The sequence below is a fragment of the Desulfitobacterium chlororespirans DSM 11544 genome (assembly GCF_900143285.1).
GTDB classification, from domain to species: domain Bacteria; phylum Bacillota; class Desulfitobacteriia; order Desulfitobacteriales; family Desulfitobacteriaceae; genus Desulfitobacterium; species Desulfitobacterium chlororespirans.
Window position 1 is genome coordinate 56,818 of record NZ_FRDN01000013.1, and the last position, 57,671, is coordinate 114,488.

General features: G+C 47.0%; 52 protein-coding genes, 1 riboswitch and 1 other annotated feature (2 of these 54 only partly in view). Of the genes, 8 read left to right on the plus strand and 44 right to left on the minus strand.

Features of this window, described 5'->3' with window-relative positions; all coding sequences use genetic code 11:
• The 7 genes from BUA14_RS19645 to BUA14_RS19680 form a co-directional block, all read right to left on the minus strand.
• Positions 1-89: the 5' portion of a GntR family transcriptional regulator gene (locus BUA14_RS19645; protein ID WP_072774145.1), read on the minus strand. The gene continues 283 nt to the left of window position 1, outside the view; the window shows 89 of its 372 coding nt (coding positions 1-89); it begins with the start codon at positions 87-89; its stop codon lies off the left edge, out of view.
• A gap of 210 nt (positions 90-299) precedes the next feature.
• A complete protein-coding gene (locus BUA14_RS19650; RefSeq protein ID WP_072774146.1) occupies positions 300-1,502 on the minus strand; it encodes an RtcB family protein in 1,203 nt (400 codons plus the stop codon).
• Positions 1,503-1,541: 39 nt separating this feature from the next.
• Positions 1,542-1,973 carry a DUF3887 domain-containing protein gene (locus BUA14_RS19655; protein ID WP_072774147.1) on the minus strand — a complete coding sequence of 144 codons (432 nt, stop codon included), beginning with the start codon at positions 1,971-1,973 and terminating at the stop codon, positions 1,542-1,544.
• A 38-nt stretch (positions 1,974-2,011) separates the two neighbouring features.
• Positions 2,012-2,524, minus strand: coding sequence for a flavin reductase (locus BUA14_RS19660; protein ID WP_072774148.1), 513 nt, complete (start codon positions 2,522-2,524; stop codon positions 2,012-2,014).
• A 14-nt stretch (positions 2,525-2,538) separates the two neighbouring features.
• Complete coding sequence (locus BUA14_RS19665; protein ID WP_178371753.1) at positions 2,539-3,165, minus strand: HDIG domain-containing metalloprotein; 627 nt, start codon at positions 3,163-3,165, stop codon at positions 2,539-2,541.
• Positions 3,166-3,434: 269 nt separating this feature from the next.
• Positions 3,435-4,613 carry a hypothetical protein gene (locus BUA14_RS19675; RefSeq protein WP_072774150.1) on the minus strand — a complete coding sequence of 393 codons (1,179 nt, stop codon included), beginning with the start codon at positions 4,611-4,613 and terminating at the stop codon, positions 3,435-3,437.
• A gap of 78 nt (positions 4,614-4,691) precedes the next feature.
• Positions 4,692-5,705: a CYTH domain-containing protein gene (locus BUA14_RS19680; RefSeq protein ID WP_072774151.1), complete on the minus strand. Its 1,014-nt coding sequence runs from the start codon at positions 5,703-5,705 to the stop codon at positions 4,692-4,694.
• 216 nt (positions 5,706-5,921) lie between these two features.
• Here BUA14_RS19680 and BUA14_RS19685 point away from each other — a divergent pair, with 216 nt between their 5' ends.
• The gene (locus BUA14_RS19685) at positions 5,922-6,296 is read left to right on the plus strand and encodes a hypothetical protein (RefSeq protein ID WP_072774152.1); all 375 of its coding nucleotides are present in this window, start codon (positions 5,922-5,924) and stop codon (positions 6,294-6,296) included.
• 119 nt (positions 6,297-6,415) lie between these two features.
• Here BUA14_RS19685 and BUA14_RS19690 read toward each other — a convergent pair whose 3' ends face one another.
• From BUA14_RS19690 to BUA14_RS19700, 3 genes are all read right to left on the minus strand, one after another.
• Positions 6,416-7,000: a cytochrome c3 family protein gene (locus BUA14_RS19690; protein ID WP_072774153.1), complete on the minus strand. Its 585-nt coding sequence runs from the start codon at positions 6,998-7,000 to the stop codon at positions 6,416-6,418.
• A gap of 60 nt (positions 7,001-7,060) precedes the next feature.
• Positions 7,061-7,987, minus strand: coding sequence for a hypothetical protein (locus BUA14_RS19695; RefSeq protein WP_072774154.1), 927 nt, complete (start codon positions 7,985-7,987; stop codon positions 7,061-7,063).
• 81 nt (positions 7,988-8,068) lie between these two features.
• Complete coding sequence (locus tag BUA14_RS19700) at positions 8,069-9,859, minus strand: FAD-dependent oxidoreductase (protein WP_072774155.1); 1,791 nt, start codon at positions 9,857-9,859, stop codon at positions 8,069-8,071.
• A gap of 279 nt (positions 9,860-10,138) precedes the next feature.
• Between BUA14_RS19700 and BUA14_RS19705 the strand changes: the two genes are divergently transcribed.
• A complete protein-coding gene (locus BUA14_RS19705; protein ID WP_072774156.1) occupies positions 10,139-10,738 on the plus strand; it encodes a TetR/AcrR family transcriptional regulator C-terminal domain-containing protein in 600 nt (199 codons plus the stop codon).
• Positions 10,739-10,773: 35 nt separating this feature from the next.
• On the opposite strand, the gene BUA14_RS19710 is transcribed toward BUA14_RS19705, so the two are convergent.
• Together BUA14_RS19710 and BUA14_RS19715 are read right to left on the minus strand one after the other, a co-directional pair.
• On the minus strand, positions 10,774-11,088 hold the full coding sequence (locus BUA14_RS19710) for a GtrA family protein (protein ID WP_242954697.1): 315 nt from the start codon (positions 11,086-11,088) through the stop codon (positions 10,774-10,776).
• A gap of 81 nt (positions 11,089-11,169) precedes the next feature.
• On the minus strand, positions 11,170-12,117 hold the full coding sequence (locus tag BUA14_RS19715; RefSeq protein ID WP_072774158.1) for a glycosyltransferase family 2 protein: 948 nt from the start codon (positions 12,115-12,117) through the stop codon (positions 11,170-11,172).
• A 107-nt stretch (positions 12,118-12,224) separates the two neighbouring features.
• Between BUA14_RS19715 and BUA14_RS19720 the strand changes: the two genes are divergently transcribed.
• On the plus strand, positions 12,225-14,012 hold the full coding sequence (locus BUA14_RS19720) for a hypothetical protein (protein ID WP_072774159.1): 1,788 nt from the start codon (positions 12,225-12,227) through the stop codon (positions 14,010-14,012).
• Positions 14,013-14,119: 107 nt separating this feature from the next.
• Here the strand turns inward: BUA14_RS19720 and BUA14_RS19725 are convergent, their stop codons facing one another.
• The 29 genes from BUA14_RS19725 to BUA14_RS28795 form a co-directional block, all read right to left on the minus strand.
• On the minus strand, positions 14,120-15,046 hold the full coding sequence (locus tag BUA14_RS19725) for a DnaJ C-terminal domain-containing protein (protein ID WP_072774160.1): 927 nt from the start codon (positions 15,044-15,046) through the stop codon (positions 14,120-14,122).
• Between the two features lie 280 nt (positions 15,047-15,326).
• Positions 15,327-15,791, minus strand: a complete 465-nt coding sequence (locus BUA14_RS28565; protein ID WP_072774161.1) for a GNAT family N-acetyltransferase — start codon at positions 15,789-15,791, stop codon at positions 15,327-15,329.
• The gene (locus BUA14_RS28570; RefSeq protein WP_072774162.1) at positions 15,788-16,228 is read right to left on the minus strand and encodes a GNAT family N-acetyltransferase; all 441 of its coding nucleotides are present in this window, start codon (positions 16,226-16,228) and stop codon (positions 15,788-15,790) included. Before BUA14_RS28570 ends, BUA14_RS28565 begins: the two co-directional genes overlap by 4 nt.
• 24 nt (positions 16,229-16,252) lie before the next feature.
• Positions 16,253-16,726 carry a DUF456 domain-containing protein gene (locus tag BUA14_RS19740; protein WP_072774163.1) on the minus strand — a complete coding sequence of 158 codons (474 nt, stop codon included), beginning with the start codon at positions 16,724-16,726 and terminating at the stop codon, positions 16,253-16,255.
• A gap of 82 nt (positions 16,727-16,808) precedes the next feature.
• The gene (locus tag BUA14_RS19745) at positions 16,809-17,930 is read right to left on the minus strand and encodes a 6-phosphofructokinase (RefSeq protein WP_072774164.1); all 1,122 of its coding nucleotides are present in this window, start codon (positions 17,928-17,930) and stop codon (positions 16,809-16,811) included.
• Positions 17,931-18,288: 358 nt separating this feature from the next.
• The gene (locus BUA14_RS19750; RefSeq protein WP_072774165.1) at positions 18,289-20,031 is read right to left on the minus strand and encodes an ABC transporter ATP-binding protein; all 1,743 of its coding nucleotides are present in this window, start codon (positions 20,029-20,031) and stop codon (positions 18,289-18,291) included.
• Between the two features lie 156 nt (positions 20,032-20,187).
• The gene (locus BUA14_RS19755; protein ID WP_072774166.1) at positions 20,188-20,982 is read right to left on the minus strand and encodes an alpha/beta fold hydrolase; all 795 of its coding nucleotides are present in this window, start codon (positions 20,980-20,982) and stop codon (positions 20,188-20,190) included.
• Positions 20,983-21,043: 61 nt separating this feature from the next.
• The gene (locus tag BUA14_RS19760; RefSeq protein ID WP_072774167.1) at positions 21,044-22,279 is read right to left on the minus strand and encodes an MFS transporter; all 1,236 of its coding nucleotides are present in this window, start codon (positions 22,277-22,279) and stop codon (positions 21,044-21,046) included.
• 435 nt (positions 22,280-22,714) lie between these two features.
• Entirely contained in the window at positions 22,715-23,260 is a 546-nt protein-coding gene (locus BUA14_RS19770; protein WP_072774168.1) for an AAA family ATPase, read from the minus strand.
• A gap of 312 nt (positions 23,261-23,572) precedes the next feature.
• A complete protein-coding gene (locus BUA14_RS19780; protein ID WP_072774170.1) occupies positions 23,573-24,469 on the minus strand; it encodes a MerR family transcriptional regulator in 897 nt (298 codons plus the stop codon).
• 120 nt (positions 24,470-24,589) lie between these two features.
• Positions 24,590-24,841 (minus strand): M23 family metallopeptidase, encoded by a 252-nt coding sequence (locus BUA14_RS29000; protein ID WP_072774171.1) that lies wholly within the window; start codon positions 24,839-24,841, stop codon positions 24,590-24,592.
• A gap of 408 nt (positions 24,842-25,249) precedes the next feature.
• The gene (gene thiD, locus BUA14_RS19795) at positions 25,250-26,038 is read right to left on the minus strand and encodes a bifunctional hydroxymethylpyrimidine kinase/phosphomethylpyrimidine kinase (protein WP_072774173.1); all 789 of its coding nucleotides are present in this window, start codon (positions 26,036-26,038) and stop codon (positions 25,250-25,252) included.
• A complete protein-coding gene (locus BUA14_RS19800) occupies positions 26,035-26,700 on the minus strand; it encodes an MtnX-like HAD-IB family phosphatase (RefSeq protein ID WP_072774174.1) in 666 nt (221 codons plus the stop codon). Before BUA14_RS19800 ends, thiD begins: the two co-directional genes overlap by 4 nt.
• Positions 26,688-27,311 (minus strand): thiamine phosphate synthase, encoded by a 624-nt coding sequence (thiE, locus tag BUA14_RS19805; RefSeq protein ID WP_072774175.1) that lies wholly within the window; start codon positions 27,309-27,311, stop codon positions 26,688-26,690. Before thiE ends, BUA14_RS19800 begins: the two co-directional genes overlap by 13 nt.
• Positions 27,302-28,105, minus strand: a complete 804-nt coding sequence (gene thiM / locus BUA14_RS19810) for a hydroxyethylthiazole kinase (RefSeq protein WP_072774176.1) — start codon at positions 28,103-28,105, stop codon at positions 27,302-27,304. The genes thiE and thiM overlap by 10 nt, the downstream gene beginning before the upstream one ends.
• 120 nt (positions 28,106-28,225) lie before the next feature.
• The gene (gene thiC, locus BUA14_RS19815) at positions 28,226-29,524 is read right to left on the minus strand and encodes a phosphomethylpyrimidine synthase ThiC (RefSeq protein ID WP_072774280.1); all 1,299 of its coding nucleotides are present in this window, start codon (positions 29,522-29,524) and stop codon (positions 28,226-28,228) included.
• Between the two features lie 90 nt (positions 29,525-29,614).
• Positions 29,615-29,727: riboswitch (TPP riboswitch) on the minus strand.
• Positions 29,728-29,794: 67 nt separating this feature from the next.
• Positions 29,795-30,823 (minus strand): 3-deoxy-7-phosphoheptulonate synthase, encoded by a 1,029-nt coding sequence (locus tag BUA14_RS19820; protein WP_072774177.1) that lies wholly within the window; start codon positions 30,821-30,823, stop codon positions 29,795-29,797.
• A gap of 304 nt (positions 30,824-31,127) precedes the next feature.
• Positions 31,128-32,414, minus strand: coding sequence for an MFS transporter (locus tag BUA14_RS19825; protein WP_242954698.1), 1,287 nt, complete (start codon positions 32,412-32,414; stop codon positions 31,128-31,130).
• A gap of 66 nt (positions 32,415-32,480) precedes the next feature.
• Positions 32,481-33,617 carry a ribosomal protein S18-alanine N-acetyltransferase gene (gene rimI, locus BUA14_RS19830; protein ID WP_072774179.1) on the minus strand — a complete coding sequence of 379 codons (1,137 nt, stop codon included), beginning with the start codon at positions 33,615-33,617 and terminating at the stop codon, positions 32,481-32,483.
• A 374-nt stretch (positions 33,618-33,991) separates the two neighbouring features.
• The gene (locus BUA14_RS19840; RefSeq protein ID WP_072774181.1) at positions 33,992-35,569 is read right to left on the minus strand and encodes an L-lactate permease; all 1,578 of its coding nucleotides are present in this window, start codon (positions 35,567-35,569) and stop codon (positions 33,992-33,994) included.
• Between the two features lie 143 nt (positions 35,570-35,712).
• Positions 35,713-35,850, minus strand: a complete 138-nt coding sequence (locus BUA14_RS28065) for a hypothetical protein (RefSeq protein WP_005816662.1) — start codon at positions 35,848-35,850, stop codon at positions 35,713-35,715.
• Positions 35,851-35,884: 34 nt separating this feature from the next.
• Entirely contained in the window at positions 35,885-36,229 is a 345-nt protein-coding gene (locus BUA14_RS19845) for a 4Fe-4S dicluster domain-containing protein (protein WP_005816664.1), read from the minus strand.
• On the minus strand, positions 36,216-38,546 hold the full coding sequence (locus tag BUA14_RS19850; protein ID WP_072774182.1) for a molybdopterin-dependent oxidoreductase: 2,331 nt from the start codon (positions 38,544-38,546) through the stop codon (positions 36,216-36,218). Before BUA14_RS19850 ends, BUA14_RS19845 begins: the two co-directional genes overlap by 14 nt.
• A gap of 704 nt (positions 38,547-39,250) precedes the next feature.
• On the minus strand, positions 39,251-41,341 hold the full coding sequence (locus BUA14_RS19865) for a sigma-54 interaction domain-containing protein (RefSeq protein WP_072774184.1): 2,091 nt from the start codon (positions 41,339-41,341) through the stop codon (positions 39,251-39,253).
• Positions 41,342-41,670: 329 nt separating this feature from the next.
• Positions 41,671-41,982, minus strand: coding sequence for a hypothetical protein (locus BUA14_RS19870; RefSeq protein WP_072774185.1), 312 nt, complete (start codon positions 41,980-41,982; stop codon positions 41,671-41,673).
• Between the two features lie 189 nt (positions 41,983-42,171).
• Entirely contained in the window at positions 42,172-43,140 is a 969-nt protein-coding gene (locus BUA14_RS19875; protein ID WP_242954699.1) for a hypothetical protein, read from the minus strand.
• 49 nt (positions 43,141-43,189) lie between these two features.
• Positions 43,190-44,998, minus strand: a complete 1,809-nt coding sequence (locus tag BUA14_RS19880) for an FAD-dependent oxidoreductase (RefSeq protein WP_072774186.1) — start codon at positions 44,996-44,998, stop codon at positions 43,190-43,192.
• Positions 44,999-45,428: 430 nt separating this feature from the next.
• Positions 45,429-46,427, minus strand: a complete 999-nt coding sequence (locus BUA14_RS19885) for a hypothetical protein (RefSeq protein WP_072774187.1) — start codon at positions 46,425-46,427, stop codon at positions 45,429-45,431.
• 74 nt (positions 46,428-46,501) lie between these two features.
• Positions 46,502-46,630 carry a hypothetical protein gene (locus BUA14_RS28795; RefSeq protein WP_282433383.1) on the minus strand — a complete coding sequence of 43 codons (129 nt, stop codon included), beginning with the start codon at positions 46,628-46,630 and terminating at the stop codon, positions 46,502-46,504.
• Positions 46,631-47,025: 395 nt separating this feature from the next.
• Between BUA14_RS28795 and BUA14_RS19890 the strand changes: the two genes are divergently transcribed.
• Both BUA14_RS19890 and BUA14_RS19895 read left to right on the plus strand, forming a co-directional pair.
• On the plus strand, positions 47,026-48,297 hold the full coding sequence (locus BUA14_RS19890; protein ID WP_072774188.1) for an amidase domain-containing protein: 1,272 nt from the start codon (positions 47,026-47,028) through the stop codon (positions 48,295-48,297).
• Positions 48,298-48,411: 114 nt separating this feature from the next.
• Positions 48,412-49,017: a hypothetical protein gene (locus tag BUA14_RS19895; RefSeq protein ID WP_072774189.1), complete on the plus strand. Its 606-nt coding sequence runs from the start codon at positions 48,412-48,414 to the stop codon at positions 49,015-49,017.
• Between the two features lie 207 nt (positions 49,018-49,224).
• On the opposite strand, the gene BUA14_RS19900 is transcribed toward BUA14_RS19895, so the two are convergent.
• From BUA14_RS19900 to proC, 3 genes are read right to left on the minus strand one after another with little or no spacing between them, the layout of a single operon-like run.
• Positions 49,225-50,478, minus strand: a complete 1,254-nt coding sequence (locus BUA14_RS19900) for a glutamate-5-semialdehyde dehydrogenase (RefSeq protein WP_072774190.1) — start codon at positions 50,476-50,478, stop codon at positions 49,225-49,227.
• 53 nt (positions 50,479-50,531) lie between these two features.
• Positions 50,532-51,641 carry a glutamate 5-kinase gene (gene proB, locus BUA14_RS19905; protein ID WP_072774191.1) on the minus strand — a complete coding sequence of 370 codons (1,110 nt, stop codon included), beginning with the start codon at positions 51,639-51,641 and terminating at the stop codon, positions 50,532-50,534.
• Positions 51,638-52,441 (minus strand): pyrroline-5-carboxylate reductase, encoded by an 804-nt coding sequence (proC, locus tag BUA14_RS19910; RefSeq protein WP_072774192.1) that lies wholly within the window; start codon positions 52,439-52,441, stop codon positions 51,638-51,640. The genes proB and proC overlap by 4 nt, the downstream gene beginning before the upstream one ends.
• A 49-nt stretch (positions 52,442-52,490) precedes the next feature.
• Positions 52,491-52,683 (minus strand) — a binding site (T-box leader).
• A gap of 207 nt (positions 52,684-52,890) precedes the next feature.
• Between proC and BUA14_RS19915 the strand changes: the two genes are divergently transcribed.
• The 3 genes in view from BUA14_RS19915 to BUA14_RS19925 are tightly spaced (at most 28 nt apart) and all read left to right on the plus strand, a layout consistent with a single transcriptional unit that may run on beyond the window.
• The gene (locus tag BUA14_RS19915) at positions 52,891-56,139 is read left to right on the plus strand and encodes a DEAD/DEAH box helicase (RefSeq protein WP_072774193.1); all 3,249 of its coding nucleotides are present in this window, start codon (positions 52,891-52,893) and stop codon (positions 56,137-56,139) included.
• A gap of 28 nt (positions 56,140-56,167) precedes the next feature.
• Positions 56,168-56,887 carry an ABC transporter ATP-binding protein gene (locus BUA14_RS19920; protein WP_084078732.1) on the plus strand — a complete coding sequence of 240 codons (720 nt, stop codon included), beginning with the start codon at positions 56,168-56,170 and terminating at the stop codon, positions 56,885-56,887.
• Positions 56,884-57,671: the 5' portion of an ABC transporter permease gene (locus tag BUA14_RS19925; protein ID WP_072774195.1), read on the plus strand. The gene runs 442 nt beyond the window's last position; the window shows 788 of its 1,230 coding nt (coding positions 1-788); its start codon is at positions 56,884-56,886; its stop codon lies beyond the right edge, outside the window. The genes BUA14_RS19920 and BUA14_RS19925 overlap by 4 nt, the downstream gene beginning before the upstream one ends.

Consider the following 57,671-nt stretch of genomic DNA (forward strand, 5'->3'; position numbering starts at 1 on the left):
AGCGGGTATGCTCCGGAGAAAATCTTCAGCTGAATCTGCTCGATCAACTGGGTGTAAATCGGTCTGTCCGTTTTTAAATCCCATGACATGGTCTCACCTCTTGTCTCAGTGTATTATTGTATTAAATTCTTAATACAATAATACACTATTTTCTCCCGATGTCAAGATAGGTTATGTCTTTTTGTTCCATCATTATATTAATAAGCAAGTGAACGTAAAAAGCCATGATCGGAAGGATAGTTCTCCCAATCATGGCTTAACTTTTCATGGCTTTACTTTATACTGAACTGAAGTATCGTTCAATCCGCTGCTTTAAAATTATAAACCGGCTTAATCTGAGCCACGATCACCACCGTATCCTGGATGTTCTTGAGGATATCTTCCATGGGCTTGTAAGCCAAGGGGCATTCATCCAAGGTTGCTTTAGTGACTGATGTGGAGAATACCCCTTGCATCATCTCTTTATATTGGGTCAAGGTCAGGGAACTGCGGGCTTGGGAGCGGCTCATCAGGCGGCCGGCTCCGTGGGGTGCTGAATAGTTCCAGTCCGGGTTGCCTTTGCCGATGCAGATCAGGCTGCCGTCCCGCATATTGATGGGAATCAGGAGCCGTTCATCCTTTTGGGCTGAAACTGCGCCTTTGCGCAGAATCATCTTCTCCGTATCGATGTAATTATGAATGGTCGTGAACTGATCCACGGCCTTGAGCTTCATCCCTTTAAGCAGTTCATCCGCCATGGCTTTCCGGTTTAAGGCCGCAAACTGCTGGACAATCTTCATATCGTGGAGATAGTCCTGAAAAAGGGCTCCGGAGGCATAGGCTAAAGCCTGGGGAATATCTGTTAGGACCTCGGCCTTTTTCCGTTTGACCTCTTTAGGGATCTCTTTATCCCGCCCCGCGGCTTGCAATGCGGAGATCAGTTCTTCGATATCGGCCTTGGTGGACTTATTTAAAGCCCGGTAAGCCTCCTCTTGATACAGCTTGGCTACTTCATTGCCTAAATGGCGGCTGCCGGAGTGAATCACCAAATAGTAAATCCCCCGGCTGTCCTGATTGACCTCGATAAAGTGATTGCCCCCGCCCAGGGTACCGATGCTTCTGCGGGCACGGGTTAAATTGACTTCCCTCTTGCATTTGAGATCATCCAAATCAATACTCTCATGAAAACGGTGCTCCCGGCTGCGGATATTAAAGCCGCTGGGAATCTTTTCATAGATCAGCTTATCCAGCTTTTGCAGCTCAAGGTGTGAGTCTTCCAGCCGGGTTACTTCCATGCCGCACCCGATATCCACACCGACCAGATTAGGCACCACTTTATCTTTAATGGTCATGGTCGTGCCAATCGTACATCCCACACCGCTGTGAACATCAGGCATGATGCGAATCTTGCTGTCCCTGACAAATTCTTGATCGCATAAGGTTTCGATCTGTTGGGCGGCTCCTGCCTCCATCGTCCCGGTAAAGACCAAAGCGTGATTGTATTGCCCCGTGATCTTGATCATGGTTTATCCTTTCGTAGGTTACTCTTAACAACCTGCCACTTATTTAAAAAACAGTCCGGACAGCTTCATATCCGGTGTAAAGGTGATGGTAACAATAAAGCTTTTTTTCTCATAAACAGCTTTAGCCACAAAGACCCCGTACTCCTGCCCGGCGGCATCCGTATTGCCGGCCAATTGAATGTCCTTGATCTCCTGGAAAGCCCCCGCTTTTGCCAGGGCATCATAAACAGGCTGCATCGCCTCGTCAGTTAAACTCGCTTTAATTTCTTCTGTACCCATCTCCCGCATGGCCTGGCCGTCCCTGTCGTTCACCAGGGCGATGACGCTTTTAGCCTTTTCCTCAACCTTAACCGGCTCAAATTTGCTGGACAGAGCGGGCAATTCTTTGTGGCAAGCCGTTAATAAAAACAAACACAAAATTGACGCAAGAATCACGAAACCTCTTCTCCATCCACCTCTTTGCCTACTCATGATGTGAACTCCTCCCCGATGATCCTGTTTTTTAATACTTATGCTTCGACAAGAATTCTTTCGATCTCGACTACATACATGGTGTGATAATCCTTGAGGGGATAGTTCTTTTCATCCAGGCCCTCCACGCTAAAGCACTCAGGTTTTAGTTCCTGGGCATAGAGCTTCCTGCCAAAGAGTGTCATGGTTGCTTCTTCAAAATAGGGAGTTCCATCACCGGCTTTGAGCACGGTCAAGCCGGATTCTTTAATCTTCTCCACATCTCTCCCGGATACCCGGCCCAAATAACCCAGTTGTTTTTTGTAAGAGCCGGGGAAAAAGGATAGGGACAAGGTGGCGGAACCATCCACAAATTCCTTGGTGTAGCGTGTGGGGCGGATAAAAATATAAGCGACATTTTTATTCCACAGTACCCCAAGACCGCCCCAGGAGGCTGTCATGGTGTTGACTTTTTCATCTATGCCAGCGGTGATCAGCATCCATTCTTTGTCCAAAAGCTGAAACGGGCTATGTACAAATTGTTCCGGGGTAATCTCTTTAAATTCGCGCATTTTACAAATCTCCTTTAATCTTGAAGTATTTCCATACACCGTACTAAGAACTTCTCTATGGTTCGCTCTTCTTCCTGCTTTTTTAGCGGAGTCATTTCACCTCTTCCTAAACGGTCGCAAAAACCAAGCAGGGCTATTTCCTCAATAGAGACTTCCGCGGCCATTTTTTTAACATTGGCAAAGGGCAGGCCTTTGACGACAAAGAGAATCTGCATATGCCAGCGGACCATTTTGGCTACTTGGTGGATGAATCGTTCATCCTGGGTTAATTCCCGGAGGAATTGGCCGGCCAGCTTCTCTCCCACTGCATCATGATCATAGGAAGTGATGCGCCCTTTGCGCATACGGGTGGTGGGGGCTTTGCCCAGGTCATGGAGCAAGGCCGCCCACATCAACACCTGGGGGTTGCTGCTGAGATGTTTTCTCTCCGCCGCGTTATCCAGAACCATCAGGGTATGATTCCAAACACTGCCCTCAGGATGATGCCGCGGGGATTGAGGGGTATCCTGCAGCGCCCCCAGCAGGGTAAAAGGATATTCAGTCTCAATTATTCCTGTCTTGTTTAATTCTATTATAAAGTTTGACGGTTTATTATCATTCATGAGGTGATTGTCGATTTCTTGAAAAGTTAGGCTTGGCATAGTCATTTCCCCTCGAATCGTTTAAGCTTTTTCCTGTCTGTCCTTTAGTTTACCCAAAACAGGCAGGATATGTTATAAAGAAAACCCGGCTTCGCCGTGCCTTCTAATCACGCATCCAGAAAGGCGAAGTCGTTGGTTGCCCTTATACTGGAGGAAAGTATGCAACGAAGTTATACTTTCTGAAAGTGTAAAGAAAACCTGGCCGTTCAGCCAGGTCGGTACGTAATCCGTATGTGGTTCAACGGGGCGCTGCGGAATATCCTGACTGCTCAGAACGAATCATCCATGATTTCGGGATAGGTTAAGACCATTCCTGTCACTTTATGATCCGGCTTGATTTGCCGCGGATACTGTGCGGGGTCCGTATCAAAATTAAACGCTAAGGCGGCGGCGCCTTCCACCTTGAAGATGCCATAAAGAGTTCCGCCATGAATGCTTTCCGGCTCTACATACTTAGAGCGGTAGGCGGCGAATACTTTTTCCGCTTTATCTCCCACCTTAACACCTAAATCAGTAACGGCTTGAGGGGAAGTGGCATTGATCTCCAAGACTTTCCCTGAATCCGCCCCGATGAAGATCTTGATGCCCTCATAATCCCAACGGTAGACCGGCTCAGGAAAATGCCCTACCTCTCCGCTGGGTGCGGTTTCCTGATAGTTCTTGCCTAAGGCTGCCATCACTTGTTCTCTGGTATCTCCCAGATGGACGCCGGAGATGCCGGGGCGGATGTTTTGGGTGCTCTTCTTCTGGGCTTTCTGCCCGGGAATATCTTCCTCAGTATAGTTGATATTCCCCTCCTGATCCCAGGACTCTACCCGATAGTAAATGTTCCTGGCTTTCCAGAGATAGTCGCTGTCCTGATCGCCCAGTGTATAGATCTCCAGAAAGCCCCAGGTTTCACCATACTCATGGAATTCATTGCCGTAAGCAATGGCGGTGCTGTCCGGTTTCCAGACAGGGGTATCCATGCTCTTGGGTTTAAAAGGGTTTTCCTGCAAGGTCTCAGCATTGACAATGCTGTTAATGGCCCCTTCAGCCAATTTCTCGCTGATTATAAAGTGCTTGCTGTCAGGAGACCAGGATAAGCTGCGGACTGTGGGCTGAACATCCCTGACAAACTGAGCCTCTTCTTTCCCGATCTGCCAAAGGTAAGCTTCATCCAGGCCCTTTTTATTGGCACCGCCGGGCTGGATATAGAGCACTTGCTCCTGGTCCGGAGACCAGGTGATCTGGAAAATTTCCTGATTGGCATGCAGAGCAGCTTCGATCTTTTCCTTAGCTTTACTCTTTTGTTCGTCAGTCAAATCAGCAGAACCGGGCTCCTTTGCTCCTGGCTGATCGGCGGGTTGCGGATCGCCCTTGCTTTGACCGGGAAAAGCGGAGCAGCCCGTTATGATTAATGACAAGCCGAGGACAACGATCCCCGCCATTTTAGTTAGTTTCTTCATAAGCTCCTCCTCAGACAATTTACTGCGCTTGCCAAATATATAGACGTAAGCGCAGGGAAAATTCTGTTGCTGCGAAGCTTAAATTTCCGAGAACATGAGTCCGGCAAGCATTAGGCCCCGTTGATATTTGCTTTGTTCTTCAGGCTTTAACCGGTAGGCTTGGCAAAGGGTCTCTCCTAATCTCACGACATCCTCCATTTGACCGCTTTTAAGTTCCAGTTCAAGCTCGCAGATAGGGTCCCTGCTGCTGCTGGCTTCGATCTCTCCGATATCCAGAGCTAACTCAATGCGGCTGCCCTCCTGGCCGGTGAGCTCAAGGGTGCTGCGTTTAAAGCGGGTGCAGAATATGGGGAGAAGTTCTTCATCTTTAATAAGGCTCTCTAACTCCCGGCCGATGGCCAGATCCAGAAAAGGTTCCAGAGTGGGGGCATTCTCCGGCAGCTGCCGATTCCATTCACTTCTTATGGACAGCCCCTGCTGGGAAGAACCGAATCCTTTGATAGCGGCGATATACATCCCTGCGAAATTCCGTATTCTGTAACATACCTGATGATTGATGAGCAGGCGGCTGGGGGTGTCATAATAAGTTGTCTCATATTCCCTGACCCGGAGCTGGAAATCCCGGCTTAATTCCCTGACTAAAGGATCCTGAAGTATCCTCTCCCCCAGCTGGGGATCGGGCACCTTGAGTTTTAGTTCAATTTCCTGAAATTCCTGAAATTCCTGAAATTCCTGGAATTCCTGGAATTCCTGAGCCTTTGCCGTGTTTTCCCGGCACTCTCCAGTATCCACAACAGCCCGGAAGCCTTCCGGGACCTCCTTGGCTTTCCTAACCTTCAGTTCTTGGGCAAGATAGGCTATGGCTTCCTCAAGAGCACGCTGGTACTGAAAAGGCAAGGTCTGCCCTTTTTCCTGTATTTGTCGGAAAGCCTGGAGATGAGCCTTGAGAGCGTACCCATCATTGCTATAACAGGAGTCTGCTAATAAGCTCAAATCATGAGCTTCTTTCGTTTCTCCCTTTTGCATGAGATAGTCATAGAGCACAAGAGCAAATTTAAAGACGTCGGATTGATTGGCAATCGTAATACTCATAGAGATTTCTCCTCGTTACTTTCTTTGGACAATTAAGAGTATGTCAGTTAAGAATATGACAATAAGCGTATAGATTATTTTACCATCCTAGGCTGGGAATAGCTATGGAAAGCAAATTACCTCGAATAGTTGTCTGAATTTTGAAGGAATTTCCTTGAAAATGTTTAATTATTATATTTAGGTTATATATTAATTTTTATTTAGGAGGAGTGCTCTATGAATTGTGAACGATGCGGTGATCTCATCCCTGACGGTGAAAGCTTTGAACATCGAGGCAAGATCCTTTGTGAAGATTGCTATATAGGTGCTCTGCAGCCGCCAAAATCCTGTGATGTAGCCGCAGTCCATTCCGCCAAAACCCATCGCCAGCTCTCCGGAGAGAGCGGGGCCGATGGGCTTACCGAGCTCCAATCCACTATGTATAACCGAATTAAGGAGAGCGGAAAGCTTACCCGGCCTGAGTTGATGGCTTTGTATAACCTCAAGGAATGGGAGCTCGATAAACAGATTGCCATATTAAGACACTGCGAGTTGATTAAAGCCCGTAAAATAGGCGGACAGATCTATATTGTACCTTTTGAACTGGAATAGATAGATGGGAATTTACGTTAACAATAGCTTCCATTGAGAAACGCTTCCGTTGAGAAATAAAAACAGAGTGAGGCATCTCCATTTTGGAGATAGTCCTGACTCTGTTTTGCGTTTGTAGATCAGTGGCATGTGTAGCAAGTAAGCTCGCCCGTATGATGACAACTTAAACATTCGGCCCTGTTGTCGTATTCTTTATGCATTTTATGGCATTTATAGCACTCTACATCAGCATCATGGTTTTCATTGGGGCGAACATGGGGATTGGCATAACCGCCATCTTTCTTAGGCAGTACGGTGCTGTCTGCCGTAAGAGCGGCCAGCTCTTCATAGGAACCATGGCACTGGAAGCACATCTCTTTGGGCATTCTTACGGTGATATTGCCGGGGACTGTTGTGGCGCCTTGATGGGCTTCCTGAAGGGTTGCCAAACCATGGCAATCCACACAGTTTTGCCCTTCCTGAGCATGAACCGAGATGGTGAGCTTGGTGTTCTGCATAGATTCTACATTGCTGGAATGGCAGAGAGCGCAGTCCATATCCGGTGTCCACCAATCCTTGGTGTCCGTCGCCGGTGCAGTGGGTTCCCCTGTGGTCGGCGGCCCTGGCGTTTGTGCGCTATCCGCGGTTTGGGGCGGAGTATCCGCAGTGTTTGAACATCCGGCCATCACGCCGATAACCAGAAACATGATGATAAGTGCCATCATCCGCAATTGATTCTGTCTTTTCAGTTTAACCACTCCTTAGGAATGAAGATTTTCTTTTGGCTACAATACCGGGCAATACTCCAGCTCTGCCTTGATCTCGATTCCTTCGCTGATCACAAAGGAAGTCTGAAAAGACAAGAAATCATCTTTGGTCACATACAATTCCTGCCTGCCCTCAGGTACTTCTAATACGGCCACGCCATTGGCATCGGTGGTTGCTTTGTATAAGCCCAGCATCACATAGGCTTCGGCAATGGGGGTTCGCTCATATTTGTCGAGTACCTCAATCATGACTTTGTGTTCAGTGGGCCTGGTGGTACGGCATAAAAAAGTCTCCGGCTGAGTGTGGTGCTGAATCTTCAGTTCCTGTGTGCAGCATTGGATCACCCATTTATGGAGAGTTTCTTCTTCCGGCGCGGTGAGCGCTTGTTCTGTCCAATAGACTCCATTGGTCTGGGGCAAGACTGCTTCCCCTAAATGTCCACAAACCACACGATGATTGTCGTCCTCTATGACTAAAGGCAGGCCTGCCAGGGAACAACCGGCAGAGCATTTGGCGCCAATACTGACCTTGAAGGTTTCACCCTGAGCCACCGGAGAGGGCACCCCCCAGACGTTTAAGGTGATCCGATGGGGCTTTACGATAAAGGAGAATTGCAGGGAACTTTCCGCAAAGGAAGTGCCTTCTTTTTCCTGGTTGGAAAAGAGTACGGTCCAGGTGTATGCGCCAGGCTCCTGGGGTGCCGGCAGTGAAAATTCATAGGTATCATTGCCTATCCCGTCAAAAAGGGCCAACTCGGTTTCCGCTGCACTATGATTAAAAAGATCCATGACCTGAATCCTGCAGCCTAAAAGGTCATCATTAGCCTCGCTGATCACCCGGACCTGCATCCCTAGCTCCTTTCCCGCATCCACTTCTTCAGGACGGAGGTTGAGGAGTTCAATCCGGGTCTGCCGTGTTGTCTCAGCTTGTGTATAGTCTCCCATTGTACCATTCTCCTTGATGATAAAGTCGGGTCAGGAAAGAGGGCCGGAAGCTTTGGCCCTCATCCCCTGATTATTTTTAATTTATGACCAAGGGGTCTGTCCGGCGGCATTCTTACCTGCCACCCGTCCGCAGACGATACATTCGGTCAAATTGCCGCCGGCTTGATAAGTGAACTTAAAGACTGAAGATATTTCACCGGCTGTGTAAAGCCTTGGAATGGGCTTGGCATTCCAATCAAGGGCCTCCCGCTTGGCATTGGCATCAATACCGCCCTTGGTGTTTGGTCCGCCCGGATACAGCTTCATAGCATAGAAAGGCGGTTTCTCAACGGGACCCATGGTAGCGGGAGTTCTGCCAAAGTCTTTATCTGTGCCGGCTGCACAGTATTCGTTAAATTTCTTCACATTGTCGATCAGGGTTTGCGTATCAATAAGCTCACGGTTTTCCGGATCGGCTTTGATCTTGGCCGCTAATTCTTCAAGGGTATCGGCTTTGAGGATCCAGCCCCGTTCGATGGCATCTAAATTATCCTTACTCCAAGGCAGGAAGCCATAACCCACGGTTGAGCCGCTGGTGCCTACCACAGGACTGGAAGCTCTGCGGGTTTCATCAAAGATGATCCAGCTGGGAATCCGGGGGTAGTTCATGGTCAGGAGGTCGTAATGGACGGCTTCTTTATAGAATTGATAACGATAGGGCCGTGTGGAATCGGTGATGATATGCTCATCAGTATAGCGCTTGCCGAAGTTATCGACGATGACACTGTTCTTCGAAGAGGTTACGCTGGTGTTGGAACCCATTTTGAGGCCTTTTTCATCCCAGTTTTTCCCGTGGGGGAAAGCCGACTCAATCCGGGAGGCCGCTTTAGCCACTTTAACCAGACCGGCGCCCACCAGGATAGCCATTTCAATGCCGTCACCCGTATTATCCGGTGAGCCGTAAAATCCCCAGCCGGTTACTCCGGGACCCTCCAGGAAAGCTCTGCGCATGGGGAGATTATATTCATATCCGCCACTGGACAGCACGACTGCTCTTTTCGCCTTAACTTTGATTTCCTTATCGCCTTGGGTAGCGATAACCCCGTGGATTTCACCATTCTCCCCTTGAATTAACTTTTTGGCCGGGGTACTGAATAAAATCTGAATTTCCGGACGCTTTCCTTTAATTCCCTCTTCCACAAGGGCCCAATAGAATGCTTCCCCTGCGGATTTCTGCTCTTTGGGCTGCTCATAAGCCGGGACATTGTCATCAGCATTCTGAAAATCCTTATAGCGAGTATTGATGGTTTTGCCGTATTTGGCTTCCTTAAACTTCGGGAACATCGGGAAGGAGGCTTCACCTCCGGGAGCCATGCCGGCGGAATCGAGATCAGGAGCCTGGGTCATCAGGAAGTTTTCTACATCCATAATACCGTCGGCAAACATTTCCGCCATTGCACCTGATACATGTTCTTGCTCCCCTTCGTTCTTCCAAGGAATATTTTCTCCGCTCATCATAGCTTTGATATACTCAACCCGGGCTGCCCTATCGCCCATTGGATCAGGGTTGTGCCATACGCCGCCGCTCATTCTCGTATTGGGGTAATGGGTCTTTTCCGCCTGCTTTTCGATAACAAGAACTTGGGCGCCGGCATCGTGAGCTTCAATGGCGGCCGAGGCACCTGCGCCCCCCAGACCAATGATGACGACATCGGCTTCATAATCCCAGGTTTGCTCAACCAGAGGCGGAGCCGCCGTTTGGGCGGCACTGTCTGAACAACCGGCTAACAGACCGGTGCCGAGAACAGCTCCTCCGGCCAAAATACCGGTGTTGCGCAAAAAATCTCTCCGGGATAAATTTTTTTCTTCAGTAGCCGTTTTTTTCTCAACCATGGTTTTTTCTCTCCTTTTCCTTCTGTTTGGTTCCAATTTAAACCCCACTTCTTTAAGACATCACCTCCACCCGGCATCTCAATGTGTTAGTGATAATAGTCCCTCGAATCATCATTAAAATATCATTAATTTACATTTGAGTTAGATTTTATAGAATTATCCTTCAAAAACCCAAATACTATGTTATAATAGTAACAAGCTCACCTGCCAAATAGAAGTTACAGATTGCTTAAAGTGTCTCAAGTTTCCCGTAGAAATCATAATAAGGAGCAACAAGTGATGCAAGAGTACCATGAAATACAGTGGCGCATTTTTCACACTCTTGGTTGCCTTCTCGAAAAAACCAATCTTGATTCTATTAGTACTAAACAGCTCTGTGAAGAGAGCCATGTATCCCGCCAGACTTTTTACCGCTATTTTCATGATAAATACTCCGTGGTTAACTGGCATTTTGATCTTTTAGCCGAAGATACTCTCCTGCAAATCGGCCGTACCCTGACCTGGCTGCAAGCCCATGTAAAATTATTCGCCGAGCTGTATAAAGAAAGATCCGTATATGTTCATGCCGCCCATTCCGAGGACTACAATGCAATCGGCAAATATGCTTATCGCCGCTCAAAGGACATCTACACCGGAACGCTGACTAACTACATAAAGCTTTCACCCACGAAAGCCTTGCTTTTTCAAATTGATGCGGCAGCATTGCTTACCTCGCAATGTATGTTTATCTGGGGGGAGAAAGGTATGAGAGAGCCCCCCGAGGAGTTGGCGGCCTTAATGGATACTGTCCTTCCGCCGGAGCTGAAGGGAATTTTCGATCATAACCTGCCTTCACATAGTCCCTTAACAAAAAGAGCAATGTGCCATGGAGCCCATTGATAGTCGGTATTCTTTGCATTGCTCCTTGCCGGTGCTTAAGTAAAAATCACTTTCCTGTAGAGTGCAAAATTCCAAAGTGTTGCCGCGGCCATCATCATAAATTTAGCCCAAAAGTCGCTCACTCCCCAACTTACTAAAAGGGCGATCATCCAAGTGGTAAAAACCATATTGAAGAGGATCAGGGAAATATATAGGACAAAACTGCGGCTTACCCTGGTACTGCTGCGAAAGGACCAATTCCGGTTCATTAAGAAATTGACTCCGGTGGCAATTCCCATGGCGAGAATATTTGCCGATACCACATCGAAACCGGCCCCCCGCCGTAAGCCAAGGAATAGGAGCAGTTCCAAAAGGGCTGTGGAACCGCCGACAATGACGTATTTGAAAAATATGATAGTCCCCTCCCCCAGCCTCAGTCCGGAAATTCCAGTTCACTGGATTTTTCTGCGGATCGTTTTGAGTGCACTTTTTTTCTGTTCGGAGATGATATAGCGGGGTCTTCCCTTGACTTCGTCATAGATTTTCGAGATATAGATGCCGATAATGCCAAGACTGATCATGATACAACTGCCGATTCCCAGGATCAGAATGATCACTGTGGTAAATCCCGTAAAAGCCTGACCGCTGAACTTCATGTACAGAGTCTGCCCCACTAAGACCACATCGAAAAAAAGCAGCCCGATCCCCAGTCCGGTGATGACTTGCAAGGGCATGGCACTGAAGGAAGTAATGGAATCAACAGCCAGTTTAAACAAACCGGGCAAGGACCATTTGGAGCGCCCTTCCCGGCGCTCCTGAACCGGAAAAGGAATCTGGATTCGTTTATATCCCAGCCAAGCGGACATGCCGCGGAAAAAGGTATCCTTTTCTTGAAGGGTTTTCCAAGTCTCCACTACTTTCTGGTCCAAGAGTTTAAAATCCGAGGCATTGGTTAGATTAATTCCAGTAGCTTTATTAAACAGTCTGTAATAGGTCAAGGCGGCTATTTTTCCCCACATCGTTTCCCTGCCCCGGCTGGCTTTGATTCCTTCAACCACTTCATACCCCTCATCCCGCCAGAGGCGGACCATTTCCGGGATGTATTCGGGAGGGTGCTGAAGATCCGCATCGAGGATCACGCAGGCATCCCCTGTGGCGGTCTCCAGTCCGGCACATAAAGCAGCTTCTTTGCCGAAGTTCCTGCTGAATTTGAGAAGGAGTACATTATTAAAATCCTCGGCTAATCGCTGCAGCTCTGACCACGAATCATCGGTTGATCCATCGTCAATGATAATAAGCTGATGCTTGATCCTGGCACCTAATAATATGGAACGGATTCTTTGGACATTGATATAGATCTGCTTTTCCTCGTTGTATACAGGAAGGATGATGGAAATCAATGAACTGCCCCCAAAATTATCGTATTGAGCAGGCCGAAAATTGCCCTAGTTAAATTATTGACCCATTGCTTGCTCTTTTAAACAATCTCTTTAATTGGAGTGATACTTTGCTTAAGAACCTAGGTGCTTGTTGGCGGGCCAGAGCCAAGTTATTAATAAGAGAGTGGCTGATTCTCCTTGTTTTCCTGTTCGCTATGCTCTGGATTCATCGTTACATTTTCCTTTATGCTGATGATTTATACTACAGCCGGGACGCTCAATACGGACTGAATTACCTTTCGGAAGCTTTGCTTGATGAACTGAACTCCAATGGACGGATCTGGATCGGCGGAGCAATGGTCCTGGCCCTTAAACCGCAAATAGAACTTTTCCGCATTCTCAATCCTCTTATCTTGATGCTGACAGTCTATATCCTGGCCAAAATAGCTGTTTTGCCCGTATCCTCCCACCAGGGGAAAACGGGCACTCCTGCTTTGGGGCTTGCCCTGCTCTGTGCTTCCTTATTCTTTCTCCTGTTGCCCCTGAAGATTGCCCATACGACGATTTATTATGCCGCCTGTGCTTTTAATTATCTCTATCCCATGGCCCTTGTTCTGGTATATGCTTATCTGCTCTTTACCCGGATAAGTTCGGGGAGTAGAAGTGAAAAACTGTTGCTGCTGATGCTGGCCTTTTTGGTCGGCTCCTCCACGCAGCAGGCGGGAATGATCGGCATCGGCTTTACTGTGATGATCTCTGTTTATCTTTCTTTGCTCTGCAGAAAGCTATCCTTCAGAACCTTTCTTCCCCTCTACGGAGCCATGTCATTGGGATATACACTGATCATCTATGGCTCTTTCAAGCGTTTGTTCTGGGAGAAGACGGCCGGTAATGACGTTGTGCTTATGGACGTTATAACCGAGCTGATCAAGACGAATATCTTCTCTTTACCTGCAGCTCCTTTTGTACTGCTGATCAGCCTTAGCTGTATCTTTTGGCTTTTTCACTTTTCCCGTCCTGACTCCCCGGCCGATGACTATCCTGCCCTGGCGGCAACCCTTTCCTCCTCGGAATGGTCAAGGGCCGCTGCACCTGAATTCGAGGACGGCAGACCCCTGGGCCGCAAACAACGCCTGTTTAATCGGGCCTTTGCCGTTCTTCTCGGCGCGGCTCTCATGGGGTATATATACTTTCTTCTCTACAAAAATATCCCCTTTGCGCTTACTCATGAGAATCTTCGTTCCTTTTCCGGGCTAAGCGTCATCGCTTTTGTTTTCCTCTACCTTTCTGCCTTGGTCTATCTGTCGGTGATCCTGCTGATAAAAAAGAATGCCCCTTTCCTGTTTTTCAACACCATCAATGCCCTGGGAGCCCAGCTTATGCTGATCGTTGTGGATGCGCGTTTTGCGGCAGCCTATAAGGTCATGTTTCCTTCCCTGCTCCTCTTAAGTGTCTTTATCTTCTATTCAGTCCTTGCTTTTCGCCGGAATATCCTCTATTTAGCTTTGGCTTGCTTTTTGGTTGCCTTAAGTCTTCAGCAAAAAACCCTCATCTTTGTCGGCGTTGTGTGCCTTGGACTACCCCTCATTCATTACCTCTACCCGATTGAGCGTGAAAGGGAGTCCCAGCGCCGGCTAAAACTTATGCAAGCCGGTCTGGGGGTATTTTTCTGCTTTATCGCTCTCCTGGTTTTTGGCGCTACCCTCCAGGGCTACTATCAAGCGTCCATCCCGCAGAATTATAATCTGGAGGCCATCAGGCAATACCACGAGACCGAAAAAAAAGGAGGACTCCTTCTGAAAAAGGTGCCTCCAAGTTATTATGGTTATAGTCTGGGGAATTGGAACGATCTGCCCTACTATATGAAAGAATGCTATGGAATCAAAGAAGATACGCCCATAGATTATATCGACTGAGAAAGACCTGCAAGCTGCTTCTTCAGGATTTTCAGGTCGAGTGATGCGGATGCAAGATAGCTACACAACTCATACAAGCTCTTTTCATCTCTGCTGAAGCTGTCCTCCTATGACAAATCCCTTAGCTTCTCAAACAAGCTCTTCATTTCCGAGCTGAGCGAGGTCGGGTTGATGATTCGGACTTTGATATAGAGGTCTCCCCGGGTCCCATTCCGATCGATATATCCTTTGCCGGCGACGCGAATCTTGCTGTCCGTCTGTATCCCTGGGGGTATTCTGACTTTGATGGTGGAATCCAGGGTTTTCACGGTTGCTTCCGAGCCTAAAGCAGCATCCCAGGGGAGCACATCCACTGTGGTGGTAAGATTAATTCCTTCCAGAACATAGTTTCTATGGGGATGAACGTGAATGGTGAGGTATAAGTCTCCGTTCTCTCCGCCATTTACCCCTTGTTCCCCTTGTCCTCTGAGCCGAATCTTTTCTCCTTCTTTAATCCCCTTGGGAATTTTTACAGAGAGGCTTTTCTGACCGTTCCTGCCTCTTAGGGAGATCTGTTTTTCCGCGCCCTGAAAACCTTCTTCCAAGGCGATGGACAGTTCCGACTCAATATTCTCCCCGGGATAGGCAAATTGGGAGCGTGCTCCCCGGGTGCGGGGACCTTTTTGGCCAAAGAGGCTATCCAAATCCGGACCGCCCCCTCCAAAGAAAAGGTTGAAGAAATCGCTGTAATCACCTGCTCCGGCGGTCTTGAATTCAAATTGGCCATTCCCAAACCCAAATTGGGAGGGGTCGAAATTATAGCCGTTATGGTAGTTGAATTCATTGCCAAAATTATCGTATTTCTCTCGTTTTTCAGGATCCCCCAGAACTTCGTAGGCTTCGTTGATCTCCTTATACTTTTCTTCAGCTTCCTTGTTGCCCGGATTAATGTCCGGGTGATATTTTTTGGTCAGGCCTCGATAGGCCTTTTTGATTTCCTCAGGAGCCGCCTTTTTATCTACACCGAGAATTTGATAATAATCCTTATATTGCAAGGGACATCCCCTCCCTTCATCTCCTAGTTTTATAGTTTTTTTCTTTGGGTATTCATCAGCGGGGGTCAATCCATAATATGGTGAAGAGAGGAACTGTGCGTCCCCCCTTACCATATCTATTTCTGACCTTCTTTGACATTAGTATAACTTTTTCGCCGCAAGACTTCAAGATTGGTTTTTGACTAAATTTGACCTTTAGCTATGACAATGATTACCTTTTACCTTCCAGGTCGCGCAAGCTGCTGTTTTTGGGCATTTTAACCATTTTAAAAATCCGGCCTCAGCCGGCCGGACTTGGGGAGCCATCTCCTGTATATCTGGACATGATGGTGAGATCCAAACGGGCCTCCCAGTCATTTTGGGCCCAAAAGGCAATCCCTTTTCCATTGTCTCGAAAGACAAAGATGTGACATTTATCGATACCTTCAGCCTTGAGGTTTTGCAGGCTTATGTTAACCAACCGCTTGCCAATCCCCTGCAAGCGCTGGTCACTTCTGACCGCCAGGTGATGGAGATAGCCACGGCGGCTGTCATGTCCGCATAACACAGCCCCCAGGATTTCCCCATCCTTTTCTGCAACTGAGCTCAGGTACGGGTTTCTTGCCAGGAAACGCCTGATGTTCTCCCGGGAGTCCGCCTCACTAAGCCCAATTCCCTCGGTGTTTTGCCAAAGTTCGATGACTGCATCATAATCTTCTATGAGCAAAGCTCTGATGTCCGCCGGTTTGGATTCTCCAGACCTCATATTATCCCCGCCTGCTTCCATGCCTTATTAATCACGATTTCCCCGGTTTCCGGTTGAAACTCTTCACTGATTTTCCTGAACCCATGCTTTCTATAAAAACCTCTGGCAGCGGAATTTTTGCTGTAAACCCCCACGGTAAGGTGTCCTTTTTCTTCCTGAGCCTGTTGGATGAGCTGGGTACCCGCTCCCATTCCCTGCTGGGAAGGCTCAACAAATAATCCCCCTATATATTGGTCAACCAAGGAGATAAAACCAATCACCTTGCCCTCTTCTTCTGTGACCCAAGTCTCGGCCAGGGAAAGATACTTATCTCTTATATTCGTTCTTTCTGCTTCCCATACTTCCTTAGAGATGAAATCATGGGCTATGATACTGGCTTTATACCAGACCTCAACTACGGAGTCCCTGTCCTTTGGTTCAAATTTTCTAATGTTCATTATATATTCATTCCTGTCATGGCCTTAAATTTTAATAAAGAAGTAAATGATCATGAGAATTTCCACCCCAAGCTTGATGATTGTTCCTCCCAAAAGCCCTATCAGAGTGCCAAAGCCTACGCGGATTGCCTGGCTGAGCTCTGTTTTGCGCAGCAATTCCGCCCCTACCGCGCCCAAAAAAGGGCCGACAAGGATGCCCAGGGGACCAAAAAAGAGTCCCACGATCATTCCCACGGCTGCTCCCCAGCCCGCTTGTCTGCTTCCCCCAAAATGGCGTGTTCCTGCGGCGGTAGCCAGATAATCCACCAGAAAAATAAAGGCAAACACCAGGCCCTGAATAAGGTAGAAGTTAAAATCCAGGGTGGCGAATTCCGTCATCAGCCCATAAATCAACATACCGCCGTAGATAAGGACGGCTCCCGGCAAAATGGGAAGAACAGTCCCCAATAAACCTACGATAAACAGCAGAACAGCAATGATCAATGCTACTGTGGTCAACCTAATCCCCCCATTAAAACTACTCGCATGGAACGAGACTTCTTCGTGATAAAATCATCTGAATCTAAATCCCCAATTAGCTTTAGTCCCCGAATTTGATCCCCATACTGCGGGCGGAATTTAAGACAGGGTCATCAAGCTCCACCTGCTTCAGCTTGTGAACAGCTTCGGCCATAGGCACTCTGACGATGTCTTGCCCCTGCAGGGCGACCATCATGCCAAAATCACCAGCCAAAGCGGATTCAACGGCAGCCACCCCATAGCGTGTAGACAGCACCCGATCCACAGCGATGGGAGAACCTCCCCGCTGCAGATGTCCCAGCACAGTCACCCTGGTCTCCATATCGGTGACCTTCTCTAAATCCGCCGCCAGCTTTGCGCCGATTCCTCCCAATTTAATAGGATCCGTTCTCCCTGACATAGTGCGTTCCACAACCATGTCTCCGCCCAGGGGTTTAGCCCCTTCAGCCACCACAATGATGCTGAAGTGCTTGCCTAAACGGGCCCGTCTCTGGACAGCTTCAGCGATACTCCTCAGCTGATAAGGAATTTCCGGAATTAAGATGACATCCGCTCCCCCCGCCACTCCGGCATAGAGGGCTATCCAACCGGCGTATCGTCCCATGACCTCTAAGATCATAATGCGATGGTGGGATTCAGCCGTTGTGTGGAGCCGGTCCAAAGCATCCTGTGCAGTAGCCACAGCGGTCTGAAAGCCAAAGGTCAAATCCGTGCACATTAGGTCATTGTCAATGGTTTTGGGGACACCTACCACCTTAAGCCCTTGCTTGGCAAATTCCAAAGCGATGCTTAAGCTCCCATCTCCCCCGATCGCAATCAGGGCATCAATTCCTTCCGCTTTAAACCTGTCCATCACTTCAGCGGAACGATCCTGAACCTGCCGTTCTTCTCCGACCCAGGTGGGATAGGCAAAGGGATTATCCCGGTTGGTGGTGCCCAGAATGGTTCCTCCCCGGGGTAAGATCCCGGAGACATCCTTAGGCTCTAAGGGACGGAAATCCCCTTCCACAGCTCCCCGGAAACCATCTTGAATCCCCACCACCGCTATGCCGCGATGACAAGCTGTTTTTACAGCGGCACGAATCACCGCATTCAACCCCGGGCAGTCTCCGCCCCCGGTCAAGATCGCCAGCTTCTTGACTTCAGATTGGCCATCCCACTGCTCTCCTTCGTTAGGTTTCATCTTATATCCCCCACTCTCTTTATCATTAAGCTTGAACTTTGCTTCCAATACAATACTTCTGATATAAATAAGACTCATAAGTGTAGCTTTACGCACAAAAGGAAACGGATTTAGCGGAGGGGCGGTCAGGCCAACGAGGCTTTCTTAACGTAGCGTAGCCATGGTTCACATGCAGAAAACACCAGGGTTTGGTGACGAAAGTGTCCGGTGGACAGTTTCGCTCAAGGCGGCACTCTCCAAAAGATACTTATCCGCCGCAGATGCTGTTAAGAAAGCGAGTTGACCAGCCCTGGAGCTCACGCCCGAAGGTACGTTGTGCGTAAAACTACACGACCCGAGCAAACCTAATTCAGGAGATTTAGCCTTCCAGCCCTTCAAATTGCATTCTATAGTAATGGGCATATATGCCCTCTATTTCCAGGAGCTCCTGGTGATTTCCTTTTTCTTTAATTCCCTCATCCGTGATCACGATAATTTCATCGGCATTGCGAATGGTGCTCAAGCGGTGGGCGATCACAATCGTAGTCCGGTTCTGGGCCAGCTCCTCCAGAGATTTTTGAATATAGCGTTCACTCTCATTGTCCAAGGCTGAAGTAGCCTCATCCAGGATCAATATGGGAGGGTTCTTCAAGAAAACCCGGGCAATGGACAGGCGCTGTTTCTGACCGCCGGAAAGTCTTACTCCCCGCTCACCCACATAGGTGTCATAACCCTCTTCAAGAGAGGTGATAAACTCATGGATATTGGCCTTTTTCGCTGCCTCAATGATTTCTTCATCGGTGGCTCCCGCTTTGCCATAGGCGATATTTTGCTTAATGCTGCCATCAAACAGGTAGACATCCTGCTGGACTACCCCAATGGCATTGCGCAGAGAGATCAGAGTTACCTTGCGGATATCCTGACCATCGATGGTGATGGTTCCGGAAGTCACTTCGTAAAATCTTGGCAATAAAGAGCACAGAGTGGTTTTGCCGCCGCCGGAGGGACCTACCAAAGCGATGGTTTCCCCGGCTTTGATCTTCAGGCTGACCTGATTGAGAACATGGGATTCCTCCTCATCATAGCCGAAAGAGACACTCTGATACTCAATATCTCCTTTAACCTGGGTTAAAGGTTTTGCCCCAGGTTCGTCTTTAATATCCGGATGGGTCTCCAGAACCTCGACAAAACGCTTAAAGCCTGCATAACCCTTTTGGAATTGTTCCGTAAAGTTGATCAACACATCAATCGGATTAATGAAGATATTGATGTAAAGAATATACACCGCCAGATCAGAAGGTCTTAAAGTCCCATTGGCAATATGGATGCCCCCTGTGACGACCACTACGATGTAGAGCAGCCCTTCAAAGAAAGAGTTCCAGGCGTGGAACCCGCCCATGACCTTATAGGCTCCTGTTTTTGATTCCAGGAAAGCCTCATTGCTGTGGGCAAATTTCTTCTTCTCGATCCCTTCATTGGCAAAGGATTGGACCACACGGATTCCTGCCAGACTATCTTGAACACTGGAATTCACCTTGGCGATTTTGACACGGTTATCACTGAAGATAGGCTGCATCACTTTATTCTTATAGAGGCTGAAAACAATAATCACCAGGGTTACGATCGAGAGAGCCAGAGTCATTTGAACATTCAGGGTCATTAAAATCACAAAGGAGCCGACAATCTTTAAAATCGATATAAAGAGATTCTCCGGTCCGTGGTGTGCTAACTCGGAGATATCGAATAAATCCGCAACCAGCCGGGACATCAGCTCTCCCGTATTGCGTTTGTCATAATAGGAAAAAGATAATTTCTGCAGATGGGTGAACAGATCCCGCCGCATATCCGTTTCCATTTTGGCGCCCATGATATGTCCGTAGGAAACGATAAAATACTGACAAAAATACTTGATGATGTACATAACCAGCAGAGCTATCCCGACCACTAGGATTGTGTTCAGAATAGCTTCCCGCTCCTGGATAAATACCTTGTTGATCAAATAGCTCAGAATCATGGGAAAGGATAAATCAATAGCGGATACGATGATCGCGCACAGCATATCCGTGTAAAAAAGCAGACGGTAAGGTTTGTAGTAACTGATAAAACGCTTTAAAATATTCACTTCGAACTCCACTCTTTCTGGTCATAATAATCATATCTTGGCAAAAATCCTGGTACAGCTCGCCTGGCCTGGCGATAAACCTCAAAAACCTTTGGCATAATTATCCTAGCACAAAAACCGCCAATTACCAATGATACATAGTATCATTCCAAAATTTTATATATAGTGCAATCTTTCCAGAAATTCCTTCACTAAGCGGTTGTATTCCTCAGGCTGGCACAGATTAGTCGGATCAAGGGCATGAGGAACGATTGCCAGGGAGGACTGAGGAATCTCCTTCATAGCACTCTTCATCCAGCCTACCCCTACTTTATTTTCCGCTCCGACAATTCCTAAGGCAGGGCAGTTCACTTGCTTAAGATAGGGAGTAAAATTAATTCGATTCATCGCTAAAAGCTGAAGCAGAAATTCTGTCCGGCGCATACCCCGGGCAAAGTTCACCACATGGTCCCGGGCACAAGGCCATTGTTTGTATTGATGCCTCATCATCGCAATCAGCAAAGGCTTGGGGAGGTAAATACCCCATAGCCCTAAGTACTGTGCGAACATAAGCAGGGCTTCCCTGAAACTGCTTATTCGGGTATCCCCCAGAGCGTCCCCAATGATCAACCCGGAAACCTTCTCTGGATAACGCAGCACAAAGTTAAAGCAGAAAACACCGCCATAGGAGGTACCCGCCAAAACGGTTTGCTCAATGCCTAATCCCTCCATTAAGGCTGCCAGATCCTGACACTGGCTGTCCAGGATGTTGTGGATAGGGCCGGTGAGTCGGCTGGAGCGGGCATTGCCCCGCAGCTCCGGGCAGATGACCCGGTGAGTCCGGCTGAAAAACTCAATTTGCGGGTCATGGAAGCTCAGGTCAGCCCCCAGTCCATGAATAAAGACAAGGGGCTTACCTGTTCCACGATCCAAGTAATGTAGCTTTCCATCGGCGAGAGTTGCACTTGGCATTGGCTTACCTCATTCAAGGATAGGATTTTTACTAAGGGTAGGCTTTTACTTTAGAGAGATTTCAGGCTGTCTTATCTTCCTGCCGATCCAAATTCCGCAATCCAGGTATGAGGACCGGCAGCACAGCGATTCCCGTGATCAGTATTCCCGAGATAAGAAACCAGCGATTCACTCCTATTGTATCCGCAAACAAAGCGGATAACACCAAGCCGAGCGGCATAGCCACCGAAACAACGCTGCCTAATAAAGCAAAGACACGTCCCAGATATTCCGGGCTGATCTTTTCTTGAAACAAAGCCGTTTGTACTGCGCTGTAAAAAGGGGCGGAAAAGCCCATGAGAGTCGAGCACAAAACAAAGACCACATAGCCCTTCGCCGGCAATAATCCTGATACCATGAGACTGGCTCCCATGAGCAAAATAGACGCGGCAAGGCTCATCACCCGGTTCTTGAAGCCCCCCCATACTCCCAGGACCAGTCCCCCCGCCAGCATCCCTGCCGCAAAGACGATCTCCACGAGGGAAGCGTGGAAGGTGGTTCCGCCAAAATATTTCATACTCATCAGGGGAAATAAGGCATTGATGGGCATGAAGAAGAGCATATACAAGGCCCCCACCCATAAAAGGGCAAACAAGCCCTTATTTGAGCGAAGCGCTGAATACCCCTCTTTCATCTCCAGCATTAGATTTCCCTGAGCTGCGCTCTCCCCGGCCTCTAACCTGGGAATAAACACAAACGCTGTAAGGATGCTGGCCAAAACAGCTCCCCCCACATCCACCAGGATGATGGAGTTAAGATCCCAGACAGCATAGAGCAGAGCAGCCAGGGCGGGTCCCAGTATATAGCTGGCGGACTGAATGGATTGAGTATATCCCGCACATTTTGTCAATTGATCCTCCGGGACCAAAAGCGGTGTCACCGCATTCAGAGCCGGAGAATGGAAGGCGGTACCTACACTGCGCAGGAACAAAACAACCATAATCAGCCACACGGGCAGTTCCATGGCCAGGGAGGCCAGGGCCAGCACCAGGCCTACGGCGGCAATCAGAAGGTCGGCGCCGATCATGACATATTTACGATGATAGCGATCGACCAACACCCCGATGAAAGGCCCTAAAATCGCCTGAGGCAGAAATCCCACCAAAGTCGCTATGGACAGAACCATAGCTGAGCCGGTCTCTTCGGTAAGGTGCCAAATGATGGCCATTTGCAGGACGGCGCTGGTGATCAGGGATACGGCCTGACCTGCCCATAGAGTATAGAAGCTGCGCTGCCAGTGTTCAGTTTTTATAAGCATAGTCTTTCTCCTTTTAATTCATAGCTTTTAATTCATAACTTAACCTCAATCTTTCTTCCTGTGATAAACAAAAAACAGACCTCCGTCCAAAATCGGACTTCAGTCTGCAGGCTTCACCGCGCTATAAAGACACCATCAGAAAATCGGCAAACTCCTGGGAGTTTCCCTTTCCTTTACCATGTCTTCATTCGCCGATAAGCACAACAAAAAGAGCCCCATTCTGGAATGGGATCATGTCTTTTGCCGCTTACTTACCGAATACGAACGGAATACAACATGGTTCAGGTATCCTCCTTTTAATCAACAGTACCTTTTGTTGCAAAGTACGTTTTATTATAACATCAAGGATGTGTTTGCTCAATAGAAACTTTGAGCAAACAATTCCCTCATGACACAAGGCCTCCGGGAAAAAAGCGATGCTCTCGTCAGCCAACCTCATCTTCGCAGCTCTTTGGAGGATAAATTATGTAAGTATTCTTCAACAACCAGTTCTGTATTTTCAGAAATAGATTTTGTGCCATCAATATGTATGACAGGACACACAAGAGTTTTTGCCCATTGCTCAGTTCTTGATAGAGGCCGTGATGCCACAAAGTCAATAAACTTTAAGTGCTGCTCGTACATATCACCGCCTTCACAGATACGTTCTCCATGCTGTTCATAAGCTCTTTGCTTTATGCGTTCAACACGAGTTTCAAGTGGTGCTGATATAAATACAGCAAAGTTATACCTCGATGAAATTTCCTCACCAAAATCACCAACGACGGCAGAAACAACAAATGAACCACTTTTCTCGATATCGGCAAGCATTAAATTTAAACGGTCCTCACGTGTGCGCTCTACTGTGTATGGAATTTCTGATTTTATAAAGTGATAATCTTCAATATCCATATACTTAAAATTCAAAATACGCGCCAGCTCTCGTCCCAGAGTGGATTTTCCGCTGCCGTTTGCTCCAAAAACAATTATGCCTCTCGACATCCTTACACCTTCCAATTTACATAAATAGTCTAAAGGACAAAACCTACCGAAAATTTCCGGTTTATCTACATGATAAATAAACTTTGACTCCATAATATCGTTAAAGAAAAGACATAGCAATTCCTTGGTGAAAAGCTATGTCTTTTTTGTAAAGATGGTGGAAAAAAGATTTCTTATCTTTCACCAGAGCGAGCGCCAAGTTATCAAAATAAATCAGATTCTTCGCAGGTATTCCAATGATATGACTACTGCTTTGGACCAAAAGAACATCCGCATTTATGATTGCCCTAAAAAACAATCATAAACCTTATATTAGTTTAATTCATACATATCCTTTGCTTTTGGAAACTTTTTTAGCATAATGTCATTTGCGGCTTCAACTTTTTTAAGGTACTCGGCATAAGCGGGACTGAGTATTTTCATGTTAGCTATTAAAACTTCCTGATAGCCACTTTCTTTTTGAAAATTCAACATATACCTTTGAAATTTGCCTGCTTCGGAATTTTGATACTCATCAGAACTTTTAAATTCAATATACTGTTCAATTTCTTCCCGATTGCGTTCTAAGTAACCGTCTGTATCAGCAAGCATTTCATGCATTTTTCCGTTTGTTTCTTCCTCAATCTTTGCCGCATCTATCTTTTCACTGGCATTGAAAAGCACCTCCAGAAATTCAGAAAGTTCCGCAGGCAAATACAGATCCACACGATCAAGATACTGTACAATAGCATCATAGGCATATTTTTTTTCATCCGTGTCAATTGTTCCATTCAAGAATCTGCCAAGATGCATAGATACATAAAGGCCATAGTTTCCGGGGAAAGCAAAAACCAATTTTTCTTTTATGGTGTATAAGTACTCATCAAGCGTTTGCAGATAGTCAAATTCACGATTTATATCGTAATTAGCAATCAGGCTATCCATACACTTTTGTATATCATTCAAACGCTGCATACGTAATTCCGTGATATATTTGCACTTGGCTAAAGCCGCGGGTTTATTTGAGCTGGTTAGTATCTCTGCAATATCGGCAATGCTGACGCCACATTTTCTAAGCACGGAGATCTCTTTCAGTACAGCTATATCAGCATCGCTGTAATCCCTGTATCCGTTTTCGAGTATCTGCGGATGTATCAGGTTTTTAGATTCGTAATATTCTATTGCTTTTTTGGTTAGCTTGCACTTCTCACAAACTTCTTTAATCTGCATAATCTTTCCTCCTAACACAATTCTAATTGCTCTCAAAATTATCTTAAGCCAGCCCCCAAGGGGGTAGTCAAGTGTTTTCTGATATTTGTTTGTGAGTGCAATAAAACGATACTTTCTGTTTTATGATTTGGTTTTATTCTCCACCGCTAATCCGCGGGCAATATAACAATTATCAATATCCTCATAATTTGGTGCCTGACATGGGTCTGATCGTTCGCAATTCGGTATTGGAGATTTTCTTATCGATGTAAACCGTATCGGCAATCCTATGGAAGAATAAAAATTCTTTGTGTTCTGTACTTGAAAATGGAGATGCGGCTCACTTGTGTTGCCTGAATTACCGCAGCGGGCGATTGTATCACCACGCCGCACCTGCTGTCCGACCTGAACAGCGGCGCTACTCCTGAATGTTTTTCCTTGTAGGTTTGAGTCCTATCAGAGTGAAGCTATACCCCAATAAATCTACGAAAAAAGAACTTCCACTTTTCATCGTGGAAGCCCTCGAAAGGCTTGGATTTACTGGCTTTGTAAACAATAAATCTTTTTTGCCTTTTGTTTTTGATGGAGCTAGCGGGACTCGACCCTGCGTCCTCTTATATATGCAGCAAATATCCAGATCTTGAAGATTCGATTGCTCCACCCGGCTTGTGGCGTGAAACACTTGAAGCACAATCCCCAAAGAAGCAGGGCGTATATAAAATCGTAATCGATTCCGAATTTGGAGCAAGTTTAGTATGGAAGTCCGCTATACCAAAAAGAAACCCATATAATCTTACCAGTTTACCGCGCAACCATTCGATAAAAATGATGGACGGGTCCAACACCATGACCCAAGGGAAAGGCATGTTCGATAGCTCCAAAAAGATAATCTTTTGATTTTTGAACCGATGTTTGCAAATCATAGTCCAAGGCTAAATGAGCCGCAATAGCTGATGAAAGGGTACATCCGGTGCCATGGGTATGCTTTTGGTTTAAATGGGGTGCCTTAAACCAAGAAAAATCATCACCGTCAAAAAGGAGATCGTTGGCAGCACCTTTTAAATGTCCTCCTTTAATGAGCACACTCTCCGGACCCAACCGGTGGAGCTCCTGAGCCGCAAACTCCATTCCTTCTTCGTCGAGGGCCTCTATGCCCAGCAGGCAGCAGGCTTCCGGCAGGTTGGGCGTAATGACCCGGGCCATGGGGAGCAGTTCCCGCTTCAGGGTTTCCACAGCCTCCGGCTTTAGAAGAGAGTAACCGCTCTTAGAGATCATTACCGGATCGACGACAATATTGGGCGCCTTCCATTCTTTCAGAGATAAGGCGATTTGTTTGATGATCTCCGGGTTGGAAACCATGCCTATTTTTACCCCATGGACTGGGATATCCTTAAAAACCGCGTCGATTTGAGCTTTGACCATATCCCGATCTATCTCGGCGACTTCATCCACTCCCAGGGTATTTTGAGCGGTCACCGCGGTTATGACGCTCATTCCATAGACCCCCAAAGCGGAAAAAGTCTTCAAGTCTGCTTGGATTCCCGCTCCACCGCTGGAGTCGGAGCCGGCAATGGTTAAAAGATTTTTCAAGTCCCTTCCTCTTCTTCCCTTCCCCAATCTTTAACTGTCTGGAGAATATCCTGAAACGATTCAAACAGCTGTGCTTCTTTGCCCACCTCCTGGCAATGCTGATAAAGCCTGCTTTTGGCAAAGACCTTATCCGCCCTTTCCGCCGGGCAGAAATCGGAAGTCCCATCTCCGATATAGACGGATCTATAACCGGGTTTAAGCAGCTTTTCCATCAGCTGCAGTTTGCAGACCCCACATAGCTCACATTCGCCAGAGCTGTAGGGGGTTTCTACATCAAGTTGGGGAGCAAACAGCAATTTGTTGGCATAGTAAGGCAGGCTCAATCCCTCTCTTTGCAAGAGGTACTCAATATAGAAATCATATCCATCGCTGAGAATAATGAGGGAAAATCCTCTTCGTTCACAAAAAGCGGCAAAATCTGAAAATCTGGGGTCAAACACTGCCTGATCGATAAGCTGGCGAAAAACTTCCGGGTCATTGCTGTTAAACAGTTTAAAGGTCCGGCGGGCGCACTCCAGGGTGGAAAGCTCTTTTCTTTCCCAGCCTTCATTGAGCTCCCGCCATCCTTCCCCAGCCAAGGTTTCTACCAGGAGAGCACACATATCCTGAGTGACAATGGTTCCGTCAAAATCCACGAAGAAAATAGTGTTCAATTCCGCCATAAATCGATCAACCCCTTGGCGGCAGCGCAAGGATCTTCTTGGCTTAGAATGGCTGATATCACCGAAACTCCGTCAATCCCCGTCTCTTTCACCGCACTGAGGTTTGTTGCTCCGATGCCACCGATGCCAACAACGGGAAGACTAACGCCGGCTTTGATTTCCTTAAGCTTTGCTAAGCCGATGGCTTCTGAAGCATCCTTTTTGCTCCCCGTAGGAAATACCGGACCGGCTCCCAGATAATCCGCTCCCATCCTCTCCCCCTGAAGCGCTTCTTCCAGACTGGAAACAGAATAACCAAGGATTTTATCAGGGCCGAGTATATTCCGGACTTTGACGAGGGGCAGATCCTGTTGGCCCACATGCACCCCGTCGGCATCCAGGGCCAAGGCCAGGTCCACCCGATCATTGATGATCAGAGGTACTCTGAATTCCGCCGTCAGCTCTTTTATTTTTACCCCAATTTCATAAAACTCCCGGGAATTCGTCTCTTTCTCCCGCAATTGGAGCAACGTCACTCCACCCTCCAGAGCTTTTTTTATGGATAATAAAAAATCTTTCGATCCGACCAGAATTCGATCCGTGACCAGGTAAAGGCTATAATCTACAGCCATTGCACCCGCCCCCTTTTCTCGATCAGTGCATCATCCACCAGGCTGATCTGGTCGATGAGGTGAGCCCGGAATGTTCCCGGCAATTCCCCGCCGGATGTCTCCTGAGCTAATTCTCCCGCCAGAGACATGGTCAGCAAAGCGGCAACCGTTGCTCCGAACGCGTCTTCATAAGCTCCGCAGAAACCGGCCACCAAGGCCCCGGCCATGCAGCCGGCCCCCGTGATCCGGGTCAGCATCTCTGTCCCATTTTCGATTAAGCAGGCTCTTTGTCCATCGGCAACGATATCCACTTTCCCTGTGGCCGCCACGACGCAGCCATAAGCTCTGGCCAGACTTTGACAAGCTTCCAGGCCATCATTCCCTTCATCCAGGGAATCCACCCCTCTGACTCTGGCTGCCAATCCGGCCAAAGCCTTGATCTCACCCAAATTCCCTTTGATTACCGTAAAGCGGCCAAAATGACGCAGCCTTTCGATCGTTGCTTTTTTACGGGGAATGGCTCCACAGGCCACCGGATCAAGGATAACCGGAATCCCTTTTAACGTTGCTCCCCGGATAGCCAGATAAACCGCCATTTCCTGTTCTTTGGTTAAGGTTCCTAAGTTAAGGTATAGGGATCCGGCAAGCTGACTAAACTCGAATACTTCATCCGCTGCTTCGCACATAGCCGGTGATGCTCCCACCGCCAGCAAACTATTGGCGCAGTCGTTGACCGTAACCACATTGGTAATGGCATGGACCAGGGGGGTTTTTTGTTTGAGGGCTTGAAGAGCTTCTGTTAATTTTTCTTTCATGATCCTATCCCTTCTTTTCCTTTAAAATTTTATCATTTAATTCCCGTAAAATTAATTCCCGTTAAATTGATTTCCTAAGTTTGAGAGCTTTTTGTCTTACCTAAGTAAGATCAGCGTTTTTTAGCAGCCTTTAAAAGGTGTCCCCATATAGTCGCTGATTAATTGATAGGCGCAGAATTTTCCGCACATGGTGCAGCGCTCCTGGCTGTCTTCATTTTTGGCTTTTCGCATTCGCCCCGCTTTTTCCGGATCAATGGACAGCTCGATTTGTTTTGGCCAATCCAAGGCTTTGCGGGCTTTGGCCATTTCCAGATCCCATTCCCAGGCTCCTTTAATGCCTTTAACCAGATCGGCTGCATGAGCTGCGATGCGGGCAGCGATCACCCCTTCTTTGACATCCTCCTCCGTAGGCAAACCAAGATGCTCCGCAGGGGTGACATAGCAGAGGAAGTCCGCACCGCTGGAAGCTGCGATAGCTCCGCCAATCGCTGATGTAATATGATCATATCCCGGAGCCACATCGGTGACCAAAGGGCCTAAGACATAGAAAGGAGCATTATGACAGAGGGTTTTTGCCAACTGCATATTCGTTTCAATCTGATGGAGAGGAACATGTCCGGGGCCTTCGACCATAACCTGCACCCCTGCTTCCTGAGCCCGTTTGACCAAGCTTCCCAGAGTGATCAGTTCTTTAATTTGGGGGCCGTCTGTGGCATCGGCTAAGCAACCTGGCCGGAGGCCATCTCCCAGACTCAGAGTAACATCATAGTGCAAAGCGATGTTTAACAGGCGGTCGTACTGCTCGAAAAGGGGGTTTTGTCGCTGATGATGCAGCATCCAGGCGGTAATAAAGGACCCTCCCCGGGAGACGATATCCATCACCCGTCCCTGTTCCCGGAGTTCCTGAATGACCTCTAAGGTTACGCCACAGTGAACCGTGATAAAATCAGCTCCGTCCCGGCAGTGTTTTTCGATCCCGGCAAATATTTCATCATCCGTCATTTCCACTAAGCCCCGGCCGGCCTTGTGAGTATCCACCATGACCTGGTATAAAGGCACCGTTCCCACCATGACCGGACTATCCTGGATAATCCTGCTTCTGATCTCATCAATATCTCCGCCTGTACTTAAATCCATGATGGAATGGACACCGGCCGCCACAGCAATCTCCAGTTTGCTCAGCTCAGGGGCTAGCTCCGGATAGGCATCGGAGGTTCCGATGTTGGCGTTCACTTTCGTAGACAGACCCTTGCCGACTGCCATGGGACGAAGTCCCTGATGGTTGATGTTGCAGGGTAAAACCGCTTCCCCTATGGCGATTTTCTGCCTCAGTTCCTCCCCGGTAATTCCCTCGAATTCAGCTGCTTGGACCATTTCTGGAGTAATGATTCCTTTTCTTGCTTCTTGCAGTTGAGTCAATGAAACCACACCTTCCTTAATATAAATAAAGATATAAAAAAAGGCGGATATAAAAAATACAGACCGGGTAGGTCTGTATTCTAATAAACATATCGTTATTATCCACCTTCCCTACGCTGGCATTACCCAGATCAGGTTAAGGGTCAAAGGATTCTTGGGTCCTTTATCTCAGCCGACCTTATTCGGCCCCCCTAGTGATTATGCAGTTACAATTATTGGCACCTAAAGTATATCACATGTTATACGGAATTAAAAGAGAACCGGCTGATTTTAGACATTTTCAGCTATAGAGTAAATCAACTTCTCCGTGCTCTCCCAGCCTAAGCAAGCATCCGTAATGGATTTTCCATAGATGTTTTCCCCGATGCCCTGCCTTCCTTCCTCCAGATAGCTCTCGATCATCAGCCCTTTGATCATCTTCTTCAGCAGGGAATCATACCTACGGCTGTACAGCACCTCGCCGGAAATACGGGGCTGCTCATAAAAGCACTTCATGGAGTTGGCATGATTCACATCCACGATAATGGCCGGATTAACCAATTCCAGTCTTTCATATTCCCGAGCGGTCCGAATCAGGTCTTCAAAATGATAATTGGGGATATTTTCACCATTGGCATTCACAGCCCCTCTTAACACGGCGTGAGCATAAGGGTTCCCAGTGGTTTCAACTTCCCAGCCATTGTAGATGAAAGAATGATTGCTGTGTGCTGCAATCAATGAATTAAACATCACGGTCATATCGCCGCTGGTGGGGTTTTTCATGCCCACCGGAAGTTCAATACCGCTGACGGTGAGACGATGCTGCTGGTTTTCCACGGAACGGGCACCGATGGCCACATAGCCCAGGACATCGGCAAGATAGCTGTAGTTCTCGGGATAGAGCATCTCGTCAGCAGCCGGCATCCCAAATTCCGATATGGCGCGGATATGCAGGCGGCGAATGGCTTTAATCCCCTCGCACATATCCGGGGCCTTTTCCGGGTCCGGCTGATGAACCATCCCTTTATACCCTTCCCCTGTGGTCCGGGGTTTGTTGGTATAGATCCGGGGCACGATGAGGAGGGTATCCTTGACCTTTTCCTGGACTTTGGCCAATCGTTCAATATACTCACAAACGGGATCTTCATGATCGGCGGAGCAAGGACCGACAATCAATAAGAACCGTTGATCTTCATTGGTCAGGATCTTCTTCATCTCGTCCACCCGTTTGTCCCGGAGCTCAGCCACTTCTTTGCTTAAAGGCAAATGGGCAATAATTTCTTCCGCCGGCGGTAATTTCTTGATAAAATTCATACTCATAGATCAACACCTCTACTCTTCTCCATATATGGCAAACTGATATAGTTACAAGTATAAATCTACCCTATAAAAATCGCAAGAAAAAATCCACTTATATATAACAATTCTTTTGGGTTTATTGTTATAACTTTTTAAGCAACCGACAAAAGGTTGAGCAGTCATAAAAATCTGACGGGCATAACATCACCCGCCAGATCGCTGCTTTCTGCAGTCCCTTTATCCTGACTTAATTGAATCAATATAAATCTCCTTGGCTGACAATTAAAAGCCGGTCCTACACTACATGAATTCTTCATCCCTATATTTATTCTTTTCCTCCAAAATCTTTCCGGTAAAGAACAATGGAACAAATGACGCCTAAACAGATCATGATCACCTGAAGCCAAAGGGTTACTTGAAATGCATATACGGGATATGGTTTTATCCCATCAGAAACGGCATTGATGATAATTCCCCAAATCTGTTGAAAAAGTCCTGCTCCAAAAATCCAGGCAAAGCTGTTCACGATTCCCATCGCAGTCCCTAAACGGGATGTGGGCATGACTTCACGAATATAAATAAATGTGGTGGAGATAACCAGCATCTGCAATGACCCCATTAAGAAATTAAAAAAGCTTAACTCTGTAATGCTTATGGTTGCCGGTTGCAAAGCAATCCATAGCCAGTTAAACAAAAACAAAATACAACCCAATACCATGGTTTTCTTGGAGCCAATCTTTCTGACCACTGCACCGCTTAGGATACATCCTGCAAAGAGCCCCCATGCATACCAGGACAGAATATCCCCACTGATCTCCTTGGATAATGTCAGGGCGTCGGTCAGATAGATGCCTTCCCACATGGAGCCGAAAGTCTGGGAACTGGAGTTCACACCGAGAGATAGTAAACCGATTAACCATAAGACAGGCATTTTGAGTACGGCAGTAAAGGGAACCTTTTCTTGCCCGGATTCTTCACTTATGGCGGCAACCACTGCAGTTTCCCCATGGAGTTCATCCGGTGTAAGCAACCCTCTTTCCGCCGGCTGATCTCTCAATAAGATATACGTTACCACTGCCAATATCAAGGAAAAAACTGCTATGCCGAATAAAGCTGTTCTCCAGCCCGTAAAACTCATTAATGTGCGTAGCGGCGCTGTGCCCAGGACGCTGCCCAAAGAACCCAGTCCCATAAATATTCCCCAAAGCATTGGATATTGGCGGGTCGTAAACCAAGCAGAGATTATTTTTGCCCCACCGATCAAAAAACCAGATACGGCCACGGCCAGAAGGATTCTACCGATAATTAATACTGTAAAATTTTCAGCAAGGCTGAAGACCAGTGAGCCAATGGCCGCTATGATAAGAATTGCCGTCAGTCCCCGGCGGGCGCCTAAACTATCCAGCATAGTGCCTACCGGCGCTTGCGCAAAGGCATAGATCCAGGTAAAGGCCATACCCATGAAGCCGAAGGCAACCGCACCCAAGGATAGGTCTGCCATTAAATCGGGTCCCATAATAGCCGGCGTAATCCGATGGAACAAGGTAAGCATATAGCATAAAACGCAAATGACATACATGGGCCATTGTAAAATTTTCAATTTGTGAAGCATAGAACTTCTCTTGGAATTGTCCATTAAATTCCCTCACTTTCTAAACGGTACGGATAGTGACCTTCACTACGGACAATTAAGCTCCAAAGTCATTACCATAGCATCTTCAGGCGGATCGGTGTAATAATTTTGCTTGGTATCTCCAGGCAAGAACCCTATCTTCTTATAGAAGCTGCAGGCAATTGTATTTGAGGTGCGGATTTCCAAATTTAAGCGTATCACCCCACGGGGTTTCATCCACTCCAGCACTTGCCTGATAAGATATGAGCCATGCCCTTTGGCCCGGAAGTCAGGATGTATGGCTAATCTTGTTATATATCCTTCATCAAAAATCAGCCATACACCCAGATAACCCAGAAGTATGTCATAGGAATACAGGCAAAAGTAGTAAGCATCTTCGTTATGCCTAAGTTCTGTGACAAAGGCTAAGGGCGACCATGGCGAGGGAAAGGATCTTAGTTCGATTTTCATCACATCTTTGAGATCCTCTTCACACATCAATTTAATGATTAAAGGACCATGGGCAGCTAATTTTCTTACCTTGTTTTTTTCCTGCATTTTATATAGTCGAAAAAATTCTTCATCGGGACCTGACTCCAGCCATTGATGCCAAACTGCTTGAACGCTGTATAGTCCGTAATGCCATTGATAATACTCCGGAAGACTCCTCTCCTTATTTTTTAAATACTCTGCAGCAGGCAGGGAATCCCCACTAACCAAAATTCGGTTGTCTTCCAACTCCACTTCTTTCCTTAACTCTTCAGTGGTCAGAATATGGGGCTCCTCCAAACACACCGGAATTTGCCGGCAGGAATCCCATTGATAGCTGACTTTAAACCACAGAGATTGAGCTGGATTTTGGATGACCGCCAGCCCCTTTTCACAATCCTGAGCCGCCCACCCTAACATATCCAAAGACAAAACACTGATCAAAGGGATTTTCAATTCAGCGGCCAGAAGATGCAGCTTTTCACACACTTCTGATTCCCCTACTTCTGATGAATAAGCGGCTTTCACAATACCTGCAAAGTCCATATCCGTCAGCTGTGAACCCAATCCATGCAGCAATCCTGCCAAGAGCATTTTAAAGTCCACCGAGGGAGCCTGGTGAAGAGAAATTTGTGTTTCTCCCAACAGTTTTCCATTCTCGCCCAAGGCAATCGTCAGTATTTGAGCGGTCTTCATCATTGCGCAATATTTCATCGGTTACTCCTTACTACTATTACTCCATGGGGTTTAAGGGCTTTGCAGGCGGAGGAGTATTTCTATAACAGGCTGCAAATTCTCCAGTGTCAGGAGCGCTCTTACTTTTACCACAAGGATTGGCACATAATAAGCCGCTGTATGAACATCTGATGACTGTAATTTCCGGTCCGGTCAACCGGGCCCCACACTTTTTACACTTAGGGTCGATTGAATCGGGAATAGTGTGTTTACCACAATGGGTGCATTTAACCGGCTTGGGCATAGGAGGTTTGCACCGTCCGCAATAGGGATTGCAGATCCAACATGTTAAAAGCATTTCTCTCCCACTTTCCTGGCTAAAAACCAAAGCATTGAAGTCAAGGGCGTGTATTCTATATAAATTTACTGAACACAAAACACAATAGGGAGGCAACAATGATCATGCCTAGACAGATTGGGAAAACCTTTCTGATCACGGCTTGCTCTTCCCCTACTGCATCAATGACGGCAGCGGCATTTTGAAGTTTTCCGGGAGAAATTACGCTGGCCAGCCCAGCTCCGATCCCAGTGGCGGCTGCCACCACTAAAGGATTCAGGAAGAGTTCCTTAGCAGCAATAAAGTTGTATTTGGCAAACATCCCCAGGGCAGCAGCTTCGCTGGAGGTAACAAACCCGCCAAAAAGACCAAGGGGTGCGACAATTAATGGATAAACCCAGTCGAAGATCCTTGCCGACTCGAGGGCCAGAACAGAAACCATATTATGCATGGCATCCGTAACCTGCCAAACCTCTCCAACAGGCTGTAACCCGGTGTTGTTCATCAATAAGCCAAGGGCAAAGAAAACAGTCAGGGAGATCAGAGGTTTAGGTGCTCTCCTGCCAAACTTGATCAGGCTTCGCTTAATTTGGGTGCCTGTCGGCTTCAACCAGATGGCGGAAACGATTGTGCCGACCAAAACCCAAAAATAAGCGTTCCAAAATACCCGGAGGTAAATCTTCTGACCTGGAATGATCTGAACCGGCATTCCTAAGCGGAGGGTTAAGAAATCATGAACAGGCTGATAGAAATTAACAAAAAATAAAAGGCTAATCGTCAGGAGCCAAGGCGAAAAGGCAGCCCATAAACTTCTTTCTTTCTCGACCTGTAAATCCTCATCGTTAAGAACACTGCGATCAAGAATTTTATAGCCCTTTACCTTGAGATACAGGCATTCAACCAGGATCACCAGGACTCCGGCAATCACCCCGGTTAAGACGATGCCTGGATGAAGGGCAGGAACATATGCTATGGCGACCGCTGTTAAACCGGCGATCAAACCGCCTGCCAGCGCCGGGAAGAATCCTGCCCCCATCAGCTCAGTTCCCCCCACCAAATACAGCATGGCAAAGGCGATTAAGGTGGAGATAATCGGCAGATAGAGAGCAAATATTTGCGACGCTTCAATCAGGGAGACTCCTGTTATATCGGAAAAAGCGACAAGCGGGGCACCAAGCATGGAGTAAGTGCAAAGGGCATCAAAACCAAGGGCCGGGAGAGCAATGGCCATAAAGTTGGAATACCCTAAGCCTTTTAATACGGGAGGTAAAACCGCCACCGGTGTTGCACCGGCAGAAACCAAGGTGGTTCCGGCGCCAAGATTGATGATCATGATTTGTGAAGCCTTATTGGTAATCGCTACCGTCTTTAAGAAAGTACAAATTCTCCTTAGCGCACCAGTCTCCTCCATAAAGCAAATTTGCAGTAAAGTAGCGGCACACACGATCGTGACCGGAAATGATTGGACGACGCCTGCCAGGCTGGCCCTGATACTGACCGCCAGAGAAGTTGAGAAGAAGGCAATAGCAATCATAACGCACAGAGCCCAGCCGATCAGTGAAGCAATATGAACAGGCGTATTTCTCCAGGCAATCAGAAGAAAAATGACGATGATGGGAAGTAAGGTCATGATACTTAGAAAACCCATGCCCATTTGTTTTCCTCTCTTTTCACCATTGAATTCACTCTTTTGTGAAAGTCAGAACTTCTTCAGTCACAGTGAGCTATTGGCAATAATCAACGGGGAGGATCAAGATCCCCATGAACCACAGGGACCTGACCCTAACCTATTGCGGTTTACTTTTTAGGTTTTTCTGCTCCGCACTTTTTACATGCTGGTTCTTTGGTAGAGTTGAAGGTTTCACATTGACTGCATTTCCAGATCAATTTCTCGGTCGGCGGCGGTCTGAAACCACCTTTTTCCTGACGACTCATTGAAAAAAGACCTCCTTTTTGTGTAAGCTATACTTTACCTTGAAAATAAAACCATGTTTGGTTTTTCAACCAGCTTTTTGGATAGTTCTTCAAGGGTCCCGTAGTACATGATTCCTGACTGGCAATGATGGACACAAGTCGGCAACCTGCCTTCCTTCACCCTATCTTCACAGAGATTGCATAACTCTGTGGGTAGAGGCAAATAGGTCCAGGACCATTTGCCGTAAACATTTTCCCGGGGTCCGTCTTCCAATACTTTGATGCCAAATTGTCCTACAGGTAACCCTAATTCCTTTTTGCAGGCTACCTCACAGGTATGACAATTGGTACAATATTCATAATCGATGAGAATCCCGTATTGAGCATTATCTTTTGACATAGCCAAACCCCCCTAACCTTGTCACAATTTCAGTGGGCGTTACTTGATCATTCTCGGGTTCAACCTTATAAACCTTGCAGATCGTGGATTTATAAGGAGCGCCATAATGGGTCGGACCATGGACTCCCATGGTGGTTAAGTTGTTCGAGTTACTGTCAAATACTCCAAACAGGATCGGCTCCGCACCTTCCTTTTCGGGGAACCACCAGCCATGACGCGCTCTGACCACTTTGGGATCCAGCCCATAATTAAATTTAACCTGCTGTTTGCATTTACCCCGTTTATTTTCGATCCAGGCCCAATCACCTTCCTGGAGACCGAGTTTTTGCGCTGTTTCCGGATTAATGTCCATCTCAGGCTGGGGATGAACTTCCCGCATCGTGGGGAGCTGGCGGTGTTCAGAGTGGAACAGCCCAATCTGCCGGTGTCCTGTGGTCAGAATGAAAGGATACTCCTTCATGAGCTCAGGAGTGGAGTAAGGCCCTTCATAGGGCTCCATATGGTGGGGCAGCGGGTCAAACCCCCAAACATCAAACAAAGGCGAAGAAACTTCATATAAACCTGTTGCAGTAACAAAGCCCGGCTGCCCATCCTGGCGCAACAGGCCTTTTTCATATTTCTTGTAGGTATGGTTCCAATCCCACCAGTCATAGACTTTATGGGTCAATGCTTCAAAGTCATAGTCTACACCGTTGCCATCATCGTAGAGCATATCGGTGAGGAGATCACGAACGTTTTCGTATTTGTTAAAGTATTCAGGATTGATCCTCTTGCCCAGATCCAGCACGATCTGTTCATCGGCTTTGCTCTCAAAATAGGGTTCGGCTGCTTTGGTAATGGTTCTTAAAGGCTGCCACCAGGATCGGTAGCTATCGCGTTCCACGCTCATGGCTGCTGGCAGGACCAAGTCGGCAAAGGCTACTGCAGTAGGTGTCATGTAGTAATCGACCACAACCGTATAAGGCACCTTCTTCCAGGCCGCATAAACTCTGGGCGCTTCACCGGCCATATTGGCGATAGGATTGCTGCCGTGAACCCATAGCATTTGAACAGGGTAAGGCTTGCCGGATTCCATGGTCTCCAGAAGTTTATCAGGCGGAATAAACGGTGTATATCCGGATTCGTGGATGGCAGATTCATAAGTTCCAATCCGTTTTTGCAGCATTTCTTCAGAAATGCATTCAAGGCCGCAGCCATATTTTTTCGAACTGTTATAAGCATAGCGAAGGAGAATATTACCGCCGGGAACATCCAAATTTCCTGTAATTGCGACCATATCCGAAATGGCGGCAGAGGCTTCCATACCGGCGATTTGCATGTCGATGGCCAGACCCCATTGAACTCCTGCGGGTTTGGCTTTAGCATACATACGAGCGGCTGCGATGATTTGCTCTTTGGGAATCCAGGTAATTTCCGCTGCTTTTTCCACAGAATATTCCTGAACCCGCTCGACTAGTTCATCAAAACCGTAAGTCCACTGCTCCACAAAATCATGATCATAAAGGTCTTCGCTGATGATGACATTGAGGAAACCCAGAGCCAAGGCACAATCGGTACCGGGCCGGATTTTCAACCATAGATCGGCTTTAGCTGCCAACCAAGTCAAGGCGGGGTCAATCACAATCAGTTTGGTGCCCAGTTTCATTAGATCAACCAGCCAGTGCCCGACAAAGCCATCCCCATTGGAGGCTAAGGGCTCATTTCCCCAGACGACAACGACTTCCGGTACTTTCCATTCAGGGTTGTCATAACGCAAGGGATGAAACTGAGAAGCATCGAGAACCCAGCAGTCTCCCTGCTTAATCAAGTTGGCTGTCATGCGGGGCTGGTAGCAGGAGTCGGCGCTGAGGAAGCCAAAGGAAAGGTTAGGGCTGCCAAATACGGCGCGGGTAATCATCGCCGGCTGCCACATACAATTGCGGCCGGTTCCGACTAAAGATACGATGCCTTGAGGACCTGTTTTCTGTGAGATTTCTTTATGCTTTGCTTCAATCCAGTCGTAAGCTTCATCCCAGGAAACCCGTTTCCATTTATTCTCGCCTTTTTTCCCCACTCTCATGAGCGGCCATTTCAGGCGATCGTTGTTATAGATTTGTTCCACCATGTTAATACAGCGCAGGCATAGTCTGCCTTGGTTATAGCTGAAATTGGGATCACCTTCGATTTTTGCCAATTTACCGTCTTTGGTGTAGCAGAGAACACCGCAGCCATTGTGACAACCGGGTCCTGTCCAAACTGAGGTACGGGTGACTTCATATTCCCCTTCTTGCCAGCGCCAATCCTCTTTGTAAAGATCCTTGCTATACTTGTTAATCATGAACTGTTTTTCCCTCCTTAATTTTTAAATAGAGATGTGTAATAAGATAAAAACGGCTCTATAGAACCACCTCCTTGTAGTGAATGTTTGAGATATTATTCTTTATTGGAGTCAGGTTTTTCAGGCTTTTCAGGCTTTTGAGGAGCTCTATGCGGCGCTCTTTGTGGCCCAGCAGGACCTGCAGCGCTCTCTTCCGGCTCAGGTTCAGGCAGCTCTGCCCCACACTTCTTACATGTTTTATTGGTTGGTGGATTAAAGACATTGCACTGGGGGCATTTGGTCATCAACTTAGTAAAGGTTGGGGGTCGGAAACACATGTTCTGATTCCTCCTTTGCTCTTAAGATTTGGTTTTGATATTTGTACATTGTGATATATTGCATTTTTCGTGCCAGGTTCGCAAAGGCCTTGGTTGGGCTATTTCAAGCAAACCACCTCATCCTTAAGGAATTGCAAACCGACTGATTTTAAGAAACACCGTTTGCTTTCGAGAAAGAAAAGGGCCAATACAAAAAACTCTATAAACGGTAAAGAAAACCCGGCTTCGCCGCTCCTTTTAAACATGCCTTCAGAAAGGCGACGCCGTTGGTTGCACTTATGCTGGAAGAAAGTATGCAACTAAGTTATACTTTCTGAAAGTGCAAAAAGGGCTTCTCCCTGCACTCAGCTGTTCAGGAGAAGCCCTTATGTTGAGATCACTATTCAGTTAATCAGAATTCTTGAAGGTTCCCATATTTATATTAAGCTCTTTTGCTTTGCGATACAGTGTTGACTTAGCCATTCCTAATAGTTCAGCAGCTTTGGTAATATTGTTTCTGGTTTTATAGAGGGCATTTTCAATAAGTATTTTCTCCATAACATCAATTTTATAGATGTTTTCGAGAGTGTAATTGCCGGTCATATCGATAGGCTCCCTATAATTGTCTGCTGTTGGATGAGAAGCGGCATATAATGATTCGGGCAAATGCCTGCATTGGATTAAATCCCCTTGAGCTAAATTCACTGCATAAATGACACTATTTTCAAGCTGTCTGACATTTCCAGGCCACCCATAACTTTTTAGAACCTCAAGAGCCTCTTCACTGATGAGGGGAGCCTTACGCTTGATCTTGGCACAGTATTTAGCGATAAAATAATTTGCCAAAACCTCAACGTCATTATCCCGCTTTCTTAAAGGTGGAAGCTGAATGGAAAGGATGGATAACCGGAAAAACAAATCACTTCTGAATAAATTTTCATGGCTCATCCTCTCCAAATCCTTATTCGTGGCTGCAACCAGCCTGAAATCAACCTTTTTATAAATGTGTCCTCCAATTCGCATCACTTTTTTATCTTCGAGCACTCTTAAGAGGATAGCCTGGACTTCGAGGGGCATATCCCCTATCTCATCAAGAAAAAGGGTGCCCCCATGAGCAAGTTCTATTTTCCCCGCTCTGCCTCTGCGTTCAGCGCCGGTAAAGCTGCCTCCTTCATAACCAAACAGTTCGCTCTCAATAAGTTCTCGGGGCATTGCCGCACAGTTTACGGCGATAAATGGTCCTTGGGGACGATGGGCATTATGGATGGCTTGAGCAAAAAGCTCTTTACCTGTCCCACTCTCCCCGGTCAGAAGGATATTCTCGTTGGATAAGGAGAAGCGTTTTCCCAAGGAAATCGTTTCTTTGATGGCGTTGCTTTTACCAATGATTTTGTCAAAGGTATAGGTAGCAAAGGCTCCTGTTCTATTGGTAACAAGGGCATTGATCATTTCCATCGGATTAACTCTCAAAACCGCACCGTTGGGATAGTTGCCATGTTTATCAAGAGGACGTATAAGTACTAAATAACTTTTATCATGATTATTGCTGCAACTTGCTTCCTCAATATCAATGGTTTCATTGTTCCGAACCGCCTCGCCAATCTGGGGGCCTAAAAAACGATCGATAGTCCTGCCGATGATCTCTTCTTCAGGAGTATTGAAGATATTGACGACTTCTTTGTTGATCGTAATTATTTTCCCCCTGTTATCCGTAATAATTATTCCCTCCTCAATCACGGATAAAATGACTTCCTGCATATGATGAGCGCTTTTCAGCAATTGATAACTCTTGGTAAAACGCAGCTTGTTTTCTACGGCTACCGCCATAGCGGTGATGAGACCCAGGGGATAGGTGCTTAAATAATAGGAGTCGTGGGACAAGGGAAAATCAATATGGTAGCTTACAACCAGGTAGCCGATGATTTCGTTATCTTCATTGGTCAGCGGTGCTGCAGATGTACAGGAATTTTGAAAGACAGTACAGTAGTGTTCGGGCCCGACAATATATACCGGCTTTTTTAGATGCATACTTAAAACATGAGCACAGGTACCGACGGTTGCTTCCGACCATACCTGGCCTACTATGGAGCTCTCCGGGTGATCCTCAGAAATTAACTTGATCTTTTCTCCTTCATGACTCAGCAAGACACCATTCTTATCAAATAAATAAAGGGCATAATTGGAAGTCATGATATCCTTTATTTTTAAATCGATAAAAACGGCTTTGGTAATTCCAATCAGGTCTTTGTTTTCAGCCAGGATCTTGGCTATTTCGTTAGAATTCAAATGCTCGGCAAGACTGCTTTTATAAGGATTGACTCCTAAATCATGAGAGCGCAACCAGGATTCTGCTACTTCAAGTCTAATACCAGCGTACTCCTTGGGAGCAATGGTATTGTTTTGCAAAAAAATTTTTTTACATTCCAGTAGTTGCTCCCAACCTGTGTTTGTTAGAATTAAATTATGTGCATCATGCAAATTTTCTTTAGTATCTGGCATTCCTTATCCTCCTTAAATTTTTTCGATACTCTACAAAATGCATGGCTCCATCGTGAAAGTTATCTCTAGTTCAATGACGAAGAATACTATCCTGCTCATTGTTTATTTTTAATTCTAACATAATTTTTGGACTTTTTACAAAAAACTTACTAATGCATTGCATGTTATTGGGATAGGTGCTGTTGCCACATTAAAGCAGCTTTCCTCCAATGCGCTTTCTAAAAAGAGATGAGATCCGGTAAGCATGTCCCTCCTATAGAGTAAATAAACCAGACCTTTAACTATGAATGAAAGGTCTGGTTTATTATAGTTATTGTTTCATCTAAGAGCTATTCAGTCAGCCAACCATCACCAAAAACCCACTTTATGGCGTCTAATACAGATGGGCTAAGCCTAGCCTTTTTAAATTCATATTGTTTGGTTAATTCCACAAACTGGTCGGCTTCACTTTTGAGAACTTTGGCAAAGAAAGCATTTTCATGATCAGCATCCTTAATAATCAGCGGATTAAGGGCGCTCTCGTTTAACGCTGACTTTAGCTTGTAGAAACTTCTCCGATTTTTTCCTACAAAATACCCGTAATTGGGGTGATCCCTTACACAGTCTTCCTGAAAACCTGAACGACTCAGAACTTCTGGCATATGATTCACACACCTTCCCCATATGATATTGACCATGGCGGAAACTAAAAAATGCTCTATTCCATTATACTTATCCTTTGTAAGACACATGTTATGTGTTTTTTAAGATTGGTTGAAGCATTGCAAATGAAAACCAGACCTCAGATAGATCTGAAGCCTGGTGATGGTCTTTAGAAGGGAATTGGCAGGTCAGTCATGGCTAAATGGTGAAGCCTGTAATTCCACTTCAATCAATAAATCTTCACTGACACTTATTTGCTTCTGATAGCTTGCATAGGCGCTGAGCCCGGTGACATAAAGCTGGTAATCCCCTTTGGTTACCTCTAAGCGGGCTTTTCCCCATTCATCAGTCTGACTTCTATAGGGCTGAAGGATTATGGAGGCTCCCTGAATCGGGGTCCTGTCCTTGTCAGCCAATACCTCCACATTGACCGTACACTCCGGTGGATTCATCACCCGGAAGCCAAAGGTTCCTGTAGTTTCCAGATGTTGTGCCGCCATATTCGGCTCGGGAAAGTTGACCTGCCATGTGTAGAAGCCTTCCTGACTGGGGGCAGGCACTTCTACTTCTGTCCAATATAAAGCTTCCGTGTCTGGCAAGGGCTTATCCCCTAGTTTTGCCGAAGCTATTTTAAGGTTTTCCTGGTTAAAAATCTCAATCTCCCGTTCTGCAAGCCGGCAATCTGCTGAGCACTTCACTCCCACCTTGAATTTTATATGGTCATTAACCACTGCCGGTGATGTCACATCCCATACGGCCATGCTGGTAACATGAAGAGGCTTTACAATGAAGGGAATCGGCAGCGATCTCTCCAGATGGGCAATGCCCTCTTTTTCCTGCTCCGGATAGTGGGCTTTCCAGACATAGGTGCCTGGCAAAGCCGGTGCTTTAATAACAAGCGGATCCGTTGCAAAAGCCGAGCCCATAGGTATGATCAGGGCAGCTTCCTTGACCACCTGTCCTTTATGATCGATGATTTGGATCGTATCTCCTTTAAAATTGCATCGCTCAGGACAAGTAGCTCTCACCTTGATAGTTATAAAAATTCCTGGGCTTATTTCTGCAGGGGGAGCTTCAACAAGATCAAGAATTACCTGATGAACCATCACAGCCTCACTAAAAACTTCTTGCGCAGCAATCATCATCTCATCTGCCATCGCTCACACTCCAGAATATTGTGACAGTCTTTAAAAAACTCGTCTGCTGTTACTCCCAAGAGCTTTCTTTAGCGGCATTCTCCCCGGCGATGCGGGCAACGGTGGCATAGTTCCCCAAAGAACCATGGGGACGTCTCCACCCCATAACATTGCCCAACTCCCCTGCAGCATAGAGATGAGGAATGACTTTTTCCTGGTCAATGGTAATGCTTCCGTCAATGGCCTTGCTACTGTATCCGGCAAGTTGATCAGCCTGTTCAATGACCTGGGATTTGGGATTAACCCGGACGCCATTGCGTTGGGTATGACGGATCAACGATGCTTTCAGACCGTAGAAAGGCGGTTTGGCAATTTTAAACAGGGCAGTTTTGCCAAAGTCTTCATCCTTGCCGGCATCCACGAAACCATTGTAACGGTTGATGGTTTTTTCCAATTCTGCTGCAGGAATTCCCATCTTTTCCGCCAGTTCAGGGATACTGTCGGCTATGGCGATGCAGGCCGGATCAAACATAAGGCCCTTCTTGGGGTTGGGGTTCTTCAAGCTCTCGATCGGCCACTTCAAAGCTTCCGCAGTCTCGGAATCAGCAATTGCCCAAACATTGCGAGGGTGGGGCAGGCTCAGGTATTTGGCTGTGTAGGGCCATTCCGGATTTTCATTCAAACTGCCGGCTTCCCCTTTGGCCGGATCAGCCTTTCTGGTCCCTTCCATTTCGTCGATATAACGGGCACCATCATTTTTTACCAGAATGACCCGCTCAAAAAATGCGTCAGTGCGCGGAATTCCTTTGCCATCAGCATAATAGGCTGCTGTTTTAAAGTCGGGCGGTTCCCACCCCCAATAGGACCGGGAGCCGTAGAAGAGATAAATGTAGGAAGTAAAGGACATATCGCTGAAACCGGCTCCTACTTCTGCAGCAGCCAGATGACCGTCCCCGGCACTGTCCACAAACAATGTGCCGTCGGCCGGGGTACCGCCGTCGCCAAAGCAATCCGGCCCCACAACCCGCGGATCCCAGGCTTGAGCCATGCGGTAGTTGTCGGTCCAGGTTCCTGTGCAAAGGATAACCCCTTTACGGGCTTTAATATTAATCGTTCCCTCGGTCGTTTCCACAGACACGCCTAAAACCGGGCCGCCGGGTTCACGATAAACCTTCTTCATCCGGTGTTTGAGAAGAATCGGCACTCCCATCTCCTGCAGCTTTTTCTCCCAGACTGTGGTCCAGGCCAAACCAAAACTCATGGGGCTTTTAGGTTTAGCATCGTAAACATCCGGATTGGCTGCCGGATAGTGGGAGCGGCCTACCCGATGCACTTCCGGGCTGGAATTCCCTACGGTGGGGTACCATTTAAAGCCCATAGATTCCATCCATTCGATAAGTTCCGGCCCTCTTTCCACATAAGTGCGAATCAGTTCCGGGACGCCCCGGTAGCCGCTGGCTTTCATTTCATCTGCAAACCAGTCGTCCAGGGTATCCTGCATTCCCGCTTCCTTTTGAATCCGGGTACCGCCTAGAATGGCATGTCCCCCGGCAGTTTTATACAGGCCGCCCACCCAATCATTTTTTTCAAGGATGATCACATCTGCCCCCGCATTTTTGGCTTCAATAGCAGCGGCTAAACCGCAACCGGTACCGACAACGACAACATCCGTTTCCTTATCCCACTTTTCCGGCAGCCAGGGCTTGGCCTCAGCAGCTTGGGGCTTTACTTCAGCTCCCCCTGGTGTGCTTTGGCTGCAGCCTGAGAGCAGGAAGCCGGCACCAACAGCCGTACCGGCGGTCATAATACCTGCATTCTTTAAGAAATCCCGACGAGAAAGTCTTGCCCTTTTCAGTTCTTCTTTCTTTTCTTTAGACATTCTTAAGCCTCCCTTATCTTTTTAGGTACCCGTTGCAACATCCTTGACCTCCAGCTACCACCCCCATTCATCGTCAAGTCATCGCCAAAGAAGGCGAATCAGCAGCACTCCCACTATGCCCACTAAAATTATTGATAATTTGTAGAGGTACTGCTCTTAGAATGATTAGTGATTGATTTAATTTTCACATATATTCTATTGTATATGCCGCAACCAATACTTTTAAGATTCGGATTCGATACTATTTATTGGGGATTTAAGCAGCGGTTAAAGTTGATGATTAGAAATTGTTGCTAATCTGAAACTTTACATGATGAAGATACACTATCCCTGCCAAAAAAGTCAATATCAACTAGTTAAAACTTTCACACAATATATGTTGCTTTAACTAACAATAGTTTTCTTTTCTACATTATTTGATAACTCTCCATTAATTCAGACAAGTGTTAACATCTTTCTTCACATCTTTACTGCTCTTTATTTGATTAATACTAAAGGGATCCAGGGTGCTTACCCGATTAATAAAGCGTTCTTCAAAGGAGTAGGGATAAATATTCAAACTGGTCTCCTTTTTGCCTGAAAACTCTTCGATATAGAACTCAGCGGTCACCAAGCCCTGCTGACTTAATATCTCCAGAGTAATCAAAATATCTTTGTGCCTGTTTTGATGATGATCGAGAATCTTAACCAGATACCAGCAATAGTCATCTTCCAGGATTTCAAACTTCTCTGCATCAAGCCATGTATAGCTGGTCATGCACTCTTTAAAGGTCAGCCGGGAGCCAATGTTGGGGAAGCCTCCCTCTTGGGAATCAAAAAAAGAAAGGTTGATACGCAGGTTTTTGAAGGGCAGCGGGAAACCCAAATAGACCTTGGAATCCACCATCCGAATACAGGAGGAGATGGCAGCCAAGGTCACCACACTTATCCCTAAGTTGACGCGATCCGCATCCACGATTTCCTCGACGGTTGGCAGGCGGCCTACTTTGCTGGTGCTTTTAAGTTCCTCAAAGATTTTCAGGATAAAGTACAGGGTAAAAGAGACGGTCAACAGCCAGCCGCTGAAGATGAAGGCTTTTTCAAAAAGAGGGCGTTCCGACATGATGAGGCTGAAGCCCATCGTGGTCCAGATCAGGATGCAGAACCCCAGGGCATATTGGACAAATTGGATAATAATCTTGGAAAAGCCATGTTTTTGGTTGATGATTTGTTCATAGAGAATGAAGCTGCGGAAGACTTCTTTGCCAATCGTGCCTTTCTCATGAAATAAATTCTTCTCATAGGGCAACGCAGCCAAGGTCCAGAGGATTTCCCGGCTGCGCTGCACATTATGTTGACTGTTCATAGAGATAAAGATGGACATAAGCCCTACCAGGGACAAAATCCCCGTCCCAAAGCTAAGCAGAATGGTGAGTGTTGAACCGGTCATGACTGTACTCCTTCAAAAACGGCATAGTTTTAACAACTTTCCTAGTCTTTCCGAAGGTGAGTCATGTCATCCATCTAGTTTCTATAATTGCTCTCCTGTTCTTCAGGCAGGTTAACAGGATACGGGCTCAGGTCCAAGAAGAAGTCTTGCCCTTTAACATTTTTGTAAAACTCTTTGACGCTTTCCATGATTCTCTTATCCATTTCAATTCCTCCTTAATAGACAAGACAGACACCCATAATGAATATGAAACTCTAAAAATAGTATGGATGAGTCTGAGTTCTATTATTTAGGGAATTGAATCCATGGTAAGAGTGTCCATGGAATTTTTTAAGTGACAATCCGATCTTAATCTAATGCAAAATAGACAAATGAATAATAAAGCATGAAGTTTAGACCAATGTGAGGCTTTTTTAAATCCCCTCGTTTGACAATGTTTGGATAAATAGGCATAATATTTATTAATTAGATATACAATCCAGGATAACTCAAATTCTGAATACCCAAAAGAAATGCTTTTGATCAGCACTTCTATATGTTGTATTATATTGGAAATTATTCTGGTAAGTCCAATCAAGAAGGGTGGTGATTCTATAGGATGGTAGTTCGAGCCATTTACAATTTTGTTGTTGAAAGGGGTTTTTCTTATGAAAAAAAATTCGCTATAAGAGCATTATCCTTTGTTGCTTTTATCACTTTAGGCCTGTTCCTTAGTGTTCCAGTTTTCGCTGCTTCTGTGAACATTTCGAAAGACGATACTATTTCAACTGTTGAAAAAGCTATCGTATTGTTTTATGAAAACAAAGATATGGGCGCTAATAATGATTTGAGCAAAATTATGGATACTGACATAAGTTCTTATCTTGCAGATAAGGCTAACACTCATCAGTATGCTACTAGCCTTAATCAAACTGATAAGGAAAATTATTCTATTCAGGTTAAACTTTTAGAAAATGAAATGTCTGAAGATTTTCTTAAAGTTAAGTTTCAGGTCATTACTACGTATAATTATGCAAGTCATTATACTATGCTTGGGGAACGACCTGATATATCAACTGTAAGCGAAGTAGTATACGTTGTCTATGACCGTGTCAAGAATTTAATCACTGATTTTTACTGCCCTACCAATTACTATGATATAGCAGTTAGAGACGAGGAAGCTAATATTTCAATGGAAATGGCAACTCGTAGTGCTTATCCTTTTGCTATAACTGCTAATGTAACTGCCCGACAAGAAATGCTGAAAAATGATATCTATAAAGTATATGAAGAGCAAAATTCTAAACTTAGCAGTATAATACCATCGCGAACAAGCTTTTTGAGTCCCAACGCTATCTTAGCATATGCAAGGGCAAACTATGATAAAACTAATCCCAGTAGTGGTAATGGTACAGTTCCTTATTTTGATTTTTCAGTGTACTCGGGAAACTGGGATTGCACAAACTTTGTTTCACATGCATTGTTAGCAGGAGGCGCTAATGTCTATGATACCGGTGGAAGCGGCATTAGCAGTACTGGTTGGTACTTCAGAGATGATGGCAATAGAAGTTCTTCATGGAGTGGTGTTCCTGAGCTGTATAATTTCTTGATAAGTAATACTCATCCGAATACTCCTGCTGGTTATAGCTATGCTTACAGTAATAATCCAGGTTTATGGTCAGTAGGTGATATCGTTCAGTTCAGATTCTCTGGAGACTCTGTGTATTCTCATTCGACGATCATAACGCGTAAGGTGTATTCAGCAGACCAGGCTAGAGCTTATGCTTATGTGACAGGCCGAACGGATCGCTATAACTACAACGACAATGATCCTGTTGACAATATGGCTCCTGGTGGAAGTAAGCGCACCATATATGTATATAATTATTAATTTTTTTACAACTAACCACCTGGGGCTGCCGCAATGTTGCGGCAGCCCTTTCTTTTTAACTGAAGGTGTAGCTACAAAAAAATGAGTTTTCTAACCCAAGGGGGAATCAAGAAAGTGTTGAAGGATAAAAAAATTATGCCCGGAGTGATTGCTGTTGTCATACTTATTGTCATAGCAGCAATAAGTACTAGTTTTAGATCGGACCCAAAAGAAGGTGAATATAAGATGCCGATTGAACCCACTGTTGCCGAATGGTCATCCGATCAGAATATGGGAGCGCATCTGCCCATCCTCGACTATGCTTCCGATAATATCGTAATTTTTCATAGCTATCTCGGACTGTTTGTCTATAATCTTGATTCACAAAAGCTTATATGCAGCCTAAACTTACAGTCGATCGGCTGTGCGGACGATTCCTGTGTTGTCTCCGTTAGCAAAGACGGAAATACAGTACAGCTCCATCCTGGTGCCAGTGAAAGCATGTACGTCTATACCATTTCAAAGAATAACCTGGTGAAAACAGCTTATAAGCCGATGGAAGAACCGTTTGACGGATTGGTTTCAATCCTGGACGTGATGGATTTTGATAAAATCGGCAATTATAGTCACAATGCCGTTATATTCAATAATGGTGAGTTTGGCTGTTTGCGTGCATCTGAATGGACAGTGAGTTCTCTAACTTATGTTCGCGGAGATAGGGTTCACGAATTGTTTAAATAAAAATAAATGAATCTATATTGCAGAGATGCCGGCGAAGGAAAGCGTGCTAAAGACAGGAGAGAAGCAGGTGTGTAAGGGGTGTGACACACCTACTTCTCTTCGCTGGCTATTCTTCCATGATATCGACCATCTTGTTGACATAGCGGTTGAGAAACTGAGTAATAGATTTAAAAACACCTTATTGCTTTAATTTTTAATGGAGATGCCTCAAATGACAATCTGATCCTCACCATAGATCATATATTTCATGGTGGTCAGCGCTTGCAGCCCCATAGGTCCCCGGGCATGAAGCTTCTGGGTACTGATGCCGATTTCCGCTCCGAAACCGAAGCGGCCGCCGTCGGTAAAGCGGGTAGAGGCATTGATATAAACGGCTGCGGCATCCACCTCATTTAAAAACCGCTGGGCTATGGTGTAGTTCTCGGTGATGATGGTTTCCGAATGCTTGGTTCCATACTGATAAATATGATCCATGGCTTCATCCACATCTTTGACCACTTTAGCACTGATGATCAGATCCAGATGCTCTATTCCCCAATCCTTTTCTGTAGCTTTGATAGCATAAGGCAGGATAGCGCAGGTCTTTTCACAGCCCCGTATCTCCACCCCATAATCCCGGAATTTTTCTCCCAGCAGAGGCAGAAATTCCTGAGCTACCGCCTCATTCACCAATACGGCCTCCAGGGCATTGCATACTCCGGGTTTTTGGGTTTTGGCATTGAAGACAATGCTGACCCCTTTAGCCAGATCGGCATCCCCATCCACATAAGCGTGACATACTCCGGTCCCGGTCTCAATGACCGGGACTGTGGATTCCCTGACTACCGTCTCAATGAGCCCTGCTCCCCCTCTGGGGATGATGACATCCACATACCCGTTCATTTTCATAAGCTGCCCGACCCATTGCCGATCCGTATTCTCCAGGAGCTGAATGCAGGCCGTCGGCATACCCTGGCTTTCCGCAGCCGCAGCGATCACCTTGCTTAAAACTTTATTGCTCTCAATAGCTTCGGAGCCTCCCCGGAGAATGACCGCATTGCCGGACTTCAGGCAGAGAGCCGCCGCATCTACCGTCACATTGGGACGGGCTTCATAGATCATGGCCACCACACCTAAGGGAACACGGGTACGCTGAATACGCAAACCATTGGGGCGGGTCCAAAACTCCCCTTCCCCCACTGGATCTCCCAAATTCACCACTTCTTTAAGGGAATCGCTCATTTGGCGGATTCCTTCCGAGGTTAGAGCCAGGCGATTGACCAAGGATTTTTTGGTTCCCTTTTGAATGGCCGCCTCTACATCTTTCTGATTGGCCTCTAGGATCTCCTGTTCATGGCTCAGCAGGGCCTCCGCCATCGCCAGAAGAGCCCTATTCTTGGCGGCGGTGCCGACATAAGCCAGCTTACGGGCGGCATCTTTAGCTTTTTGACCGATTGTGATCAGTTCCGGTGCAAAATCCATCCTCATCGTCTCCTTTCAATCCGAATTTGAAAAACGGGACCTGTCCCCTTGATTCACTCGATCATCAAGGTCATATTATCGCGATGAACGACCTCTTCTCCCTCTAAATTGGGGATGATGTCCAGCATCTCTTCCGAGTGCTTGCCGCGGACTTTTTCCAACTCTTCACTGCTGAGCTCCACTAAGCCGCGAGCCACCTCAATCCCATCCGGGTTATTGATGCGTACCAGTTCTTTGCGTTCCCAGATGCCGTCAATACCGGTAATGCCTGAAGCCAGCAAACTTTTTCCTTTGAGTAAAGCCTTTACGGCCCCCTCGTCAATAAAAATGCTCCCCTCGGATAAGCCGCCATAGGCGATCCAGCGTTTCTTGCCCATAATGCGATGGGCGGCCGGGAAAAAGTAGGTGCCTAAAGGCCGCTCCCCTTGAATCAGTTCAATGACTTTTTCCATGCGCTTGGAGTGCAGGAGGAACATCCCCATACCAAAACGGGTGGCGATCTCCGCTGCCTTTAGTTTGGTCACCATCCCGCCTGTACCCATGGAGCTGCCCGCACCTCCGGCGATGTGCATGACCTGGGTCAAATCCTCCACTTCCTCAATGAGCTTGGCCTGAGGATCGAGTTTGGGATTGGCGGAATAGAGTCCGTCCACATCCGTGAGAATCACCAGCAAATCTCCATGAACCAAACCCGCCACCAGTGCGGAAAGACGGTCATTATCCCCGAAACACAGCTCTTCCACCGCCACAGTATCATTTTCATTGATAATCGGAATCACCTGATAACGCAGCAGCTGCTCCAAGGTGTTTTGAGCATTGCGGTAACGGGAGGCCTCGGCTAAGTCAAGGCGGGACAGCAGGACCTGAGCGCAGACCAAGCCCCGGGCCTCCAGGGCAAGGGCATATTTTTCAATCAGAACTCCCTGACCTACAGCGGCAACCGCCTGCCTGCCGGCCACATCCTTAGGTTTGGCCTTCAAGCCCAGCTTCCCCACCCCTGCAGCCACTGCTCCCGAGCTGACCAGGACACATTCTAAGCCAAGCCGGCGGATCTCAGCAATGACTCCGGCAATCCTCCGAATAGCTTGATCATCAAGACCGCCTTCAGGATGGTTTAAACTGCTGCTCCCCACCTTGATCACGATTCTACGCAGGTCACTCACCCCAAATACTCCCTTTCCATTGCTTCTGCACGATGCTTGCAGGCTTTAGCGGCCTGGGCCACCAGCTCTTCCAACCCCTTCTCCCGGAAGACATTCAAAGCCTCCTGGGTGGTTCCTTTGGGCGAGGTTACGGCCACCCTCAGTTCACCGGGGGATTTTCCGCTCTGGGCCAGCATCTTAGCCGCCCCCATTAAAGTTTCTTTGGCCAGGTTCTCGGCCGCCTCCTGGCTGAAGCCCATATCCACTCCCGCTTTTACCAGCGCCTCGGTGAAGAGGTAAAAATAAGCCGGTCCGCTGCCGCTCATGGCGATGAGGGGATTCATCTGTTCCTCAGTTATCCAGATATACTTCCCAACCGCCCCAAAAATAGCTTCCACATCTCTTTGGTTCTCTTCAGTGACGCTCTGCCCTTTGACCAAGCCGGTCATGGAATGCAAAACGGCGCTTGAGGTATTGGGCATAGCCCGGATAATGGGACAATGAGGCAAATGTTTTTCCAGCAAGGCCAGGGGAATTCCCGCTGCCACGCTGATCAGGAGTTGGTTTGACCTCATACCCTCTCCGGCTTGGGCCAACGCTTCCCCAACATCCTTGGGTTTCACCGCTAAAAGGATGATCTCCGAATCCTGGACCGCCTCCCCAAAAGAGACGGGAATGACCCCATAGTCCTTTTTCATTTGGGCCAGTTTAGCCTGGTTAGAGCGATTGGTCACCCGAATTTCATAGCTTCCCGCCCCCGTCAGTCCTTTGATAATGGCCTCAGCCATGTTGCCTGCTCCGATAAAACTGATCTTTTTCATTAGAACCGCCCTTTCTCTTTCTATTAAAAAAAGACCCTTTCATTCCTTTGCCAAGGACGAAAGAAGTCTTCCGCGGTACCACCTTTATTGCCATACGCCACTTAAACCCGATAACGGCGGGAACCGTTTGATTCATCATCAAAGCCTCACGATTGGGTTCAGTCACCACATTTCAGGAAGTCGCACCAAACCTTCCCTCTCTTGCCAAACGAGTAACCTACTGGATCGTTCCTCGGCGGTATACCTTTTTAAAGTTAGCTATATTGTAGCATAACACCTTGTTATAATCCAGTACTCTGTACCACCTAATTCCTCACATTTCCGACGCCTTGCCGACGGTTAAATTTCCGTAAGACCGGTTGGTGTAATTTCCATTTAATTTGACTGGCTTAAGTGTGCTGAGGTATGCTATTTCTATAGTTCTTAAAATACTTGGAGGAATCCATAACATGCCTTTTCCTATTATTAACGAACTGGAGATACGGACCCTGGCCTCCAGTAAAAAGGCCTACGAGCTGGGAGTGGCCTATGCCCTTAAGGGCAGGGTAAGCCAATTGTCTCATGATGAGGAAAGAAACCTGATTTCTGCCGTCGTCATGGGTACCTGGCTTTACGAGGTTGAGATTATCATGAGCAGAAATGGTTCAATTCATTCCTGTCATTGTACTTGTCCGGCCTTTGCAGAATACCCCGGAGCCTGTAAACATGTGATAGCCGCCCTGAAAGCCGCACAAAGAAGGCTGACCGGTTCTCAGCCAAGATTGGCTGTTGTTAAAGAATCCGTAGCTGATTTTATGGCCTTATTTGCGAACCTCGACCCCAAGTCTGTTCGCGAAATTTTGAATCTTGAGTTTGAACTCCAAATCGAAATCCATCGCCGGGTCCACGCTCAGCTGCAAATCAAGGTAGGGCAAAATCGTCTTTATATTGTGAAGAATTTAGAAGAGTTTTTAGCCGCAATCCAAGGAGGCCACCTACTGACATTCGGCAAACAATTCACTTATGATCCCTTTCTGCAAACCTTCAGTGATCAGGATCAAACCATTATTCACATGTTTCAGGAAATGTTAAAGCAATATGAAGCCTTCAATGAGCAGCGGAGCTTCCACTATGCCTCCCCCTTCAGCCAAAAACCCTTCGTTTTAACTGAATATTACTTAGGCAAATTCTTTGATGCTTTAGGCGCTAAACGCTTCTCCTTAGCCCTCACCTCCTCAAGAGGCGGATCACCTCAGCTTTCCCCCTCCCTCCAGATCATACGTCAGGATATCCCCTTGGATTTTGCCATTCAGTCTAAAGAGCAGGACCTGACTTTAGCTTTGAAAAGCAAGCTTCCCCTGCAGCTTACCGGGGATGGACGCTATTATCTTTATGATCAGAATATCTACCAGGTCTCATCTGAACAACAGTCCTTCCTGCCTAACCTCATTAAAGTTATGTCAGGAAAAAACCTCCAAACTCTCACCTTTCCGGACCATCAGAAAGATTTTTTTGCTTCGGAAGCGATACCCCTGATCGAACAGATGGGTTCTGTTGCCATTGACCCCCAACTGGCCGAAAAATTCGTACGGGAAGAGCTGCAGGCCAGGATCTATTTTGATAGGATGGGTGACTTCGGCATCCGAGCCCGCCTGGAATTTCATTACGGGGATCATATAATCAATCCCTTCACCTCTCAGATAGGGGCTAATCGCCAGGAGGCAGCTGACGCGCAAATTCTTATCCGCAACATAGACAAGGAAAGAAAAATACTGGGGATCTTTGAGCAAGCAGAATTTATCGTTTCCCAAGGGGTAATAAGTTTGGAAGATGATGAAAAGCTCTTTGCTTTCATCACCACCTGGCTTCCCCAGCTCCAAGATTGTGCGGAAACTTTCTATTCGGATGACTTCAAACTTACCATTCGCACTTCCACCAGCTTTTCCGGCCGGGTGCGTTTGGATGAATCCTCAGACCTGCTGGAGATATCCTTTCAATATAGTGATATCGACCGGGATGAGCTGACCCATATCTTTCATTCTTTGCAGGTGAAGCGGAACTATTACCGGCTGCGGGACGGCTCCTTTCTCGACCTGAGGCAGCCTGAACTGGAATCCATGGCTATGTTTCTGGAGCATTTAAACCTGAGTGGGGAGGATTTGAACGAGCAGACTCTCAAGCTTCCCAAGTTCAGAGCCATGTATATCGACAGCTTTTTGCGTCAGGCCAATTTACCTGGGATTCAGCGCAATAAAGCCTTTAAACAATTAGTCCAAAGCATTCTTGAGCCCCAGGACGGAGAATATGATCCCCCTCCACACCTTATGAATGTGCTGCGGGATTACCAGAAGACGGGGTTTCGCTGGCTTAAAACCCTGGCTGCTTATGGTCTCGGCGGCATTCTGGCCGATGATATGGGACTGGGAAAAACCTTGCAGACCCTGGCCTTTATCTTGTCCGAAAAGCTTGCCTCCCCTGCTCTGGTCGTCGCCCCCACTTCTCTGATCTATAACTGGCAGGCGGAAGGGGAAAAATTTGCGCCGGGCTTGACTATCCTGGTGGTCGACGGCTCACCTCAGGAACGCCAGGAGCAGCTAAAGAGCCTCGACCAAGCTGATTTAGTCGTCACCTCCTATGCTCTGCTCCGACGGGATATCGAGACCTTTGCCGAAGTTGACTTTTCCTACTGCTTCCTGGATGAAGCTCAGAACATCAAGAATCCTCAGACCTTGAACGCTAAATCTGTTCAGAGAATTAAAGCGAAGAGTTATTTTGCCCTGACCGGCACACCTATCGAAAATTCTCTTGCCGAACTTTGGTCTCTCTTTAATTTCTGTCTGCCGGGCTATCTGCTCTCTCACCAGGAATTTCAGAAAAAGTACGCTACTCCGATCATTAAAGACAGCGATCCCTTGGCCCTGAGGGAATTGAGCCGGCATATCAAACCTTTTATCCTGCGCAGGTTAAAAAAAGACGTTCTGAAAGAGCTGCCCCCCAAGATCGAGACGGAAATCAAAGCCGCCTTAACCGAGGAGCAGCGAAAAATCTATCTGGCCTATCTTCAGCAGACCAAAAGCCAGATCGCCCAGGAGCTTGCCACTCATGGTTTTGCCAGAAGCCAGATCCAAATTCTTGCTGCCTTGACCAGACTAAGGCAGATCTGTTCCCATCCGGGAATGTTCATCGACAATTATACGGGGGAAAGCGGCAAAATGCTCCTCTTCCAGGAACTCTTAGGGGATAGCCTAGCCGGCGGCCACCGGGTGCTGGTTTTCTCCCAATTTACCTCCATGCTGGATATTATCGGAGAGTATCTCCAGTCTGAAAGCATTGACTATTTTTATCTCAGTGGGTCCACGAAAGCTCTCGAACGTTCGCGGATGGCCGCTTCGTTTAATAACGGCGAGGGCCAGGTGTTCCTGATCTCCCTGAAAGCCGGGGGTACCGGCTTAAACCTGACCGGCGCCGACACTGTAATCCATTTCGATCCCTGGTGGAATCCAGCGGTTGAAGACCAGGCCACCGACCGGGCCCACCGCATCGGACAGCAGAACTCTGTTCAGGTGATCAAACTCCTCACCCAGGGAACCATTGAAGAAAAGGTCAACGCCCTGCAAGCTAAGAAGAAAAAGCTCATCGATTCCGTCATCCAGCCCGGTGAAACCATGCTGTCCAAATTGACCGAGGAGGAATTAAGAGACCTTTTCGAGTTAAACTAAAGCAAGCCCAAACCAAGGAAAGGAGGCTGTGCTGAAATTGAATCTCGTTCAAGCCAACATTACGTCCGGCGGATACTTAAAAAAAGAGCCCATCCTCAGAGATATCTCCTTCGAGGTAAGATCCGGTGAACTTGTCGGATTAATTGGGCCCAATGGGGCGGGAAAAAGCACGATCCTCAAGGCGATCATGGGGCAGCTTCCTTATCTGGAGGGAAAGGTTGAATTTGAGAATGCCCACACCCATTATGCCTATATTCCGGAACAACCGGTCCTCTATGATAACCTCACCTTATGGGAGCATTTGGAGTTCGCCGCAGCCGTGGGAAAAATGAGCCCGGAAACCTTTGTGCCCAGGGTTGAAGAATTGCTGAAGCTCTTCCGCCTCCATAAGGAGAAGCACCAACTCCCTGTCACCTTTTCCAAAGGGATGCAGCAAAAAGTCATGCTCATCCTCGGCTTTTTGCTGCGCCCTCCTCTATATATTGTGGATGAGCCTTTCATTGGCTTGGATCCCCACGGGATGCGGGATTTTCTCCAGCTCGTGGACCAAGTGCGTCAGGATGGGGCGGGTATCCTGATGTCCACCCACTCCCTGGATACGGCGGAAAAGATCTGCACTTCTTTCATCCTTATTCATGAAGGAACCATCATCAGTCAGGGCACTCTGGAGGATATACGCCGGCAAAGCCGCTTGCCGGAAGGCTCTCTCTTCGACTGCTTTATCAACCTCCTGGAGATACAGCCATGAACAATGTCCATCGTCTTTTCCGGCATCGCCTTTTTGCCGACTGGAAATTTCAATATTCTATTTGGAAGCTGGTGGTGGATTGGATCGTAGCCCTCTATATCGTCATCCCCGGCTTAGCTCTTTTCCTGGATACCTATGTGGACTGGTGGCAGGAACCCCCTGCCTTCTTTTTCGCTTTGCCCTTGACCATCCTTTTGCCCATTGCTGTAGTGTTTTGCTGGTCAGGCACCTTGCGAATCTTTGTGGAAGAAGCGGATCAGCTCTTCCTCTTTCAGCACCGTTCCTGGCTTAAGGGGCTCGTGGTTTACAGCATCGCTCTTCAGATCTTAGCCAATCTCCTCATCACCGGTTTGCTGGCCTTTCTCTGTGCACCTTTTTTGCTGGCTGTTCATCATGTGGATCTGGCCAGTTTCTTTTGGTTCTTTCTCCTCCTCTTGATCTGCCGCATCAACGCCGGTCTCTTCAAGCAATGCCTTCAGCATCGCTGGGAAGGCTGGCGCTACCTTCTGGCCCAAATTCCCTTGCTCGGATTTTATACCGCCCTCTTTTGGGCAGCCCTTGCCTTTATAGGCAACCGGCCCCTTTATGTTCTGCTGACCTTTTTTCTCCTTCTGCTGCTGATCCTGCTGATCCTTTACAGGCTGTCTCTGCCGGCCACCTTGCTCAAAGATATTTCCCTGGCCCAAACCGAAAAAATGAAGTTTGCCAATGTGTTCTTGAAATACATGGGGACTTATGCCAAAAAGCCCATACGCTTAAAAAAGCATCCCTGGCTGTTCAAAAA

Bases quoted from the DNA above. Each gene is read 5' to 3' on its own strand.
- BUA14_RS19840 (WP_072774181.1), bottom strand. From the start codon at position 35,569: ATGGGCATGGGTTTTCTAAGTATCATGACCTTACTTCCCATCATCGTC.
- BUA14_RS28795 (WP_282433383.1), bottom strand. From the start codon at position 46,630: ATGGATAAGAGAATCATGGAAAGCGTCAAAGAGTTTTACAAAAATGTT.
- BUA14_RS19665 (WP_178371753.1), bottom strand. From the start codon at position 3,165: ATGCCAAGCCTAACTTTTCAAGAAATCGACAATCACCTCATGAATGAT.
- proC (WP_072774192.1), bottom strand. From the start codon at position 52,441: ATGAAAAAGATCAGTTTTATCGGAGCAGGCAACATGGCTGAGGCCATT.
- BUA14_RS19690 (WP_072774153.1), bottom strand. From the start codon at position 7,000: ATGATGGCACTTATCATCATGTTTCTGGTTATCGGCGTGATGGCCGGA.
- BUA14_RS19875 (WP_242954699.1), bottom strand. From the start codon at position 43,140: ATGGCAGATGAGATGATGATTGCTGCGCAAGAAGTTTTTAGTGAGGCT.
- BUA14_RS19705 (WP_072774156.1), top strand. From the start codon at position 10,139: ATGCAAGAGTACCATGAAATACAGTGGCGCATTTTTCACACTCTTGGT.
- BUA14_RS19880 (WP_072774186.1), bottom strand. From the start codon at position 44,998: ATGTCTAAAGAAAAGAAAGAAGAACTGAAAAGGGCAAGACTTTCTCGT.
- BUA14_RS19885 (WP_072774187.1), bottom strand. From the start codon at position 46,427: ATGACCGGTTCAACACTCACCATTCTGCTTAGCTTTGGGACGGGGATT.
- BUA14_RS19650 (WP_072774146.1), bottom strand. From the start codon at position 1,502: ATGATCAAGATCACGGGGCAATACAATCACGCTTTGGTCTTTACCGGG.
- BUA14_RS19915 (WP_072774193.1), top strand. From the start codon at position 52,891: ATGCCTTTTCCTATTATTAACGAACTGGAGATACGGACCCTGGCCTCC.
- BUA14_RS19900 (WP_072774190.1), bottom strand. From the start codon at position 50,478: ATGGATTTTGCACCGGAACTGATCACAATCGGTCAAAAAGCTAAAGAT.
- BUA14_RS28570 (WP_072774162.1), bottom strand. From the start codon at position 16,228: ATGAACATTAGAAAATTTGAACCAAAGGACAGGGACTCCGTAGTTGAG.
- BUA14_RS19700 (WP_072774155.1), bottom strand. From the start codon at position 9,859: ATGGTTGAGAAAAAAACGGCTACTGAAGAAAAAAATTTATCCCGGAGA.
- BUA14_RS19675 (WP_072774150.1), bottom strand. From the start codon at position 4,613: ATGAAGAAACTAACTAAAATGGCGGGGATCGTTGTCCTCGGCTTGTCA.
- BUA14_RS19865 (WP_072774184.1), bottom strand. From the start codon at position 41,341: ATGCCAGATACTAAAGAAAATTTGCATGATGCACATAATTTAATTCTA.
- BUA14_RS19890 (WP_072774188.1), top strand. From the start codon at position 47,026: ATGGTAGTTCGAGCCATTTACAATTTTGTTGTTGAAAGGGGTTTTTCT.
- BUA14_RS19685 (WP_072774152.1), top strand. From the start codon at position 5,922: ATGAATTGTGAACGATGCGGTGATCTCATCCCTGACGGTGAAAGCTTT.
- thiM (WP_072774176.1), bottom strand. From the start codon at position 28,105: ATGAAAGAAAAATTAACAGAAGCTCTTCAAGCCCTCAAACAAAAAACC.
- BUA14_RS19870 (WP_072774185.1), bottom strand. From the start codon at position 41,982: ATGCCAGAAGTTCTGAGTCGTTCAGGTTTTCAGGAAGACTGTGTAAGG.
- thiE (WP_072774175.1), bottom strand. From the start codon at position 27,311: ATGGCTGTAGATTATAGCCTTTACCTGGTCACGGATCGAATTCTGGTC.
- BUA14_RS19845 (WP_005816664.1), bottom strand. From the start codon at position 36,229: ATGTCAAAAGATAATGCTCAATACGGGATTCTCATCGATTATGAATAT.
- BUA14_RS19755 (WP_072774166.1), bottom strand. From the start codon at position 20,982: ATGCCAAGTGCAACTCTCGCCGATGGAAAGCTACATTACTTGGATCGT.
- BUA14_RS19760 (WP_072774167.1), bottom strand. From the start codon at position 22,279: ATGCTTATAAAAACTGAACACTGGCAGCGCAGCTTCTATACTCTATGG.
- BUA14_RS19820 (WP_072774177.1), bottom strand. From the start codon at position 30,823: ATGAGTATGAATTTTATCAAGAAATTACCGCCGGCGGAAGAAATTATT.
- BUA14_RS19780 (WP_072774170.1), bottom strand. From the start codon at position 24,469: ATGCAGATTAAAGAAGTTTGTGAGAAGTGCAAGCTAACCAAAAAAGCA.
- rimI (WP_072774179.1), bottom strand. From the start codon at position 33,617: ATGAAATATTGCGCAATGATGAAGACCGCTCAAATACTGACGATTGCC.
- BUA14_RS19850 (WP_072774182.1), bottom strand. From the start codon at position 38,546: ATGATTAACAAGTATAGCAAGGATCTTTACAAAGAGGATTGGCGCTGG.
- BUA14_RS28065 (WP_005816662.1), bottom strand. From the start codon at position 35,850: ATGAGTCGTCAGGAAAAAGGTGGTTTCAGACCGCCGCCGACCGAGAAA.
- BUA14_RS19800 (WP_072774174.1), bottom strand. From the start codon at position 26,700: ATGGCGGAATTGAACACTATTTTCTTCGTGGATTTTGACGGAACCATT.
- BUA14_RS19825 (WP_242954698.1), bottom strand. From the start codon at position 32,414: ATGCTTCACAAATTGAAAATTTTACAATGGCCCATGTATGTCATTTGC.
- BUA14_RS19655 (WP_072774147.1), bottom strand. From the start codon at position 1,973: ATGAGTAGGCAAAGAGGTGGATGGAGAAGAGGTTTCGTGATTCTTGCG.
- BUA14_RS19695 (WP_072774154.1), bottom strand. From the start codon at position 7,987: ATGGGAGACTATACACAAGCTGAGACAACACGGCAGACCCGGATTGAA.
- BUA14_RS19660 (WP_072774148.1), bottom strand. From the start codon at position 2,524: ATGCGCGAATTTAAAGAGATTACCCCGGAACAATTTGTACATAGCCCG.
- BUA14_RS19680 (WP_072774151.1), bottom strand. From the start codon at position 5,705: ATGAGTATTACGATTGCCAATCAATCCGACGTCTTTAAATTTGCTCTT.
- BUA14_RS19770 (WP_072774168.1), bottom strand. From the start codon at position 23,260: ATGTCGAGAGGCATAATTGTTTTTGGAGCAAACGGCAGCGGAAAATCC.
- BUA14_RS28565 (WP_072774161.1), bottom strand. From the start codon at position 15,791: ATGAGGTCTGGAGAATCCAAACCGGCGGACATCAGAGCTTTGCTCATA.
- BUA14_RS19745 (WP_072774164.1), bottom strand. From the start codon at position 17,930: ATGAAACCTAACGAAGGAGAGCAGTGGGATGGCCAATCTGAAGTCAAG.